We start from the raw sequence: 57,671 nt of genomic DNA on the forward strand, positions 1-57,671 counted from the left end.
ATAGTTAAATTTGGATCACACAATTGACTAATGCATTGATAATGAACTGGGTAAAAAATGTCTATAGGCTGGACATTGTTTTCTTGCTGATATGACCGTACATAGTATGTAATCGCTTTGGGACCGATCACCCCCCAAGGCATATCAGCTAAACTTGTACCTATACCAAAAACTTTCCTTATTTTTAATCTAAACTGACGACTTTTTGAATACCATGGCGGCACAAATTGCGGGTCATATGCTGCATTCAATAAACTTTCTAACAATGGGCTATTTTTTGGTATTCTTAATATTGCACCATTAATCCAGTTATCATCTTCGAAACCTAAAACATACCCATGTTCTGGGATAAATAATGGTTTTAAGCAATAAACATCGCAATCAACATAAATACCATCTACTTTACGCATCAGCTCATAACGAAAAATATCTGAAAATAAAGCATAACTCCCTGTTTCGTTATGCTTTATAATTTTATCGGCAGAAATAATTAAATTAGCATCTACTTGATTCACACCGTCAGGCAAGTCTTCAATATCACCATAGGTATGTAAGTGAACTTCATGACCTCTCATCACAAAGGATTGGAGACAACTTCTAGAAATTGGCCCCAATTTATTTCCAATCCATAATGCATGAATTATAGGTAAGTTAATTGACATTGCTTACAATCCTATTTTCTTTTATCTTTACAAACTAAAATATGTGTTAACAAGAAACGTATCTACTATAAATATAGTGATTACTCGTGATCAAGAACAAGCATTGCTCCTTGATCAGCCACAAAACAGTCTAAGACTATCAACCAAGCGTAGTGCAGTATAGAATACCTTAACTGTAACATTTCAAGTTAAATCAGCATGAAAAAAATTCTTATCTTATGTGTATCTTTAAAAGATAGTTTAGATCGACAAGAAAAAATTAAAGGCCAACTTCTTTCTCTGCGAGAACACGTTCAAGATATTCAAATCGAATTTTCTTTTTTTGATGCAATCTACGGAAAAAAATTACGTCCAGAATATGTATGTTTTTTAAATTTAAGTCGCCAAATTGCTGAGCGATGCACACATGAATTAGGACCAAGTGAATTTGGTTGTTTTTTGAGCCACATGATATTATGGCAACGACTGGCTCAAGGTGATTATAATAATTTTGATCGCGTGATTATTATTGAGGATGATGTTATTTTTAACTTAAATAATATCAATGAAAAATTATTATCATTAATCAATATAGACCCTTCATTTGCTTTTTTAGGGGGTCATACTGAACCATCAAGAAGACGTATTCGAGGGTATATAAGCCATGATAGCCTATCATTTAATATGACAGGCCCTAGAGACCTTTATACTTCAACTTATGCCTACTCACTAACCCCTGATATTGCGAAAAAATTTATTTACAAACAAGTTAAGTGCTTAACATTTATTGATGACTGGAAATACCTGCTTTCAGACAAAATAGTTATACCCTTTTATTTTTGTTTTGAACATGATGAAGAACAAATAAGCAACATAGCTAATGATCGTCAAAAGTATATGAAAAAAACTAATAGACTCAAAAAAAATTTAAATAAAATGAAAAATGATTTATTTTCTAGAATCATATCTTTATTTTTATTAAAGAAAATAATTCGCCTTTCTAGTTTTTTAAAATCTGAACAATAATATCTTTGGTATTAATATTATGCTTTCATCCCGTACTCTATTGAAAAAATGGTATAAATTTAAACAAAAACAGCAAGCTAAGAAGTTTGATTCACATTGGTATATGCGTTTTGGCTGGCTAGATCAACCTTTAAAAAGCCAAGAACAACTCAAAGACCTTTTTGAAATTCATTCGTCACATAATTTCACATTTGCCGACTGTTTTTATGCACAGGAAAATGACCGCCATTTCATCTTCTTTGAAGAAGTGGATGATATTCATCCTGTCGGTTTTTTATCTGTTTTAGAAGTGTTTAAAGATGGTTCTTATACTAAACCACAGACTATTTTAAAACTAGACTATCACCTATCTTATCCTTGCGTGTTTAAAATTGAAAATGACTGGTACATGATTCCAGAAACCTTAGAAAACAAAACCATTGAATTATGGAAATGTCTCGAGTTTCCTCAAAAATGGGAAAAACATTCTAATATTCTAGAAGGCATCGAAGCTGTCGATACCACCCCTTTCTATCATGAAGGCATGTGGTATTTATTTACATCAACACGAAGAAATTGCAAAAAATTTGGTGACCGCTTAGATTTATTTTTTACCGAAGATATTTTAAACCCAAACTGGCACGAGCATCCACAAAACCCAGTCTGCACAGGTCATCAACAATTCCGTATGGCAGGTAAACCTTTTATATATGATGGAAAATTAGTACGCCCAAGCCAAGACTCACTCAAACGTTATGGCGGTAATATGGAGTTAAAGGAGATAATTGAACTTAACCAAACAACTTATAAAGAGCAGCTTTTAGAAGTTGTGTTACCCGACTGGAAAACGGAGGATGATGGCTGTCATACCATCAATGCCAACGGTAATTTTGTAGTTTTAGATGCAATTCGCTTATCCCTAAAAAACTAAAGACATTCTTTATAAATTTTTACAGTTTCTTCAACCATCTTGTCGATTACCAAATATTTTTCGGCTTTTGCAAAAGACGAATTGAAATCTTGGCGTAATGAACTATAGTTTGTTAACGCCAATTCAATTAACTCATGTAGTTGTTTAGCATTATCGACAGACGATATATAAGTTGGGGGAATAAAATCCTCAACCATTCCTACATCTGTAGAAATAATTGGCTTATGCATTAATAACGCTTCTGCCACCACCAATGGCCCACCCTCTCTCCGAGAAGAAACAACCACAAAATCACATGCCGCTATATGAGAATGTACATTCTCAACAAAACCAATAAGCTTAACTTTATTCTGTAATTTATATTTTTCTATTAACCTACTTAGTTTTTCAAAATCCTCGCCATCACCTAATATTTCTAATTCTGCATCCACTCCCTGCCATGCTTCAATTAATAAATCAAAGCCTTTAACCGAATTCAAGCGACCTATCGCTAATGCTTTTATAAAACAGTTATTTCCATGATTATAGTAAGATGAACAAATCATAGATGGTTTTTGAATTCCATTATAAACAATATGAACAGTACGATATTTCTCTATTTTTTGTGCAGCTTTTTTACTTACCGCTATTACTTTATTAAAACTCAAGTAATCTTTTATATTACTCTTCATACCATGAATTGTAGCTATAGTAGGAGTTTTAAAAAAATTGGATAAAAATGAAATAATTTTACTTGCCTTACCTCCTTGCGCATGAACAATATTTGGATTAATAAACTTTATAGTATTATTCAGTTCAATCAGTAAAAAAAAATTCCATCGACTTCTTGTAAAATCTAAATAGTGATAATGAAGATTTTCTACATGCTTCATTTTTCCTTGATACTTTCGCCCTAAGATTAAATGTACTTCATTATTTTTAGCTAACTCTTTTGATAATTCAAAAGTATGATTCTCTATTCCGCCCCAGCTTCCTTCCATCGCCAAAACTTGAACTATTTTCATGATACAATTATTTTCCTGATCGCTGATTATTTTCCTGATCGCTGATTATTTTTCAAATAGTGTTCAAATAATTTAGCTTCTTTAGAAAATGCATAGAACGCATTAATTGTACTACCGACAAATCCTCTCCAACCGTTTAAAAAATTTCTTCTAATAATATAAGATTTTAAAAATGTGACAGGCATAACAAGCAATAGTTTTATAAGATTAGGTTTTTTTCCTTTATTGAACTTTTCTTGAGCTTTTAAAGTTGAGTATTGATTACTTTTTTCAACCGTAAAATGAATTGAATTTTCACCATAATGATAAATATCATAATGTGCTCTACATACTTTTCCATGAATAATTACACTTTCATGTGCCTGATTGGTTAGATCATAGAAGCCTTTTTCTTTTCTGAAAAATCGTACTTTTGCATGTTTCTTAGTAAAATTATGATTCGGAACACCTAAAAATGCATCATTAAACGGAATTACAAGTGCATCACCAGTATTTAAATCAATAAAGTTGGCAATTTCATCTTTCAACTCAACAGATAAAACCTCATCTCCATCTAAATTTAAGACCCATTCATTACAGCACTGTTCCAACGCTAAACTTTTCTGTTTCGCATACCCCATCCAATCTTGATGGACAATTTTTACATTTTCAAACTTTTGAGCAATAGCATAAGTGTTATCTGTGCTTCCTGAATCTAAAATAATAACTTCATCAAATTCTTCAACACTTTTCAACGTTTGCTGCAACCATTCGCCACAATTTAAAGTGATGATATAAACACTACACGGAATACTCATAATTTGTAACGTCCTTTTGCTAAAGCAATACGCATTTGGATTGCATTCATCATACCACTTGCACTAATACGAGGAAGTTCAAACCGATTATTTTCCGAATAACACTCTATTTTTTTACGTGTGGAAACTGCATTTTTAAAACCAATTTCTCTTACCATCTGCTGATGCTTTTTATTATATCGACCAAATGGATAAGCAAAACTTGGACAATGACCAACAAGCGCCTCAATATCTTGCTTCGACTTTAAAATTTCCTCATAAGCCTCACTATCAGAAGTTTGAAGCAAGTTAATGTGGTGCTGAGTATGCGCTCCAAACTCAATGATGCCGAAATCAGACATTTCCTTAATTTGCTCAACATTCAACTTTTCAATGCCTTCAATTTTCGTCGCTAAAAAAATTGTTGCTTTAGCATTATATTTTTTTAATAAAGGGTATGCATACTGATAATTATCCATAAAACCATCATCAAAAGTTAGAGCTACAACATTTTTTTTATCATGAAATTCATCAATTTCTGATACAAAACAAAAAACCGTTTGCTTCTTTACTAAATATTGTAGAAGCTTTTCAAATTTTTCTGGAGGCATATTCATGCCCGAGGCAGGAATATCAGGAGTGATTTGGTGCAGCATAACAAGGCGCGGGAATTTTTTAGATCTAAAAGGCAACCAAAACGTATAATTACCTAATAAATACAACACTAAGACTATGATAATTAACGAAAAAATAACATACCACACTATAAACTCACCCTATTGATGCAATCAATTCCCAGAGCTTTATTATAACACTAAATACTTCTTATCACTTTAACCCATATTCAAGGCGATGCTTAATTGTTCTTATTGAATCTTTACCGCTTATTTTAATCCGTTGCAATTGCATAAAATCAGGATCCAAGCCATCGATTCCTTCTTTTGTAGTTACGGCATTGTTATAACCAGCTTGTTTTACCATTTCCACATCACGCTGTGAATAAATCCCAAATGGATAAGCGAAACTTGTTACCAATTTAGTTGTTAAATTTTCTAATTGTTGTTTAGATTGAGTTAACTCTGCTAAGCACTCAGCATCATCTAATTTACTTAAATTGGCATGAGTCATGGTGTGTGAACCAATTTCAATAATACCGCTATTTGACAAAAACTGGACTTGTTCATCATTGAGTTTAGCTTCACGTGCCAATTCACCACTATTATGATGTGCTTTCTTATACGTTGACCAATCACGATCATGACGATCCACAACTACATAAATAGTGGCTTTGGCTTGGTATTTTTCCAAAACTGGATAAGCATTTTCTAAATTATCTAAATAACCATCATCAAAAGTAATTGCTACTGTTTTTTCAGGATGATTGCCCCAGTTTTCCTGCAATTCCTGCATCGTAATAAAATAAAAGCCCTGTTCTTTCATCCATAAAATTTGTTTTTCGAATTCTGCTGGCTTTACTCTAAGCTTATTAAATTTTGCATTTGGAATATGCTCACGCACCATATGATACATTAATATCCTTGGAGACTTCCATGACACTTTATTTCGCTTGTGCTTATTTTTATAAATCAATAAACTTAGTAAGCTTAAAACCAGCACTAAAATCCAAATCATTACTTTGTCCAAAACTCTTGATTAATAAACATAGCTTGCCCACTCATACTTTTCAGAACATGTATCACCATAGATGGTCTCCAACATAAACTTAGTTACTCTTTTACAATTATATGCACGGTGAGTCTTTTCCCAGCCTTTTTTTGCAACTGAGCGTGATAAATTTATATCCTCACTATACACTTTAAATTTTTCAAGTAGATCCTGAGCATTTTCAAAATAGACAAGTTCATCATCTGTATACAATAGGTTGAAATTTGGAATATTAGGACAAAAAGTAAGTAACCCATTCCCAGTTAACTGGGCAATACGGTCTGAAGAATATAACTCTATGTCATTTCTACGAGAATAATTTAATCCCATTCTCGATTGAGATAAAACCTTAATATATTCAGAACCATAAACAGAATTATTTTCAAAAGTTCCAAAACATTTCATCTTTATCCCAAGATTCTGTGCAGTATCAAAGATAAATTTTTCACGCAAAGAGTTCTTCTCAATTGTCCCCAAAAAAACTAGTTCATTTGCATAATTATCCTTTTCAAATTGACGTAAACTTTCTACCGCTGAATTAACCATATTTGGAATGTATGCAACTTTTTTATTATCAGTTTTATATTGCTTAAGCAACTCACCGCCTGTAGTACAAAATATTGCATCAGCATAAGGTAAAAAATCATAGATAAAACTGCTTTTAGGTTCCTCACACAACCAGTCAACATACCAAAAAGCAATTTTTGTTTGTGGATAACGTTGTTTGATTTCTTTGAGAACATTCGGACTCATCAAGTCACTATGTCCCACTAAAACCAGATCCGGCTCAAGATTATCAACCACCTTTAAAACTTCTTTATTGGCCCAGTTTGCGCCTAATTTTTTGGTTTTAAAAATGGTGCCCATGCGCGCCATATCACGGAAACTGAAGTCATAAACAAAGTGTCCATTTTCAGTTAAACCCGCGGAAATTTTACGGTCTGTACAATAAAAATGGGCGCCTTGCTTATTAAAGCCAAAATTCGCAATATGTAAGATTTTCATAAATCACTCAAAAACAATCTGCTGGGTGCTGCCCGGTGCGGCATATTCCAATATTCAGCTGAAAAGCATAGCATAAAGCGCTTTTCAGGACAGTAATTAACTTTTCCTTTTGGCTCTAAGTCTTTGAAATGCTATACAGCTCTTATTTATTATCTGGGTTTGATTTGCATAGCTGCTGTGCGATTCGCGCCGCTTCTTCAAAGGCTGCTGCCGCAGTTAAACCGGTTAATTTAAACTGCTTGGAAACGATTTTTTTCTCCAGCAGCGCATCGACAGATTTCACAATCCGGTCTGCCTTCAAACGGTCTATTTCAATAATCCCCACACGGCAGCCTGCCGTCAGCGCTTCATAAATCATCGAGACACTGTCTTCTGTCACCCACACGGCTTCCGCTTGCTGCATTTCTTCAAATATCCAGCCTTGCGGAGTCTGTTCGACTGGAAAAATCTGCATCTGCGAGGCAAAAGACTGCTGCTGCAACTGCGCCAAAAACTCAGCCGGCGTTCTGCGCGAAGTGGTCAGTATCATTTCAGCATCAGCATTTTGCGCAATGATCTGCTGAAGCGCCTGCAGCACTTTGGCATCATTCCACTGGTGGCGTTTCGATGAACCACCCAAGGCAATTAAAATTCGATTTGGCTGATGGCGCTGTTCATTGACGATCGGGTTTAAAGCGCCTTGGCTCAGCAGCACATTGCCCTGCGCAGGAATCCCATCATGTTCAGGAATAATCACATGATCAAACCAGCCGAATGGAAAATTCGGCTTCATCAAAATAACAGTTTTCGCAGCAGGATACACTTTGCTGAGCAGCAGCACTCGAGACTGGGTATGGCTGCCCACGCCAAAAATGCAATCCGGCGCTTGGGCGCATACAGGCATTTGATGCTGGAATATCGCTTTAATGAGAGATAAAACCGGCAGGTCATCGATTAATATTTCCTGAAAAGCCACCTGTTCTACGGACTGTCTTTGCATAGCCTTATAGAGGCCAACTGCCTGTGAGCGATGCCCTGCCTTACCATCACTGACATACACAATATGCATAAACACTTTCCCGAATTTAATCCAATAAAAAAGGCGGAACTTCTGTTCCGCCTTTTCATCTTAACTGATCAGCTTATTTTACGTAAGTTAACCAGTGCGCATATTTAGGATCTTTGCCTTGAACCGCATTGAAGAATGCAGTTTGGATTTGCTCAGTGATCGGGCCGCGCTTGCCTTCACCGATTTGACGGTCATCGTATTCACGGATTGGCGTTACTTCTGCAGCCGTACCGGTAAAGAACGCTTCATCGGCAATGTAGAATTCATCACGGGTAATACGGCGTTCAACCACATCATAGCCAAGGTCTTTGGCAATAGTGATAATGGTTTGACGCGTAATGCCGTCCAGCGCGCCGCCTGCGATATCTGGCGTATGAATCACGCCGTCACGCACAAGGAATACGTTTTCGCCAGAACCTTGGCAGACATAGCCTTGAGGATCGAGCAGCATAGCTTCATCATAGCCTGCATGCGCCACTTCTTGGTGCGCAAGAATAGACAAGGTATAGTTGCCTGATGCTTTTGCTTTACACATAGTCACGTTCGGGTGATGGTGTGTAAATGATGAAGTTTTAACACGAATACCCTTCGCCATCGCTTCATCGCCAAGGTAAGCGCCCCAGCTCCATGCGGCAACAACAGCATGAATCGTGTTGTCAGTGGCTGCAATACCCAGTTTTTCAGAACCAATGAAGATAATTGGACGCAAGTAGCAAGAAGCTAATTTGTTTTCACGAACCACATCAATTTGCGCTTGCTCTAAAGCCGCTTGATCAAACGGAACTTTCATTTGATAAATTTTTGCAGAGTTCAGCAGGCGCTTAGTGTGTTCTTTTAAACGGAAAATCGCCGTACCATTCGGAGTTTCGTAGGCGCGGACACCCTCAAACACACCCATACTGTAGTGTAAAGTATGTGTTAAGACGTGAGTTTTCGCTTCACGCCAGTCAACTAATTGTCCATCTTGCCAAATAAAACCATCACGATCAGCCAAATTCATGGCACACACTCCAAATTTTCATACACAGTCATTTTTATCCAAGGCAACAGCTGCGCTTGGATCAATTAATCTTTGCCATAACTTGCAAACGACCTCTCGGGTATCGCGCCAGTCCGCTGCATTCACTTGCATAGATTGATTTGCAAGGGCTAAGCGGTGGCTCTCGGCTCGTTCACGAAGATAAGCTTGAATCAATGCTGTCGCGTCGTTACTGGATAAGCAACTTGCTTTTGCGGCGTCTTCAAGGATTCGTACGTTGTCGGAGTAATGAGCGAGATCTGGATTCGCCCCACTCCATGCTAATACCGCATACTGTGCCATAAATTCAATATCAACGATACCACCTGCATCCTGTTTTAAATGAAAAATCCCTTCTTTTTGCTGCTCTTTGGAAGAACCCAAGTGATCTTTCATTTTTTGACGCATTTTCAGCACTTCTGCACGCACATTTTTTTCGTCGCGCTGCTGAGTCAAAATCCGGCAGCGCAGCTGTTCAAAAACCGCCCGCAGCTCCTCTTCTCCGGCGATTGAACGCGCGCGCACGAGAGCCTGATGCTCCCAGACCCAAGCGCTCTTGAATTGATACTGTTCAAAGGCTTTCAAGCTGGTCACCAGCAAGCCGGCTTCACCGGAGGGACGCAGGCGCGTATCAATTTCATAGACCCGGCCATCCAGCGTTTGCGTGGTCATTAAAGACATGAATTTTTGCGCCACGCGCATGGCGAATTCAAAACCGCTGATCGGCTTGAGGCCGTCTGTATCAGCCTGTTCATCCATACAATGGATAAACACTAAATCCAGATCAGAACCATAGCCCAGCTCAATGCCGCCCAGCTTGCCGTAGCCGGCCACCGCAAAAGCGATATGATCCAAGGCGCAGCGCCGGCCTTCTGCATCCAGCGGATAGCCGTGCTTTTTCGCCATCATTTGATAAGCCAAATTCAGCGTGGCTGCAACCGAAACCTCTGCAATATCAGTCAAAGCATCCGAGACTTTCATCAGCGGGCTTTCCGCCAAAACATCGCTGGCGGCAACGGTCAGCACATTGGATTTTTTAAATAGGCGCAGCACCCGCATCAAATCTTCAACTTCGTCCAGCTCAATGCGCAGCAATTGCTGGCGCAGCGAATCTTCCAAATCCTTGCGTTTCGGCAGCTCAAAATCCATCGACAGGAATTCATCCAGCAGCACAGGATAATGGGTCAATTCTTCACAGATCCACGGGCTGACCGTCGCCATTTTCACCAAGCGCTGCAGCGCGCCTTTGCTTTCAATCAGCATGACCAGATAAACCGTGCGGCGCATGACAGATTCAACCAACGGCATCAGGCGCAATAACGCCACTTGCGGTTTATCGGACTGCAATACCGCTTCGACCAAATGCGGCCAAAACTCTTTTAAACGCTGCACCGCTTTGGCCGGCAGCTTCTTAATGGCATGGCCGTGCCAGAATTCATGAATCAGGTTTTTCGCGCCATCATCCAGCACCGCATTCAGCTGGGTTTCCAGCTGGCCAAAGCTTTCAGTTGGCGAATCCAAGCCTTTTTCTTTAATCAGATGCTCAAACTGGAAGGTCACTTTGACGCGCTTTTCATTCAGGAACTGCATGAAGCTGTCCCAGCTGTCAAAACCCAGCGTATCCGTCATGCGCTGGCGCAATTCAGCTTCGGTCGGCAGCGACTGGGTCTGCTGGTCATTCAGCGCCTGAATGGCATGTTCCACACGGCGCAGGAATAAATAGGCATCTTCCAGATCGACAACCGATTGCTGATCCAGCAGGCCGACTTCACCCAAATGATGCAGGCTGACCAGGCATTGGCGGTCTTGCAGTTCCAGCTTGGAACCGCCGTAAATCAGCTGAAAGACCTGCACAATAAATTCAACTTCACGGATGCCGCCTGCGCCCAGCTTAATGTCTTCTTCAATATTGCGGCGCTGCACTTCGCGTTCAATCATCGCCTTCATTTCGCGCATCGCTTCAAAGGCGGTGTAATCGACATATTTGCGGAATACGAATGGACGGGTCATGTCCAGCAGCTCATCGCCCTCTTTGCCGCCGGTCACAATGCGCGCTTTAATCCAGGCATAGCGCTCCCACTCACGCCCGTGCTGGCTGAGGTATTTTTCCAGCGCGACATGGCTGATGGCCAAAGCCGAACCGTCGCCCCATGGACGCAGGCGCATATCAACACGGAACACAAAACCGTCTGCGGTAATATGATCCAGCAGGTAAATCAGCTTCTGTCCCCACAAAATGCAGAACTGCTGCACGTCAATGCTTTTGCGGCCATTGGTTTCGCCCTGCGCATCAAAGGCGAAAATCAGGTCAATGTCGCTGGACAGATTCAGCTCTTGCGCACCCAGCTTGCCCATGGCAATCACAATTAAGTCCTGAACTTTGCCGTTATAGCCCATCGGCTCGCCATGCTTGGCTTTCAGCGGCTCATAGGCAAACGCTTTGGCTTCACAAATCGAAGCATCGGCAAAATCGGAAAGTTCGCGCGTCAGCGTCACCACATCGGTCAAGGCATTGGCATCCTGCCAAATCCAGCGGAACATCAGGCGCGCGCGCAGAATGCGCATTGCCCGCATCCATGAAGCCTCATCACTGATATTGTCTAAAGCGGCATGCACCAAGGCTTGAATATCTGCGGTGCCCAAAGGCGTTAAAAACTGGTCAACTGCATAATCTTGTTCTATTAAATCACGGTGTATGCCCAGCACTTGTTCCGCATACTGGCTGGCGCGCAATGTTTTTTGCAATTGTTCCACATTCATTTTCAAACCCATCACCGAGATTTTTTTCTAGTTATATCAGCTGAAAACCAATAGTGGAAAAGAAATTGAAAACTTTAAGCAAAGAATAAAGGCTTTCAGGCGCGCAATTAGACGGTTTCTTGCGGCTTGTCGCCATGCTGGCTGCGTGTTTCCAAAGCATGATGGCTCAGCGCCAGCGGGAAAGTGACTTGAAATAGGCTGCCTTCGCCCTGCTTCGACTCCACGCTGATCTCGCCATGGTTCATTTCAATAAAGCGCTTGCACAGAATCAAGCCCAGCCCCGTGCCTTTTTCTCCCGATGTGCCTTTGGCGCTCACGGTGATTTTAGGATCAAACAGCTGTTCCAGCTGCTGCGGCGTCATGCCCAGCCCCGTATCCTGAATGGACAGCCGAACCCCATTCGACGCCAAGCAGGCGCGCAGAACCACTTTGCCTGTACCGTCCGTATAGGTAAATTTGAGCGCATTGGAAACCAGATTTTGAATCACAGAAGTGACCATATTAATATCTGCGTAGATCTTCAGGCCATCAGGCACTTCATTCAGCAGCTGAATATTTTTCTTGACTGCCAAGCTGTTTAGAACATTGCTGACAATGTTGACCGATTGGCTCAGCTCAAAGTTAATCGGATGATAGGCAAAACGGCCGCCCTCAGCGATAGCCCAATTCAGCAAACTTTCCAGCAGGTTATAGGTCGACTGCGCTGTGTCATGCAGATAGTCGGCAATATTTTGAATGCTGGAATCATCCAAAGTGTCGCGCTCTTGCGCCAGCACTTCGGAAAAGCCCAGCAAGCCATGAAACGGTGCGCGCAGATCATGCGCAATAATTTGGAAGAATTTGGTTTTGCTGCCATTCAATGCGGACTGCTGTTCATACAGTTCTTTCAGTTCTGCATTTTCAAGCCGGAGCTTAATAATGCTGATCAGGCTAAATACAAACTCCTGCACAGCTTCTTTTTGCCTGGAATCAAAACTGGCTGACTGCGCATCAAACAGCAAAACCTGTCCAATCGGAAAATCACCATCGTTCAGGTTAAAGGCCAGCAGGCGTTCATGCCCTGCGCCAAAATCATAAATCTGCTGTGAAAAAGCCTCATAGTTTGCATGCGAATGGTCAATGCAGTCTGCGCCGGCAAAATAAGGCACCAAATTGGTCTGCTGATGGGCTAAAAACGGCTTGCATCCAGCATCTGAAGAAAACCAGATATACGGCTCATCCTGGAAAATAAGAATTGCGTTTTCCGTTTGCATCATATTGCGTGTAAATTTTAGAAAATCTGCAATCCGGTTATCTTCGGTAAACACCCCCATCAGCAAAGCCAGTCTGCAGGCCGCCAATTGGTCTGTCTGGGTCCCGATCTCGAGCAATTCTATCGCCATGGTGTTTCGCCTGTGTTTGCCTGAAGTTAAACCAACTTTCACACTCAACTTTATTGTATTTTAATTAACAAAATTAAACAAACAACTCAATCACCATAACGATCAAACGGATCAAAGGTCAATGAAACACGCAGAAACCGGCAATCTATTTTTATACACTTTATGTGATGGGAACAGCATTAAAAAAACTGAATCAAACCACTGCATCTGCATCGTTAATTGATAAAAATTGATGGATTTCACACAATTGCCAGATTCCGTTTTCGAAATACCCGTTCAAGCTGAGAGCCGCCTACGCATCATTGCTCTGCCGGCTTCCTGCCGCTCACTTAAAACACATGCCGTTCAAAGGCATTTTTAAGCACGATTCAGCTTTTATTGAACGATTTTTTAGCTCAATTAAAAAATTCCCTATTTTCAAAAATCAAGCGGCCGTCCCGCTTTTGCCTTGCGGCATGAATGACTGATCGGGGCAAAAAAAAGCGGCGCAGATCACTATACAATGATTTATTTCCATGATACCCAACATGTTGCAAGTAATTAGTTTCCATTTTCGCCAAACTGGCTGGCTGGATTTTCAGCGAAATTCAACCCAAAAACAACACCTAAACATTTGATATTTATAAATTACATAACACAAAACCCGGCCTGCAGGGCAACTTGAGCAAAATTGCCATTTCCGGCCAATTCAGCAGCCTCCCCCCTTGCCAAATTCGAAAAATGGTTAAATTTCACGTAGAATGTTGCCATCAGTGAACAACACTGACATAGACGGATTTTTTTCAGCCAAAACCAATATGCAATGATATTGCTGTTTGGCTGAGGCGCCATTGGCGCCAAAAACTTTCAATGTTTTTATTTAAGCAAACCGGTTCTCAGGACTAAGCCAAAAGCTCGGTCCAGACACACTCAATCAAAGCAAGGGGCTATATATGGCTGGTGGAAAGTCAACAATCATTTACACTTTGACCGATGAGGCGCCACTGTTAGCGACCTATTCTCTGCTGCCGATCATTGAGACCTTTACTAAGCCTGCTGGCGTAGAAATCGTAAAAACTGACATCTCTGTGGCTGCTCGTGTACTTGCAGAATTTTCTGAATATTTAACTGACGAGCAAAAGGTGTCTGACAACCTAGCTGAACTAGGTCGTCTAACTCAAGATCCAGATACCAACATTATCAAACTCCCGAATATCAGCGCGTCTGTTGCTCAATTGACTGCATGCATCAAAGAGCTTCAATCAAAAGGATTCGCACTCCCGGATTACCCAGAAAATCCGACAACTGATGAAGAAAAAGCGCTTAAAGTACGCTATGGCAAATGCCTAGGCTCAGCAGTTAACCCTGTTCTTCGTGAAGGCAACTCTGACCGCCGTGCGCCTGCTGCTGTTAAAAACTATGCGAAAAAACATCCGCATTCCATGAACGAATGGAAACAGTGGTCTCAAACTCACGTTTCACACATGGACGAAGGCGACTTCTATCATGGCGAAAAGTCAATGACTTTAGACCGCGCGCGCAATGTGAAAATGGAATTGATCACTAAGTCTGGTGAAACTATTGTTCTGAAGCCAAAAGTTGCGCTTCTGGACGGTGAAATCATCGACTCAATGTTCATGAGCAAAAAAGCGCTTTGCGACTTCTATGAAAAAGAATTAGCTGATTGTAAAGAAGCTGGCATCCTGTTCTCTTTGCACGTTAAAGCGACCATGATGAAAGTTTCACACCCGATCGTATTCGGTCACTGTGTGAAAATTTACTACAAAGACGCATTCGAAAAACACGGCAAACTTTTTGATGAGCTGGGCGTTAACGTCAACAACGGTATGGCTGGCCTGTACGAGAAGATTGAAACACTTCCAACGTCTGTACGTGAAGAAATCATTGCTGACTTACACGCTTGCCAAGAGCACCGTCCTGCGCTTGCAATGGTGGATTCTGCAAAAGGCATCACCAACTTCCACTCTCCTAACGACGTGATTGTAGATGCTTCTATGCCTGCAATGATTCGCGGCGGCGGTAAAATGTGGGGTGCTGACGGCAAGCCTTACGACTGTAAAGCTGTAATGCCTGAATCGACTTTTGCCCGTATTTACCAAGAAATGATCAATTTCTGCAAATGGAACGGCAACTTCGATCCACGCACAATGGGTACTGTGCCAAACGTAGGCTTGATGGCTCAAAAAGCTGAAGAATACGGTTCACATGACAAAACTTACGAAATTTCTGAAGCGGGTGTTGCCAACATCACCGATTTGGAAACTGGCGAAGTATTGATGTCGCAAAATGTGGAAGAAGGCGATATCTGGCGCATGTGCCAAGTGAAAGACGCTCCGATCCGTGACTGGGTAAAACTTGCTGTGACTCGCGCACGCAACTCAGGCATGCCTGCGATCTTCTGGCTTGACCCGTACCGTCCGCACGAAAATGAATTAATCAAGAAAGTTCAAACTTACTTGAAAGATCACGATACTGACGGCCTTGATATCCAAATCATGTCTCAAGTACGTGCAATGCGCTACACACTTGAACGTGTTGCTCGCGGCCTTGATACCATTTCTGTAACAGGCAACATCCTGCGTGACTACCTGACAGACTTGTTCCCAATCATGGAATTGGGTACTTCTGCGAAAATGCTGTCTATCGTTCCGTTGATGGCTGGCGGCGGCATGTACGAAACTGGTGCGGGCGGTTCTGCGCCTAAACACGTACAGCAGCTGGTTGAAGAAAACCACTTGCGTTGGGATTCTTTAGGCGAGTTCTTGGCGCTTGCTGTTTCTCTTGAAGAAATGGGCATTAAAGAAGATAACGCGAAAGCGAAGCTTCTTGCGAAAACACTTGATGCTGCAACTGGCACATTGCTTGACAACGACAAGTCTCCTTCTCGCCGCACAGGTGAATTGGACAACCGCGGCAGCCACTTCTATCTTGCGAAGTTCTGGGCTGAAGCGCTTGCTGCTCAAGACGAAGATGCTGATCTTAAAGCGAAGTTTGCTCCGCTTGCGAAAGCATTGGCTGAAAACGAAGACAAGATCGTTGCTGAACTTGCTGCTGTTCAAGGCAAAACTGTGGATATCGGCGGTTACTACGCAATTGATACAGCTAAAGTAAATGCAGTCATGCGCCCAAGCGAAACTTTGAATGCTGCACTTGATGCTGCTCAATAAGTTAATGCTGAACTAACGCAAGTTAGGGATATAAAAAAACCAGCGCTTCGGCGCTGGTTTTTTTATATCATTATTTATTATTCAAGGACGGGTACGGCAGAATCAAAAGACCATAGATAATGAGTGATAAAAAAGAACCCTTAGGAGTTTTTTATTTGACAATTATAGGAATTTCTAAAATTTCAGGATGAGCATATTCACCGCAAATATATTTAATTTGAATTATACCCTCTCTTCTCATAAGCGGGAATAAATAAAAATTTGTAAAAAATTCATATTTTGAATGCAATAAAGAATCTATATGTATATGAATAATATTGTTATCATCTACTCTATTTTTTAAATTTTTACCAAAATTAAAAGTATTCAAATTTTGATGAGATATGGATAACCTATCATCAAAACGATAATGCATAGAATTCTTTGATCGTTCCTCAGGTGTATCAATTACAATTAAATTTTCACTGAATTTATCACGATAGTATTCAATGCCTAATTTATCATCATTATCAATAACCATGAAAAATTGAGGAATTGTTATTTCCAAACTAATATTTGTTGCTAAAAATGTCCCGATATTACCTATCTTAGCTTTGAGCTGAAAAAGCCCATGATCCAATTGATATAACAGCTGCATGCTCTGATTATGAGTATTAATTTTTAGCTCAGTTACAGCATCAATATCAGCATTATATTCATCGTAAAATTCTATGGGATCCCTCCCTCCAAAAATGCTAGATAAGGGAGATTTTACTACAGGAAATTGAGCTGGATTTATACTTCTTTTTTTCGGCAGTTGAAATTTTATTGCATCAAGGATAATTGGGAAATTAATTACAATTTTTGAGGCATTTGCAAGAACATCATTTAAATCAACATTTAGTTCAGGTTTACGAATTTCGGAAGTTTGTTTTAATTTTTCATTTTCTTCACGGAGTCTTCTATTTTCCTCACTGAGTTTAGCAAGTTCTTCTGCAAGTTGACCTGAAACTTGATTTCCTCTCACCCAGCCAGTTCCGCCGTGCTTTCTCATGTTTTTATAAAGTGAGTGCGAAATTTTATGCTTTAAATCATCTACAGAATCCCAAAACTCGCAAAGCCTATTTGTTAAAACTTTATCGCGGAAAAGCTTTAATTTATCTACGTTTTCAGAATTTAGATCTCTCTCATATGGATGTGTTGCAACATTATCATCACGAACAAAACATATAAGTTTCAAACCCTTATTGATAGCATAATCAAATTCTTTTTCAGTAAAGCTAATACCATCTTCTTTGGATATAGAGCCATAACGATGACCAAGGATTAAAATATAAAAATCACTTGAATCAATTAACTCTTTGATAATTGTCCATTGCTCATCATTATCAGCACCAAATAACTCCATACCCACTGGAAAGTTATAGGATTCTAAAACAGTATTGATTGCAGCACTTCGCGCTTCTATTAAATCTGTATATGTTGAACTAATAAATACTTGGTACTTTGTATCTTGACTCATTTTTTCTTTAAATAATAAATACTTCTTAGTTAACACTTATATCATTACAATTTTGCTGGATAAATATTTAATTCAAAAAAAATCTTTAGATATAAAAATCACTAAAGGAGTAATCACAATCTTAATTCCCCCCTTCAACTTGAAAAATTTTTAAATTAGAAATAAAACAGTATTCTCAAGCAATAAAAAACCCCAAGTCTTAATAAGCTTGGGGTCTTTTAGAATTTTGGTCCCGAGGGTCGGACTCGAACCGACACGTCATCGCTGACAGTGGATTTTGAGTCCACCGCGTCTACCAATTTCACCACCTCGGGAGTGGATGAGGGCTATAATACGCTATTTCTCAGCACTGTCAATAACAGATATATGTGTTTGATTAATTTTAAATCAACTGATATTTTTTCGTCTTAAAAATAAGCAAAATCAGCCGAAAAACCGAAAACCGCATATAATAGGCGCAATTTATTCCCCTACCGTTTTAAACATTTCTCATGCAACTTTCTGATTTCAGTTTTGATCTCCCAGATGAGCTAATCGCTCGCTACCCTCTTGAAACCCGCAGCGCATCCCGCCTGCTGCACCTCGATGCTGATGGCCAATATCATGACCATCATTTCACCGACATCTTAGACCTGCTGCAGCCGGGCGACTTGCTGGTGCTGAACGACACCAAAGTGATGAAAGCGCGCCTTAAAGGCAAACGCGCAACAGGCGGCGCTGTAGAAGTGCTGGTTGAGCGCATGATGGATAAATACGTTGCGCACTGCCACATCAAAGCCAGCAACTCACCGAAAGAAGGCGCAGAACTCTTTATCGGTCCTGATGAAGTTAAAGTGACTGTAAAAGGCCGTCATGAAAATCTATTCATTGTTGAGTTTTCACAGTCTATTTTAGATGTCTTGGACAAATACGGTGCGCTGCCGATTCCGCCTTACTTCAACCGTGAAGCCGAAGCCATTGATACTGAACGCTATCAAACGGTATTTAATGACCCAAGCAAATTGGCTTCTGTTGCGGCGCCAACCGCCAGCCTGCATTTTGATGACGCGCTGCTGAAAAAACTGGAAGCCAAAGGCATCAACAAAACCTTTGTGACGTTGCATGTGGGCGCAGGCACATTCCTGCCGGTACGCACCACCGATATTGAAAACCACATCATGCACAGCGAATGGTGCGATGTTTCTGATGAATCGATGGCGCTGATCCGCGAAACCAAGGCGCGCGGCAATAAAGTCATTGCGGTCGGCACTACCGCAACCCGCGCCACTGAAAGCGCAGCCCAAGCCCATGGCGGCGAGCTGAAAGGCTGGACCGGCGATACGCAAATCTTCATCTACCCAGGCTATGAGTTCAAAGTCGTTGACCGCCTGATCACCAACTTTCATTTGCCGGAATCCACCCTGCTGATGCTGGTGTCGGCGCTGTCCAACCGTGACAACATTTTGAATGCCTATCATCATGCTGTAGACAGCCAATACCGTTTCTTCAGCTATGGCGATGCCATGCTGATCGACAACATCAACGCAAAATAATCTCCGAGCCAAGCCATGCCGATCGATTCCGTTAAGCACTCAATTCATATTCGGCGCAAGAAAAATGAAGTGGTGTTCCGGAACATCGCCCGGCTGTGGGATCTTGGACGCAATGCGCATTCGCATCAGGACATTTTAGATGGCCTGCATCCATGGAATGCGCCGATTACCCTGCGCTTTGAAAATTTGCTGCCGCGGCTGCTGGCGCTTTGCGGGGCCATCTGCATCTTGCCGGCATTCTTTCAAGGCTCGCACCTTTGGGCGCAGCTGAGTTTTATTGCTGGGCTGATGATGGTGTTTTGGGCCTATCTCAGCTATGAGCAGGATGACCCGATTGAAGAAGTCATTCAGTTCTTAGAACGTGAAAGCATTGCCAAAAAATATCAGCTGCAATTCGGACGCCAGCCGCAGCATATTTCAGTGCCCATGAATCAAGCGCATTTTATGGCGCATTTGAAAAACCTGTTTCCAGTGTTTAAGCAAGGTTCCATCTTCAACGATATCAGCAACTACGCCAGCACGACATGGGCAGATGAAGACGGCCGGCAGCATCAGGTTTTGGTTTTTCAATATCATTACATCAATGAAATTAAAGTGCGCGATAAAGACGGCCAAGAAGTCCGGCTGAAAGAAGTGCATAAGGACTTATGGGGCGTGTTTGTCTTTGATGTCGACATGCAGGGCCTTGCCATTACCAGCATGAACACGCCTTTTTATTATCCTTACAGCTTTCCTTGGCACAGCAGCGACATTCAGATCAATCAGCGCCTGAAATTTTACGGCAGCGATGAAATGCAGACCGCCAAACTGATGAGCCCCGGCTTTGTGCTGCGCACCGCTGATTTTTTTCAGCACCGTCAGGGTGATTTAATGTTTCACCCTAACAGCCATATTCTGTGCTTTTTAGGCCCGCAGGATTTATTTAAAGTTTCCAGCAAAACAGCCGAAATTACTGATATTTCAGCATTGCGCGGCCACCTCAGAACGTTTAAATTAGCAGCATTAGAAAATTTAGAACAAGATCTGACGCATTTTTTAAAATAAGCCGTTCAACGCTTTTTATTCACATGCTGAAATCTTTTGGGGTAATTCAATGGGCATGCTGATCTTCTTTTTACTGATTATTGCCGCGGCCGCGGGCTGCATCATCATCCGCAACAATATCGTGCGCCATCACAACGCCACCATCCGCGCATGGTCAGATGTCGCCAGCTATGAGCGTCAAAAAATCAAGATCCTAGACGGCTTGCAGCCTTTGGTCGAGCAGTATTCCAGCTTTGAACAAGGCACGTTGGAAAAAGTGACCGAACTGCGCCAGAACATTATGGATCTGAACCTGCAAAGCACCGATGTGTCTCAGCTGCAGCACATTGAATCGTTAAACAAAGACCTGATGCGCAGCCTGACGGCCGTGGTTGAAAACTACCCCGAGCTGAAGGCCAATGAAATTTATCTGAAAATGATGAATGAAATTGAGGAGCAGAATGAAAACGTCGGCGCGGCCATCGCCATTTTCAACCGCAATGTCGAATTGTTCAATAATCACATCCAAGTATTTCCGAATAACATTGTCAACACCATGACACTGGGCAAAAAAAATATCCGTCCTTTCCGGGACAGCGTGGCGGCGCAGAGTTTTGACTACCGCCCCAACTTTTAATTTTTAAGCGCAGCTCAGGCTGCACTTTGCTTATAGGCAATACGCCATGCAACAGCATCTCAACTTATTAAAAAAAGCATTAATAGAAGAATTTCAGCCGCTGTATCAGCGCCATCATCAGGACGGTATCTACGGCTGCGCGCTGGTTTTCAATGAATATATGCAAATCAGCCATCTGGCCTTATCGACGCAGCGCAGCATTTATGCCGAGCATGAAGACCACAGGCAGTATTTAACCGTGCAGGAACGCTGGAATATCGGCAAATGGCGCTATCTTTCGCGCCCAGCACAACGTTCTGCCCTCAGCTGCTTCAGACCGGTTCTGACTAATCTGTGTGAATCACAGCAAAGCCTTTCCAGCCTGCCGCTGCCGCTTGCTTCACAGCCGGAGAATCATCTGCAGCTGCTGCTGGATGCGTTTAAACAGGCCCAAGAGGCGCTGATTGAAACCTATGCGCTGCATGCGGAAAACATCTTATTTCTGATCAGCAGGCCTTCACAGCCAGCGCTTGAAATCCATGCCGCAGCATATTTGAACCCGCCCCATGCTGCGCTGCGCTCTTTTCTGGCTGAACATGAACCGAAGCTGCAGGCCGTCCGGCATTTGCACCGTTTCAAGCTGTCGCAGAGCGATAAAGACCTGCTGATTGACTTGGCGCAGCTGACCGAAGCGGAACCCTATGATGAGCTGCATGTGGCGCATGCCGCCTATCTGCTGACGCTGGAGCCGCATTTCATAGACAGCAATGCCTATATTCAGAAACTGGTGCAGACCATCGCCGCGATGGCGACCGGCAGCAAAGAAAGCTGCGCCATGCAAAAAGATGAAATTCTGGAGCGCATCAATCAATTTTATCATGCCTCAAATTTTGCATCGCAGCCTGCCAGCTGAGCCTTGCAGCCCAAATGTGAATAAAATCCCCGCGAAATTTACAGCCTCAGTACGCTCCAGCGCTGGCGTTTAGCTGCGGAATCAAGGAAAATAGCGTACTTTTAGCACTGATGATCAGCGAACTGTTTTTTCGCCTTGATTTGGATTTTGTATGAAGTTTGAAAAATTAGCGCAGTCGGGCCGTGCCCGCCGCGGCCGCCTGACGCTTGAGCACGGCGTGGTGGAAACACCGATGTTCATGCCTGTGGGCACTTACGGCACCGTGAAAGGCGTGCTGCCGCGCGACATCAAAGAGATTAAATCTCAAGTGATTCTCGGCAATACCTTCCATTTATACCTGCGTCCGGGCCTGGATGTAATCCGCGAACACGGCGGCCTGCACCAATTCATGAAATGGAACAACCCGATTCTGACCGACTCCGGCGGCTTCCAAGTCTTCAGCCTGGGCGCCATGCGTAAAATCAAAGAAGACGGCGTGACTTTCCGCTCACCGATTGACGGTTCAAAAGTCTTTTTATCACCTGAAATTTCGATGGATATTCAGCACACGCTGAACTCTGACATCGTAATGATTTTTGATGAATGCACCCCCTATCCTGCAACGCATGAAGAAGCGCAGAAATCTCTGCAGCTGTCTTTGCGCTGGGCGAAACGCTGCAAAACGCAGCATCACGACGTCCTGAAAAACCGCAATGCCCTCTTCGGCATTATCCAAGGCGGCATGTATGAAGATCTGCGTGATGAATCGCTGAATGGCTTGAAAGAAATTGACTTTGACGGCTATGCCATCGGCGGCCTGTCTGTCGGCGAGCCGAAAGAGGAAATGATTAAAGTCCTGGATTATCTTCCTGCCAAAATGCCTGAAGATAAGCCGCGCTATTTGATGGGTGTAGGCAAGCCGGAAGATATCGTCGAAGCGGTGCGCCGCGGCGTCGATATGTTCGACTGTGTAATGCCGACCCGCAACGCGCGCAACGGCCATTACTTCGTGACCGGCGGCCTGGTGCGTATCCGCAATGCCAAATACCGCCACGATCAAAGCCCGCTGGATGCCGAGTGCGATTGCTATACCTGCCAGAACGTCACCCGTTCCTATCTGTTCCATCTGGAAAAATGCGGTGAAATGCTGGGCGCGATGCTGGGCACAATTCACAACCTGCGCTATTACCTGCGCTTGACTGAAGCCATGCGCGATGCGCTGGATCAGGGAACCTTTGAACAATTTGTGCAAGACTTTTATGCCCGCCGCGGTGAAGAAGTTCCGCCTTGTCCGCAAGATTAATCTTTCAGCATTTGCGCTGGACAAAAAGACAAGGTAAATTGCAGAACAAGCCAATTTATTATCATGTAATTGATATACAGTTTTATTAGTTTAGGAAATTGAAATGAGCCTTTTTATTTCTACTGCACATGCAGCAGGTGAAGCAGCACAGCAACCAAGCATGATGGCAAACATTCTGATGATCGCCGTCTTTGTTGCGATCTTCTACTTCTTGATCTGGCGCCCGCAGTCTAAACGCGCGAAAGAACACCGCGCGCTGGTAGACAGCCTGGGCGTTGGCAGTGAAGTTGTGTTTGCAGGCGGTTTAATGGGTAAAATCACTAAATTGGAAGGTGATTTTGCAGTGGTTGAACTGAGCCGCGGCGTAGACGTAAAAATTCAGCGCGCAAGTGTGATTTCGGTTCTTCCTGAAGGCACGTTAAACAACCTTTAATCAAAAAAACAGTCGTGCATCCGCACGGCTTTTTTCATTTTAAGAAGAAAACAAATGCGTTACCCAGCATGGAAATATCTGCTGATCCTAGTGGTTTTAGTGGTCAGCACTTTATATGCCCTGCCAAGTTTGTATCCAGATGAACCTGCTGTTCAAATTTCGGGCGCCAAAGCCGGCACCCAAATTGATCAGAGCATGGTGCAAAAAGCAGAGCAAATATTAAAAAGTGAAAAAATTGCAACACATGACAACAGCTTCACCAATAATGCTGCCTTATTGCGCGTAGATTCAAGCGAAGCACAATTAAAAGCCAAAGATGCCTTGCGCCGCGGTTTAGGTGATGATTATGTTGTGGCATTAAACCTTGCTCCGACCACACCTGAATGGCTGCAAAAAATTGGCGCTAAGCCAATGAAATTGGGTCTGGACTTGCGTGGCGGTGTCCACTTCCTATTAGAAGTGGATATGGATAAGGCTATTTCACAGCGTATGGAAACATCTGCTGCCGACCTGCGCCGCCAGCTGCGTGACAGCAAACTGAAATTCAACAGTTTATCGCTGAACAATAACGCGATTACCATCCAATTCGCCAACAATGACGACCGTTCTGCAGTCATGGACTTCTTGCGCCGCAACGGCAACGAATACACGCAGCAAGCGGTTGCAACCGACAATGGTTCAACGCTGCGCTTGACGTATACCGATGTCCGCAAGCAGGAAATCCAGTCTTATGCGGTCAACCAGAACTTGACCACGCTGCGCAACCGGATTAACGAGCTGGGCGTGGCGGAAGCATTGGTGCAAACCCAAGGCAGCAACCGCATTGTGGTTGAACTTCCGGGCGTGCAGGATACCGCTGAAGCCAAACGTGTGCTTGGCCGTACTGCAAACTTGGAATTCCGCCTGGTTTCAGATTTGAATGACCAATACATTGACCCGTATACCGGCCAAGTCAAAGGTTCACTGCCTCCGGGCACAGAAGCCTTTGCCTATGAATCTTTAGACAGCGGCCGTCAGCTGCTGCTGAACCGCAACCGCATCTTAACCGGTGAACGCGTACAAAATGCCTCTTCAGGTTTCAGCCAGGATTCTGGCGGCGCTGAAGTCAACATTACCTTAGACAGCGCCGGCGGCAAGCTGATGTCTGAGGCGACACGCAATGCAGTCGGCAAACGCATGGCGGTGCTGTTCATTGAAAACAAGCAAAAGATCAGCTATGTCAAAGACCCTGTGACTGGCGTGCAAACTGAAGTCCGCACACCGTATACAGAATCTGTGATCATCAACGCAGCCACCATTCAAGCGGTGCTGGGTTCACAATTCCGCATTACCGGCCTGTCTTCTCCGCAAGAAGCGTCTGAACTAGCGCTGATGCTGCGTGCCGGCGCGCTGGCTGCGCCGATGTACTTCGTTGAAGAACGTGTGATTGGCCCAAGCCTTGGTCAAGAAAACATTGATAAAGGCGTACTTTCTGTTGAAGTCGGCTTTATCCTGGTTGCGATCTGGATGGTGGTGTTCTTCCGCCTGTTTGGCCTGATCGCCAACTTTGCCTTGGTCATCAACTTGGCGATGATTTTAACCTTCATGTCTTGGATTGGCGCCTCCCTCACCCTGCCGGGTATTGCCGGTATCGTGATTACGATTGGTATGGCAGTCGATGCCAACGTCCTGATCTGTGAGCGGATACGGGAAGAAATGAAATGGGGCGCATCGCCTAAACAGGCCATTGTGGCCGGTTATGACCGGGCGTATAACACCATTCTCGACTCCAACTTAACCACTTTCCTTGTGGCGTTTATTCTGTTCGCGATTGGCACAGGCCCAATTAAAGGCTTCGCTGTCACGCTGATGATCGGTATTATCTGCTCGATGTTTACTGCAATTACAGTAACCCGCGCAATTGTACAGCTGATCTACGGCAAAAAACGCAACTTGCATAAGTTGAGCATTTAAGGAGATCGAAGATGACTGAAAATACTCAACTGAAAACCAAAAAGTATGGCCGTCCAGACGACGAACGCGTCATTAACTTTATGAAAATCGCCAAGCCGGCAGCGATCATCTCGATCCTGCTGACGGTGGCCAGCATTTTCTTCATTTCCACCAAAGGCCTGAACCTCGGTTTAGACTTTACGGGCGGCGTATCTGCTGAGCTGAACTACAGCCAGCCGGTGAAAGCTACTGAAGTGACTGATGCGCTGGCAAAAGCAGGATTTAAGGATTCTGTGGTGCAGACCTTGGGCTCTAACCGTGATTTAATGGTGCGCATGCCCGTACAGGAACATGCTGAAGCGGAAGATTTAACCAAAGACATCACCGCTGCCGTGCAGCTGCCGAACAACAAGGCTGAAGTGCATAAAGTAGATGTGGTTGGCGGTCAAGTTGGCAACGAGCTGTATGTCCGTTCTGGCGGTGCAGTAGCCTTGGCGCTGCTGCTGATGCTGGTTTATGTTACCATCCGCTTTGAGTTCAAGCTGGCGCTCGGTGCTGTCCTATCGTTATTCCATGACATCATTGTGACTGTCGGCATTTTCGCAATGATGCAGTGGCCATTTGACTTAACCGTATTGGCTGCGATTCTGGCGCTGCTCGGCTTCTCGCTGAACGACAACATTGTGGTTTCCGACCGTATCCGTGAGAACTTCCGGAAAATCCGCGGCGCGCCGCCTTTGGAAATCGTCAACATTGCCTTGACTGAAACATTGCGCCGTACCATTCATACCTCAATGACGCTCTTGCTTGTGGTTTTAGCCATGATGTTCCTGGGCGGCGAAGGCTTGCACTGGTTCTCTGTAGCCATGTTTATCGGCGTGTTTGTCGGCACCTATTCTTCAATCTATATCGGTACAGCCTTTGCTCTATGGCGCGGCCTGAACCGTCAAGACTTTATTGTTCAAGTGAAGCCTGAATTTGAAGAAGAGAATGAAATTCCGCACTGATCAGCATAGCTGACACAGCCAAATCAAAACCCATCTTCGGATGGGTTTTTTTATATCCACATTAAAAATAAAATGGCCATGCGGGCAACGCGCCGAGGCGTTTAATGCTGTATCAATTGAATCTGCGGAAAGGCAAAGCCGGTGCAGGACAGCGCAGAACGCCATGCCACCGTAATCATGACATGCGCCAGCTGATAATTTTGATAGGCAAATACGCCCAGTTCCGGATGGCTGCAGATGCCGCCATTGTGCTGCGGATGCGCCTGTGTATCCAGTTCATCCAAGCTCATGCGGATGCCGAGGCCGGAGGCTTTCAAGATGGCTTCTTTGGCGGTCCAGACTTTAAACCAGTATTCTTCCGGACAGTCCGATGCTTCCCATGCGGCCAATTCACGCGGATGAAAAGCATGCCGCGCCAAAGCCTCAAAACGCACCTTGCGCGCTAGATCTTCGACATCGACCCCGATATCCTTGAGATCACGGCTCATCGCCAAAGCATAATTCTGCTGGCTGTGTGAATGGTTAAAGGCAATGTTCGGGAAATGTGTTAAATACGGTTTGCCAAATTCAGTGCTGCTGAAATCGCCGTTCTGTATAGGCTGCTGCGCCAGCTCAGCCAAGTGCTGATTGCGCTGCGCATAGATTTGCTGTTTTTTATAGTGCTGATAGCCGCGCATATCGGCAAAAACCTCGCGCGGCAAAGGCGCGAGCTGAGGCAAAGCATGCACATCCACTTGAATCATGCTGATCTTCGGCATTCTGTACTCTGCATATTTTCTCAGCTCGGTTCATTTAAGGCCTAAATCCCCTTAGAATTTTACAATATCGCCTTTTAATGCTACGCCAGCCACTGCGGTGCCTTTCGCACATTGATACGTTGTGGTGCTGCGGGTTTCATTCGACTTGTAGTAGCTGACCAAGTTGGTCACCGCATTTGCGCCTTTGGCTTTTGCGGTGTTCTGGAATTGAATCAGCGCCGAACGCAGCACATGATCACAGGCATTTTCTGCAGTTTTCGCAAAACCATTGGTTTTTTTATTGGTCACTAAGCCCTTTTGAATGACTCTGCCGCCGGACTTGGTGCCCGCCAGATAAAATTTGACCGAACCATCCAGTGCGCCATCCGCAACAGCGCGGTCGACCGCTTCTTTAAAATTAAAATCATGCATAGCATCCGCTGCATGTACTGCGGCTGTTCCGCTGACCGTTAACACCGCAGCTGCACATAAATTTTTCAATAGCATTGTTATAACCCTCGTCTAATTTAAACTTGTTTAAAAATCAAGGAGGTATTAATTCCTCCAAAAGCAAAGTTATTGCTCATAATGATTTGCGTTTCTGCTGAGCGCATCTCATGCACAATATAATCTAAATCGCCGCAGTCACTGTCAAGCGCATCTAAGTTTAAAGTCGGCACCAGCTGCTTGCGGTGCATCATTTCAATGCTGAGCCAGGCTTCAATCGCGCCGCAAGCGCCTAAGGTATGGCCAAAATAGCTTTTTAATGAACTGATCGGCTTTTTACCCAAAATCCGCGCGGTGGCTTGCGACTCCGCCACATCGCCTTGATCGGTTGAGGTGCCGTGCGCATTCACATAGCCAATCTCTGAGGCATCAATTTGCGCATCCTTCAGCGCCAGCTGCATGCAGCGCCCCATCATTTCAGAATCCGGGCGCGTCACATGCTGGCCATCCGTATTGGTGCCATAGCCGATGATTTCCGCATAGATTTTGGCGCCGCGCGCTTTGGCATGTTCATATTCTTCTAAAATCAGGCAGCCTGCACCCTCGCCCACCACCAAGCCGTCACGGCCTGCATCAAAGGGCCGCGGTGTTTTTTCAGGATGCCCATTTTGCGTACTGGTCGCCAGCAGCACATCAAAGACCGCCGAACCGGCCGCGCTCAGCTCTTCTGCGCCGCCAGCAATCATCACGGTCTGCTTGCCGTATTTAATCGCCTCATACGCCTGGCCAATCGCCATAGAGCCTGAGGTGCAGGCACTAGAGGTCGGCAGGGTCTGTCCTTTCAGGCCAAAATACACAGTCATGTTCACTGCGCTGGTATGCGACATCATACGGATGTATGTCGTCGCATTCAGCTTGTTCATATTGTTATCGAGCAGCATGGCGCCAAATTCACTGACCGCATCAACACTACCTGCAGATGAGCCGAAAGCCACTCCTGCATTACCGCTCTGCAGAATTTCATGCTGCAGCAGGCCGGCATCTTCCAGCGCTTTTTCCGCACAGACCACTGACATGAGTGCGACACGCCCCATGCCGCGGGTGACTTTGCGGTTAAAGTGCTTCGGCACCGTAAAATGTTCAACAGGCCCGCCTAATTTACTGCGCAGATCACCATAAACTTCCCAATCCGGCATGTAGCGAATGCCGCTTTTACCGGCAGAAAACTGTTCAAAAATCTGATCGGCGGTTTCCCCCAAAGAGGTAATACCCGACATTCCCGTCACTGCAACGCGTTTCATCAGATCAATCCTCCATTCACCGAAATGACTTGGCGGGTAATATAGCTGGCGTCATCACTGCATAAAAATTTTACGGTTTTCGCCACTTCCTCCGCCTGCCCCATGCGCTGCATCGGGATCATTTTCAGCGCATGCTCTTTCACTTCATCGGTGACCATTTCGGTTTCAATTAAGCCTGGCGCAACGCAGTTGACGGTAATTTTACGTTTGGCCAATTCCAGCGCCAGCGCTTTGGTCGCGCCAATCAGGCCAGCTTTGGCTGCGCTGTAGTTGACTTGGCCGCGGTTGCCCATCACGCCGGAAACGGAAGATAAAGTGACGATGCGGCCGCCCTGCTTTAAGCGGATCATCGGCATCATCAGCGGCTTCAGCACATTGTAAAAACCATTCAGCGAGGTCGATACCACATCATCCCAATCGTCATCGGTTAATGCGGGGAAAGCGCCGTCACGAGTCAATCCAGCATTCAGCACCACACCGTAAAATGCGCCATGCTCAGCCACATCCTGCTCTAAAATTGAGGCTATATTTTCACGGTCATTCACATCAAACATCAGCACATGGCTGTTTTGACCCAAAGCCTGAATGCTTTTTGCCACCTGCTCTGCATCCTGCTGACGGGAGCGCGCATGCACCGTGACATCAAAACCGGCGTTGGCCAATTCCAAAGCAATGGCTTTGCCTATGCCTCGGCTGGATCCGGTCACTAAAATTCTTCTGCTCATGCCTGCACCCCGATGCTTTCTTTTACATTTTCTGGTTCAAATACACTCAGCATGGCGCTGAATTGATGTTCTTGATATTCAATTTGGCAGCTGAATTGCCCTAAACCTTCGTGCAGATAGCTCTGCTCCACCCGAATCCGCACAGTGCTGCCCAAAGCAAAATAAGCGCAAGGCAGCTGCATTTTACGGGTGCCCAATAAAAAGCCGATTTTCGGCGGCAGGCCCTTGCTCTGCCCTTTATGGCCTGCATACGCGCTGATGGTCTGCGCCATCAATTCAATGCTGCTCCATGTCGGCAAGCCTTCCGCTTCACAGAACATCAGCTCAGGGCGAATCTGCAGCTCGGCAACCGCATAGCTGTCATTGACTTCAATCAGATGATCGACAAACACCATCGGCTTTTGATGCGGAATAAACTGTACGGCATCCATCATGGCAAAACGCGTCCTAAAATTAAACTGATATTGCTGCCGCCAAAGGCAAAGGAATTGCTCATGGCATAGCGCATCGGCTGCGGCAAACGGCTGTCCCGCACGTAATGCTGATCCGCCAGCGCACTGTCCAGCTCACCCGCATGATGCAGCGGCAGCCATGACTGATCCAGCAAAACCTGCTGGCAGATATACGCTTCTATCGCGCCGGCTGCGCCCAGGCAATGCCCGGTTTTATGCTTGGTGCTGCTCAGCGGCACGTGAACATCGACAAACACGCTCTGCACGGCTTTAATTTCCATGGCGTCATTTTGCGGCGTCGAAGTGCCATGCAGGTTTAAATAGCCAATATCAGCTGCGCTTAAACCCGCTGCATTGAGCGCTTGTTGCATCGCTTCAGCCGCGCCCTGACCTTCGGGATGCGGCGCAGAAATATGCCATGCATCCATCGATTCACCGCTGGACAGCAGCATGACCGGCGCAGGCGCTTTAGACAGTAAAAATAATCCAGCCGCTTCACCGATATTGATGCCGTCACGGCTGGCGCCGCAAGGCTGGCAAATGCTGCTGGACAGGCTTTCCAAACTGTCAAAGCCATTTAAAGTCAGCTTGCATAAGGTATCCACGCCGCCAACCAGCACGGCATCGGCTAAATCGGCATTCAGCAGGCGCTGGCCCGCAGCCATGGCTTTGGCCGCCGAAGAGCAGGCGGTGGAAATGGTATAGGCCGCGCCTTCCCAGCCTAAATGTGCCTGCAAAGCTTTGGCCAAACTGCCCATTTCCTGCTTTTGATGCAGCACAGGCGTGCTGGACTGCTGCTGAAAGCGCGCTTTCAGCATGCTTTCGTTGTCGGCAATGCCCGAAGTCGATGTGCCGATCACCACCGCAAGGCGCTGTTTCGGAAACTGAGCCGTATAAGCACGCACATCGGCTTCAATTTTCGCCAAAGCCGTTAAGGCAAAGCGTAAATTGCGCGAGCCTGCATCCTGCAGCTCAGCAGGCACGTCACTGCTTAAAGCCTGCGGATACGCCCCCACCCAGACACTGCGCCCGGCAATGAGATCTGTGCGCGCAGACAAAGTGCTTTCATCCTGTGTCAGGGCATTTTGCAAGGCCGCGGCATCCTGTCCCAGTGCAGACAAGGCTGCGCTGAATTGAATACCTACGGCTGAGGATAAATTCGGCTGCTGATCAGTGCTCATCGGCGTCCCCATTATTTGCTCTGGCATCGTTTTCCACACCATCGTTTTCCGAGCCATCATTTTCCAGCGTATTGCTGACTGGGCTGATCACCATCTGATACGGCACCTGCAGGTTATCCAGCTCAATGGCCTGATTCTGCTGCGCAATCTTCAGCACCGGCTGCTGCTGAATATAAATGGTTTGCCCCGCAGAGCTTTGCTCAACCTTGACCTGCTCCGCATGCTGAGCCGCAAAATTCGGATAGGTCGCGTACAGCAGATCACGCACCACATAATCAAAAGGCAGCGCTTTCATTGGATCAATGCGCTGTTCCACGTGGACCCTCTGCCCATCAAAAGCCAGCTTAAACAGCTGCTGCCCGGTCAGGCTGAGCGCCAGCATCTTTAGCTGCTGCCCGTGCTGCTGCTGATACAGTAAAAAACTGAAGCCATGTGTTTTCCACTGCACTTCAATTTGATCCTGACGCTGATAACGCTGATTTTGATCACTCTGCGCAATCCATGCCGGCGATGCCAAGCCCTGCGCTTTGGGCAGCATTTTAGGCACTAAGCTTTGACAGCCGCTGCACAGCACAGCGCCGGCTAAAAATAGGCTGGAGAATTTCAAACTCAGCTTAAGTTGCATCAGTTAACGCTTCTTTTTGCTGCGCTTCACGGCAATATTCCGCCAATGTGCTGAGGCGCTGTTTGGCATTGCGGTGAATCGGATTTGCGGTATCCCATGCATAGCCGGCCAGCAGTGATGCAATCATGCGGCGGATTTTTTCATCTTGGTTTTTGGAAAACACCACATCCTGAAATTCGCCGGTGTACCAAGATTCCACATAAGCGCGGAACACTTGAATGCCTTTGCGCAGCGGTTTTTCATACTGCTCCATCCAGTCCACCGGCTGGCCTTGCAGCACTTGATCGACCAGAGGAATGGCCAAGCTGGATGATTTCAGCGCAATGGTCACGCCAGAGGAGAATACAGGATCCAGGAACTCGCCGGCATTGCCGAGCAGCGCATAATTAGGCGCAGCCAAATGCTTCACATCTGCCGAATAGCCGACCAAAGTGCGTACAGGCATATCGTGTTTGGCATTGCGCAGCACTTGCGACAAGCTGGCATCATCCGCCAAAATGCGTTTTTGCAGCGCTTCCAAATCATAATCTGGGCTGCCGTCATAACCGTATTTTTCAAAAAAGTCCTGTTCCGCCACAATCCCGAATGATGAACGGCCATCGGCAAAGGGAATCAGCCAATACCATGCGCGGTGATCTTTTTCGTGCACGGTGATCAGAATTTTTTCCCGGTCGAAATCAGGATCATCCAGAATGCCGTCTTCAATATGGGTAAACACGGCGCGGCGCACTGGAAAATCGGACGGGCTTTCCAAATCTAGGAATTTCGGCAAAATCCGGCCAAAACCGCTGGCATCCAGCAGGAACTTGCCTTGAATTTGATAAGGCTGACCTTGTTCATCTTTCACCGCTAAAATAGGATGCGCGCTGTCTACATCCACTGCGGTCACTTCGTGGCCAAAGCGGATATCTGCGCCCATTTTCCCGGCCTGCTGCGCCAGAAGATGGTCAAAATTGGCGCGGCGCACCTGCCATGTAGTGCCCGGCCCTTCACTGAATTTTTGGGTAAAATTATAGAAACTGCGCTGCTTGCCTTTTAAAAACGCGGCGCCATTTTTAAACTGAAAAGCATATTCATCAACATGCGCGCGCACCGTATCCAGCAAACCGGCTTCTTCTAAAAACACCATCGACTGCGGCAACAGCGACTCACCGATCGAAAAACGCGGAAAATACTGCTTTTCAATCACCGTCACCTGATAGCCTTTTTGACGCAGCAGCGCCGCAGCGGAACTGCCCGAAGGCCCTGCCCCAATAATTAACACGTCTGTTTGCTGAATAGCGCTCATAGCACTGCACCTTCTAACTTCTTATTTCAGCTCTTTGGCTGATACTGTTGAACCACAGTATGTTTCTCATCGGACGATGTAAACAGTGTGGCGTAAATAAATGAAAAAATAACCCCCAGCAGCACCGTCAGGCCGAAACTGTGGATGGCGTAGGTATGGCTGAAGGACAGCAGGCCAAAACCGAAGAATGTCGACATCATGCACAGGAACAGCGCCATGCCGACCACTTGCGGATGGTCATGCCCGTGGCGGTAGAAAATCGCATAGTCCACACCAATGCCGATGATCAGGAATGTGCCCATGATGCTGAATAGATTGATTTCCACGCCCAGCCACGCCTGAATCGCAAAAGTGGTCATCAGCGCCATGCTGACCGGCAGCACCAGCGGCAGGATGGATTTTTTCCCATACAGCAGGCCTAAGCCAATGGCTAAAAGCGCCAAAGCGCCGATTAATAAGCGCTGCGCATGCTCGCGGTGCTGCTGGAACAATGCTGACAGCTGATGCACCGGCCGCAGCAGCTGTGCATTTGCACTATTGAGCTTTTCTAATGCAGGCATATCGTTGACCTGCTGCAGCATCACTAAGCGTTCAGTCGGACTGATTTGCAAAAAGTGCAGAGGATGATGCTGAAACTCGGCATCTGACAGTATCGGCTGATCTTTCAGCTGGGCTTGCCACTGCAACACCTCTGCGGGGTTCAGCTGCATGGCCTCGGCATATTTGCTTAACGCGGATGCAGGAACCGCCTGCAGCAAGGCGATATTCTGCCGTTGCTGCACTGCAGAGGGCAGCCATTGCCCCAAAGCCTGCACACCTCGCAATTTGCCCTGCTGCTGCAGCACAGACAACTGGCTCAGCAGCTGCTGTTCATGGCGTTCCAATTCTGCAGGCGTTTTACCGCGCACCACAAAATAATCACTGCCCTGCTGCTGCATAAAGCGCTCGCGCACATACTGATCTTCCTGCTTTAAGCGTTGATCCATACTTTGCAAGTTACGGATGTCATCATTGCTTTTTAAGAACAGTAAGCTGCTGCCGGTCACGGCAATAATCAGCGCCATCACGGCATAGCGCAAGCGGCTGCGTGCTTGAATAAAATGGCGCGCTTGGCCAATAAAGCTGAGCACACGGATTGCCGGTTCAGCATTCAGCGCAGGCAGGCGCGGCAGCAGCAAAATACTGGTGATCCATGCCGCGCTCAGGCCGACCATGGAAAAAACGGCAATCTGCCGAAAGCCGGGAAATGGGGTAAAGCTCAGCACCACATAGGCCAGCAAAGTGGTCATTAGACCGACAAACAGGCTCGGCAGCAGCGGCTTGAGTACGGCAAATCCATCCAAGTGCCGATGCTGCGACTGCATGGCCATAAAGTAAAAAGAGAAATCGACACAGACCCCGATCAGGCTGGCGCCAAACACCAATGTCATTAAATGAATTTCACCGAAAACCCAATAGGTCACGGCAAAGGCCACCAAACTGCCGGTACTGACCGCGACCATTTCAGTCAGCATCGGACGCGCCGAACGGAAGCCAAACCAGACCAGAAGCAAAATGCCGAGAGTTGAACCCACGCCAATGGTGGAGATTTCTTCCTTGGCGGAGTTGGTGCCAAATTGCGCAAACAGCAGCGTGCCCGTCCAGTGCGGCTTGACCTGCAGCTGGCTGAATTGCTGATTCATCTGCTGGATAAAGGCCGCGGTCTGCGCTTGATAGTCAATATTATAGGGGCTGTTTTTCAGCGCCAAGACCATAAGGCGGGACATGCCGCGCTCATCACGCAGGGTGGCAAAGCCCTGTTCGAGGCTGATATCCGCATTATCCTGCAACGCACTCAAGCCCATGGCATAGCGCGGAAACAGCAGCAGCGGATCCTGCTTCAGCAGCTCTGCCGTGACCGGCATGCCCGGACTCATCAATTGCAAGAGGCCTTGTTCTGTTAAAGCCGCGTAATCTTTCTGCTGCAGCAGCTCGCGGTCCGTTTGGGTCAATAAGCCCGCCTTATGCTGATACAGCACACGGGAAAACTGTTCATAATCCAGCTGCGGCTGTACCGGCTGAAACAGCTGGCTTTGATCGGCCTGCTGTTTCAAGGCCGCGGTGGCCTGCTCCAGCTGGTGATCATTCTGCGCATCCAGCACCACAAAAACTTTGTCATTCAGCTGGCTGCTGACATAATTCTGCGCACGCTGCAGATTCGCATCCTGATGTGTTTCTGGCAGCAAGGCAAAAATATTGGTCTGAATTTTAATGCCATTGTTCAGCCATGCCGTAGCTAAAACGACCGCAATGACACAGAGTACGACCAGCCAAAGGGCGGTAAATTTATTTTGCCAATTGGAAAAGCGCATTTTCCGCAGCCGTTAAAGTTTGAGGTTGAGCACTTTGCTGACTAAAACGGATGACAGTGCTGTTATTGGCTTTTTCCTGAATCGCAATGCGGTTGACGTAGCGCTGGCCTTGCGCATCAACCCGGACAAATAGCTTCTTAAACAAGCTGCTTTTCGGGGTCAGCACCACATTCCACTGCGCTGGGCTGTAATTGGCTGAAACCACGTTAAAGTTTTTCGCCAGCGCGGCTTCATTGCCGGACATCAGCTGTAAAAACATGGTGGCAACAGAGCCGTATGGGGTTTTATCCACTTCAATCTGGCTGGAAGTGCGCTGCGTTTTCTGCACCAGCTTGCGCGGCGTCACGATTAAATCAGCTTTGACAGGGCTTTGAATCTGCCACAGCACGCCCTGATTTTTACTGAACAGCACTTCGCCTTTCGAAACATAGGTTTTATTCAGCGAAGCCAGTTTTTTCTGCTGTTCAAAATTGGCGCGCACCACAGGCACTGCGCCCAGCTGGCTGAAAATCTGCTTGAGTTCCGTATTCTGCGCCTGTGCTGCCGGAGCAAACAGCGCTGCAGCCGTCACTGCGCAAAACAATAGTGATGAAATAGACCGATTGTGCTGAAGAAACATATTCTACTCCACTTTAAATTCAGGCCATGCCTTCAGGCAATCGAATAGCACCTGCGGCGACTGGTAACACATTTCACGTGTCGCAATCTGCACCGCCACTTGCGTGGTATAGCCTTTGGTGAGGCGTCTGCCCGAAACTGCATCAAAAATCTGATACTCAATTTTCAGGCGGTTTTCCCATTCTTTTAAAATTGCGCGTACACGGATTTTTTGTTCAAATTCGATGCCCTGCACATAGCGCACATGGCTTTCAATCACCGGCCAGGCATAGCCGGAATCACGCATTTGCGTATAGTTATAATGAAACTGATCCAGCAGCTTACAGCGGGCAATTTCAAAATATTTTAAATAATGCCCATGCCAAACCACATTCATAGTGTCTACATCATGAAAAGGCACATCAATGATCACATCTGCATGCATCGCTCTATCCTTCGCTTATACAGCCATGCTGTTTAAAAGTTCTAAATCTTCAAAACGGTCCACCAGCGCCTGCAGCTCGTTTTGTAAAGGGCGATCTTCCTCCACATAGTTGAAGCTGTGAAGCACCCACTGTTGAAATGCTGTTAATACAGGACTGAGTTCTGTATCCAGCCCTTTCAGTTTCACCGCCTGCACCGCTGCACAGCTCAGCGCCGCCATGACCTGTTCAGTCAGGGTGATTACGCGGCTGGCATCACGGGCCGCAATGGTGCCCATGCTGACCTTGTCCTGATTGTGGCATTCGGTTGAACGGGAAAAAATTGACGCGGATAAGGTCTGTTTCAGCGCTTCTGCTGTCCATGCCGACACCCCGATCTGCACGGCTTTAAAACCATGGTTCAGCGGCAGGCGTTCCGGGCTTGAACCGGTCAAGTTGCGCGGCAGGCCGTTATTCATTTTATAGTCGACCAATTGCGCCAGCTGACGGTCCATCAGGTCGGCAATATTGGCAATCATGATTTTCAAGCTGTCCATGGCTTGCGCAATATGGCCGCCATAGAAATGGCCACCATGCAGTACACGCAGGTTCACGGGATCAATCAATGGATTGTCATTACTGGAATTCAATTCATTTTCGATAAACTGGCGCAGCCACACTTTGGAATCTTCAAATACGCCGATAATATGCGGCGCACAACGCAGTGAGTAGCGATCCTGCAGGCGTGAGCTTTGATGCTCCGTCTGCACTTGGCTGTTTAGCCAAACTCGCAGTTGAGCAGCAATCTGCTGCTGGCCCAGATGTGGTTTTTGCGCAAACAGTACTTCATCAAAATGGCTAGAATTACCTTCCAGCGCCAACACATTCAATGCCGTCACCATGGTGCTAGCCAAAGCAATCTGTTCGGCTTTTTTATAGTTCAGGCACGCAATGGCGGTCATGACTGCCGTGCCATTCATCAGCGCCAAACCTTCTTTCGGACGCATCACCAAAGGCTGCAGGCCTTTTTCAGCATACACCTCTGCAATCGGTACAATCTCGCCTTGATAATACACATCACGCTCACCGACCAAGGCCCCAGCGATATAAGACAATGGGGTTAAATCACCGCTGGCGCCGACCGAACCTTCAGAGGGAATCACCGGAATCACATCTTCATTCAGCATCCATGCCAAACGCTGCAGCAAGGCGTGCGATACACCTGAATAGCCGCGCGCCAGCGAACACAAACGCACTGCGACCACTGCACGTGCAGTGATTAAATCCAGATTCTGCCCCATGCCGCAGCCGTGAAAACGCGACAAATGCAAAGGCAGTTCATTCACTTGATGCGGTGGAATTTCCACTAGGCAAGAATCACCATAACCCGTGGTCACGCCATAAATTACGCCTTCGTCTTGCAATAACTGATCGAGAAAATCTGCACCGCGCTGGATCAATGCATTCCATTCATCAGACGCTGGCAGCGCCACTTGATGCTCTTTTCTAGCAACAGCCACAATCTCTTCAATGCTGAGCGGTGTTTCCCCAATCGTTAACACAAGACTTATCCTTTATTCCAAAAATTATAAAAATTAAACCATTGATACGGCGCGCGCATGCAGTGCTGTTCCAGCAATTGCACATATTGCCGTGTGGTCTGTTGCATGGCCTGCATGCGCTCTTTGCGCGGCCAATTCAGCTGATCGGCCACTTTATGAATATGCACTTCAAAATGCGCCTGCACCTGATAGCAAAACACCGCCAAGACGGGCGCTTTCAGCAGGCTCGCCAAGATCCACGCGCCTTGCGGCCACAAAGCATCTTCACCCAAAAACTCAACAGACTGCACACGGCCTGACTGCACCGGCACCCGGTCTGCCGCCACGATCACCCATTCACCTTGATCGAGCTTATCCTGCAAAATCAGCGCGGTTTCGATACCGAGCTCATCCACTGAAACCAGATTGACATCGGCATGCGCATTCAGCTTTTTTAAAAATTCATTAAATTTTGTCGCGTGCTTTTGATAGACCAGCACATTAATTTTCTGTGCATGCGCTGACTTCACTGCACGCAGCAGCTCAATATTGCCAAAATGCGACACCACAATCACTGCGCCTTTTTGGTAATGCGCGCGGAAATACTCATGGCCATGCAATTGCAGCTCCTGTTCAGCCACATTGCCCAGCCAGCCTTCAATTTTATCCAAGATGCATTCACCGAACTGCATCAGATGCGTATAGGTCTGCCCCATCTGCGGTTCGGAGGAAAAAGGCGACTGACTGCCCGCAAAATGATGCAGCTTTTTTAAATACAGCAGCGATGCCTGGCGCGCTGTATTGGAAAACAGCCAATACCATAAAATCACAAAATACAGCACCAGCCGGCACAGCCAGCGGCCGCCCAAGCGGTAAAAGCCCAGCATCAGCATCAGCGGCAGCATGCCGCCGCGCTCTTTCACGGCGCTCCATTTCTGCATATGTTTCTCTGACCGCCTCAGCCTTTGACTTTCTGATAAATCAGTTTGGGGAAACGCAGCAGCATGCCGCCCAGTAAGCGGCTGTGCGCGCGCGCCATGCCCAAGTTGTCCCGCCAGACATCAAAGTGTGAAATGCCGTTTTCAGGATAGATCACCCGCGTCGGCACATTCACAAAAGGCACATTCTCCCATTTCAAACGCACCAAAATCTCGGAGTCAAACCCCATGCGCGGCTGGAATTGAGCGCCGTTCAGCACTTTGACTGTTTGCGCCAGCGGATACACGCGAAAGCCGCACATGCTGTCTTTAATTTCAAACGACAGGCTGTTAATCCAGACCCAAATATGCGTTGCATAGCGGCCATACAGGCGCTTTTTCGGCACAGACGCATCAAACACCGGCTGGCCGATGACCATCGCTTCGGGGTGCATGGCTGAAGCATCTAAAAACTGCTGAACGTCATTCCAGTCATGCTGGCCATCTGAATCCAGCTGCAAGGCATGGCTACAGCCCTGCTTAAAAGCATGCTGCAGGCCAGTCATCACGGCTCCGCCTTTGCCTCGGTTCGCATCATGCTCAACCAAATCGATCAATGGATTCTCGGCTGCGAGCTGCCGCAGCACAGCTGTACACACCTCATCACTGCCGTCATTCACCATAATGATCGGCAATTGAAAAGCGGTTAAATGCGCAGTCAGCGCCGCCAAATAATGCGGATGGTTATACACGGGAATTACAAAGCACGGTTTCATTGCGCTGCCTCGCCTTATGCCTGTTCAGATGCCGCTGCAAACAGCAGCCGGCCTGAAGCTAACGTTTTTTCTGCATGTTTGAGTTCAAAACTCACTTTATGCGCTTTACGGCTTAAAGCCAATTCGACACATTGATAAGGCCGGATCAGGTCTTGAAATTTTAACTGCTCAAAACCATTGCACCAATGCAGATCTGCCCAATGCTGTTTGGCAAAATGCTGAATGAAGCCGATTTGCCCGACTCCCGGATAAATAGGGAAATCCGGGAAATGCCCCTTAAAGCATTCCAGTTCTGGGCTAAATTCCAAATGGTACTGAATGTGTTCAGACGCGATTTGCACACCCAAGACCACTGGCAGCTGCATCGGCTGAAACAGCGATTTGAGGTACTGCTTATTCAATTTCGACTGCGCATTTTGCGGCATTTGCGTCAAGAAGCGCCATTGCCGCGGAATTGCAATGCTTTCCAATTTTTCACTCAGCTGTTTTTTCAACTGTGCCGTAAAGACGGCTTTACCCATCTGCTGCAAGCGCTGACGTGCTTCATCACTGAGCACGGCCACGGCAGCCAAAATTTGACGATGTTCTTTTTCATAAACCAGCGCATGGCACTGCAGCACAGCATCCAATTCAGTAATTTTGCTTTCAACCGCATCGAGGCTGAGGCGCTTTTCTTCCAGCTTGACAATCCGGTCTAAGCGCCCGAGCAGGCGGAATGGACTCTTTGGATTTCCCGCTTCGGTTAATTCAATTTTATCACCGGTTAAAATCCAGTCAGTGCTGAACGCATGATTGGTTTTGACGGCCAGCTCCTGCTGCTCTGCGGCTTGAATATCCACATTGGTAAACGGTGTCCACAAAGCATCATCTTTCTGGCGGTGCGCAATCCCGCCAGTTTCGGAGCTGCCGAACACCTCAGTAATCGGGCTGTTCAGGTACGGCCGCACACCCGCCTCCAGCTTGCCGCCGGAAGAATACACGGTGATGCAATCCTGCAGGCGCACATCATCCGTCCAGCGCTTCAATAACGCTGGGCTGGAAATTACATAATTCGGCAGCTGCAAAGGCGCGATGTTCTTTTGAATATCTGCCACATCTTCCGGAAATGCCACTTGCTGCTGATAAAAACTACGCCCACTGGCTAAGGGCCACAGCAATTTGAACAGCAAGCCATAAATATGCTGATGGCTGACTGTCGCAATCGCAACGGCCTGTTCCGGCAAATCAAAACTGGCATGCAGGCCGCAGACTTCATTAAACAGCTGCTGCAAGGTGCGCGGAATTTTTTTCGGCTGGCCGGTCGAACCCGAAGTATAAAAATACACCTGCGCTTGGCTTAAAAACGCCTCATCCAAATGAAAAAAATCTTCCAGCGCTTGAAGCGGCCGGCTCTCTGCAGTCCGAGGCTGGCGCTGCAGAAAATAAACCTGCTCTGCGGCCAGTTCTTTTTCCAAATCACTGACCCGATTCGGCGGCAGCAGCACTTGTTTGCCTGCCTGAAGCGCCGCAAGCAGCAGCACTAAAAACTCATAGCTGTCCTGTTCCCATAATGCCCAAACTGGCGTCTTCAGCTGGCGGATGTACAGCGACTGTTCAGCTGCATCGCGCCAAAAATCCTGAAATGTGATCTGCTGCAAATCCGGCTGAATGCACAGTGTGCGGGAAGAATTTAAATGGTGCTGAAAATGACAAGACATAAAATTTGTTTCTAAACCGTATTTCTAATATCTAGAGTAAATGTTGTATTCAAAACTGCTATTTTTGCATTTGATGAATGCACTGCTGGCGCTTGCGCAAAATAAACTCGCCCAGCATCAATAGGCCCATCAGCACATAAGATAAAAAACCGTTATACAGCACCCAGATTTTCATCGGCATCCAAAAAACCGTGATCAGCGCGATCGCGGCATTTAGACAAAAAAATCCGCACCACACTTTGGTGACCAGGCGCGTCCACGCTACGCCTTCCGGCGCTAAATCAGGCTCCGCTAAACGCGCAAAGCGTTCAATCATGGACGGCGGCTTGATCAGCGTTGAGGCAAAAATGATGAAAGCGCCGATGCTCATAAACACCGGATACAGTTTCAGCCAGGCATGATCTTTTAAAATCAGGCTGAGTCCGCCGCACAGAATGGCAAAGCCAGTCAAGGGCCACAGCAGCGCATTACCTTTGCTGAACAAGCGGAGTACGCCCAGCGCAATCAAGACCGCGCTGACCCAAATATACTGGCCGCGCGACAAAGCATAGCCGACAAAAAAAGGATAGAGGATCAAACCGATCGCTGCTATCCCTTTTAAAACTGCGTTCATTCAGCCGACATATGCTGAATGACGGCAACCACATCCTGCACGGTGCGGACATTCTTAAAATCTTCCGGATTGACCTGCTTGCCGGTGAGTTCTTTAATTTTTACAACCAGATCAATCGCATCAATACTGTCGACATCGAGATCGGTGGCTAAATTGGACTCGAGCTGGACATCTTCCGGAGCAATTTCAAACAGCTCCTCCATCCATTCACGCAATTTTTCGAGTACTGTTTCTTGTGCAAGCATAGCAACCTCTTATGCTGTTTTCTGTGCTTCAACCAAAGCCACCAAGCTTTGAATTGATTTAAAATGTTCTTTGGTGTCTGCTGACTCGGCATTCAAATGAATGCCGTAGCGTTTCTTCAGCGCCAACCCCAATTCCAGGGCATCAATCGAATCTAAACCCAAACCATCGCCAAATAAAGGCGCTTCAGTATCAATATCGTCAATACTGATGTCTTCCAGGGCAAGCACATCAATAATCATTTGCTTTAATTCATCAGCAAGATTGCTCATTTAAGGATAACTCTTGGTTAAAAAACTGCTGTAATTGTTGATTTAATTGACGTACATTTTTTGGATTGACGGTGACATCATCCAATACGTCTTCCACTCGGACCGCATCCAGCACTTTCACATGGATATGAAAAGGCTGTTCCGGGATATGGTACCATTTTTCATTTTTCGTCAGGGTCGATGGTGTGCAGCTAATCAGCACAGGCCGGATCGGCACCCCTGCGCGCAGCGCAATATTGGCCGCGCCGCGCTGAAAATCGTTCAATTGCGCATTTTTTTCAGTGCGCGTCCCTTCAGGGAAAATCAGCAGTGAAGCGGCTTTGTCCTGCTGCAGCTTGTGCACGCAATCCTGAATAAACTGCTCAGACCCAGCATTCAGAATATAACCCGCACTCTGCACCGGCCCTTTGGTAAAGGGATTGGACCACAGCGCCTGCTTCACGACACAGTTGGCTTGTTCCATTAAACCGATTAAAACCACCACATCAATCAGCGTCGGATGATTGGCAATCACCAGCTCCTGCTGGCTATGCTGCAGCTTGTCTAAGCCTTCAACCTCATAGCTCATAATGCCCAGCTTCACCATCATTTCGGTAAAGCCTTTAAAACTGTGCTTGATCACCTTTTGCGCGCGCTGTGTACGCAGCGCTTCATCTTGAGTGCTGAGTTTCACCAAAGGCGCAATCAGGCCGCCAATCGCAACACCGCCAATGCCGAAACTGGCAAAACTGAATCCCGTCGCGCCGACGCGCCAAGCATAATGGGCTTTTTTCTTGATCTGACTGAGTTTCAGCATTTGCACCACACATCACATTCAGTTTGGCTGCTGTCGTTCCAAAATTGGGCAAACGTTAAAGCCTGTTGAAAATAAGCAGCCTCTTGCGCAGCATGCCCCAAATTCAGGGCTAAATTTTCCGGTGTTAATGACACCATGGCTGCCATCGCAAAGGCATGAAATGGCTGGTGCTCTGCATACAGTTCCGGCAATGGCTCATCATAATACACCAGCAAAACCTGACGGGCTTCCGGCATTGTTTTTAACCATGCGTAGGCTTCAATCAGCCCATCATTCCACGAACCCGCCACGCTGACTGCAGGCGCAGCATCTTGAAATAAAATAGAATACAGGCCAGATACCGCGTTGTGCACCGAAGTTGAAAACTGCGTCGGTGACGGCGTTTCATCATTCAGCACATCTTCTAAAATTTTCAGGGTCTTATGTTCATCGCCATACTGCGAGACCCAGACAATGTAATCAGCATGCTGATCCGCCAAAGCGCGTATCGCGGCGTCCATCGCCAGCTTCGCGATCACAGACAAACGGCGGCGCTGCATTGCTGGAATTTTTTCTAAGGCAGGAAGTACATCATCTGCCCGGCTGATGACCAGCCTAGACACATTCATTTGCACCATGCGCTGTATTTTCCTTAGCCTAAAAACGTATCATAATTGCGCGGATTATAGCATCGCCCATATTTTTTTTACAGAATAGATCTTGATCTTTTTCAATATCATATATTTAGTTTTATTTTTCAATTGCATGACCAAAAACCGGAAATAAAAAAGCCTGCACAGCGCAGGCTTTTTTATTTCAGCGGGTGAAAAATCAGCTGCCCTGAATTAAACGGCGCGCGCTGATAATGCCTGGCTGCTGCTCCAAGCGCGCCAGCAGGCGTGATAATTGCGCCAAACCTTTGACTTCAATCAGCAGCTTCATGTTGGCAATGCCGTCGGCTTCCGAAATGGTGTTCACCTGACGGATGTTGATTTGATCTGAGAAAATTACTTGCGTCAGATCTTTCAGCAGGCCGCGGCGGTCATAGGCTTCCACCACAATCTGCACGCTTTGGCCGCGGGTCGGCTGCATTTCCCAGTCCGCTTCCACAGCGCGTTCAGGTTCTTGACTGATCATGCGCACATAATCCGGACAGGCCACCTTATGAATGCTCACGCCGCGGTTCAGCGTGATATAGCCGGCAATCGACTCACCATGCACAGGCTGGCAGCACTGCGCCACATGCAGCTCAACGTTGTCCAAGCCGTCAATCAAAATGCCGTGCGCAGACAGCGTATGGCTGGCGCGCGGATTCAGCGCCGGCTTCAGCACCAGTTCAGGTTCATCCTGATCCAAATGCATATGGCGGTTGACTTGATTCATCAAGGCATGCAGGCTGATATCGCCGCTCACCAGGCTGATCAAAATATCTTCACCGGATTTCACATTGAAATGATTGCAGTAATCATTCAAATCAATGCTTTTCGGATGAATCGCCAAACGTGACAATTCTTTATTCAGAATTTCACGGCCCACTTCAAGATTCTTGCTGCGGTCCTGCTGGCGGAACCAATGGCGCAGCTTGTCACGCGCACGGGCGGTTTTAATGTAGCCCAGCGAGTTCACCAGCCAGTCGCGGTTTGGTTCACGGTCTTTCTTGGTGAGAATTTCGACCTGCTCACCGGTTTTCAGGGTATAGGTCAGCGGCACATAACGCTGGTTGACCCGCGCCGCATAGCACTTATTGCCTACTTCGGTATGCACGTGATAGGCAAAATCCAGCACAGTCGAACCGCGCGGCAGCTCTTTAATATCACCGTCACGGCTGAAAACATAAATCTTTTCAAAACCTTCGAAATCCTGAATTTGCTCAAAGTTTTCTTCAGATTCATCATCTTTATGCGCGCTGGCGTCATTGCGCTCCTGATAGTGCTCCAGCACGGCGCGCAATGAATGCAGGCGGTGATTGAACGACTGATCGGTATTTTTGCTGCCTTCTTTATAATTGAAGTGCGAACATACGCCCAGCTCAGCTTCTTCATGCATGCTGACTGTACGGATCTGCACTTCCAAAGATTTATTTTCCGCAATCACCGCAGTGTGCAGTGAACGGTAGCCGTTGGCTTTAGGATTGGTAATGTAGTCATCAAACTGATGCGGAATATGGCGCCAGATTTGATGCACAATGCCCAGCGAGTGATAGCACTCAGGCACGGTTTTCACCAAGACACGGACGGCGCGGATATCATACAGCTGGTCAAAGCTGAGGTTTTTGCTTTTCATTTTCCGATAAATCGAATAAATGTGCTTCACCCTGCCGCTGATTTCAGCCTCAATGCCGTGCTCAGCCAATTCCTTGCGCAGTTTATCAATTACAAACTGAATATAATGCTCGCGCTCCAAGCGCTTTTCATTCAGCAAGGAGGCGATTTCTTTATAGCGCTCCGGCGCTAAATAGCGGAACGCCAAATCTTCCAGTTCCCATTTCAGCTGCGCAATGCCCAAACGGTGCGCCAATGGCGAATAGATGGTCAGAATTTCCCGCGCCACACGCTCTTGACGCTCACGCGATGCCTGCGTCAGCTCACGCAAAGCGTAGGTCCGCTCCGCCAGCTTAATCAATACAACGCGGACGTCTTCGGTGACCGAAATCAGCATTTTATAAATGCCGCTTAAATGCTCACGCTGGTTATTATTAAAATGATCTTCCAGGCGCTTATTCTGTTCAATCAGTTCAGAGAGCTTACCCATCGCCAAAGTGCCTTTGACCAAGCCATGCACCTGCTCGCCAAATTTTTCCAGCACTTCATCCAGCGGCATGACGCCTTCACGCACGCAGCGGTACAGCATGGCGGCAGACAGCGTATCTTCATCCACATACAGATGCGCCAAAATATCCGCCATTTCAATACCGGTATAAAAAGTATTGGAACGGTGGCTGACCGTAGACTCCAGCTCTTTTTGCAACGTAAGACGCGCAACTTCTTCAAGCTGCGTCAGAGGCACACCCAGTAAGCTGCGTACACGGTCCAGCCATTCAGCCATATCGTGCAGCGCTTGATCGGCATGTTCTACAGTCGCTTCCTGAGACAGTTCATTGAGACGCCCCGGGAGCTGTTCACGCACTGTGACCATACCCTACTCCTACTTTTTTACTCTTCATTATAACTTAAATCATTCGGCTTATTATCTTGTTCGAACAAGGCTATTGATTCGACATGGCCGGTATGGGTAAACATATCCATCACACCGGCTTTTTTCAGCAGATAGCCTTGCTGCGCCAATATTCCTGCATCTCTAGCCAAAGTCGCAGGATTACATGAAACATAAACGATTCTTTGTGCACCAAATTTGGGCGCATAATGCATGATTTCCTCTGCGCCTGAACGCGGCGGGTCAATCAATAATGCATCAAAACCCTTTTTTGCCCAAGAATGATGCGAAAAGTCTTTTGTTAAATCTTGTGAATAGAAAGTCAGCCAGTCCATGCCATTCTTCAGCGCATTCTCTGCACCGCGATGAACCATTTCCGCACTGCCTTCCACCGCAATAACTTGCCCTGATGCGCCCACACAGCGCGCCAAAGGAAGCGAGAAATTGCCTAATCCGCAAAATAAATCCAGAACCCGCTCGCCTTGCTTCAATTGAAGCAATTCACATGCCAGCTTGACCATTTGCGGGTTAATAGTGGAGTTCACTTGCGTAAAATCCAAGGGACTGAAGGCAAAATCGGCATCAAATTCGTCCAGACGGTAATGCAGGCGCATTTCATTGCTTTGGCCATCTGCACGGACAAGGCTGTCCGGCCCAGCCGGCTGCAAATACAATTGCCAGCCCTTCTGTAACGCAAACTGCTGTAATTGGTTGACATCCCCGTCACATAATTTTTCAGTATGGCGTACGACTAAGGCGACATCCTGATCACCCATAGCCAATTCTATATGACCAATGTCCCCTTTGCCCCTTAGACTTTGGATTAACTGCTTCAAGCGGGTAATCGAGCCAAAGTGCTGATCCAGCACCATGCAGCGGTCAATCGAAGTCAGCTGATTGCTGGCATTTTCGCGGAAGCCCACAATCAGCTTGTCTTTATTCGGCAAATAGCGCACGCCGATCCGCGCTTTGCGGCGGTAATCTTCCCGCGTAGAACGCAGCGGTTCCAGCCATTCTTCGGGCTGCAGACCGGCAAAATGGGTCAGATGCGATTTCAGCACATCCTGCTTCAAGCGGATCTGCTCATCGGGATGAATATGCTGCATGCTGCATCCGCCGCACACGCCGAAATGCGGACAGGCCGGCTGCACGCGCATCGGCGAAGCTTCACTTAACAGCTCAAGGCAATCGGCTTCTTCCAGGCGTTTCGCCTCATGGGTCATGCGCACACGGACGGTTTCACCCGGCAAGGCGTAGCGGATAAAGACTTTTTTGCCGTGCTTTTCTGCAGGATGGTCCGGGTGAGAACCAAAATGCGCGATGCCCCGCCCCTCATGAGAAAGCGACTCAACCTGAAAAATATAATTGGGCTGCTGGGCTTTGGCGGGCTTGGCTCTATGTTTCATGCGGACCTGATGCTATTGGGGAGATGGAAAATCAAATTGGGTAAACGCAGTCTGCTGTGAAGTTTCACGCCAGACCGACAAGAATTCAGCATGCTGCGGCAAAGTCTGCAGATACTGAATGGTGCTTTGCACCAAATGCTGATGATCAGTCAATTGCAGCTGGCCTTTCAGCAGCAGCCAGCGCAGGTAAATCAGCCACGTGTTCAGCACATCGCCTTCACAGTAGCTGCTGAGCGCCTGCCATTGCTGAGTGCAGACATATTCGGGCACGTGATAGGCGCCGTCGCCGCGCTTGCCGGGAAAACCCAGCAAATGCGCGGCATCATCCAGCTTCATAAAATGCCGGCCATTGAACATGGCCATCACATCCATCAAATCAACATGGCGCTGATGGTAGCGGTTCTGATAGTTATTATAGCGCTTTTGCGTATCAATCTCGCCCTGATCAAACAAACTTGGCGCAGAAAGCCCATGATACATGGCGCGGAATAAAATCACCGGCAAATCAAACTGCGAGCCGTTCCAGCTGACCAGCGTCGGATGGCGCTTGTCAAAAATCGAGAGAAACTTGGCTAAAATTTCCGCTTCCGAATACTGTTCACGGCTGAAAGAAAACATTTTCATGCCGTTTTCGTCCAGCCAAAGCCCTGAAATGCAGACAATTTCATGCAGAGGCAGGCGCTGAAAATCTGTACCCGCGTCCTGACGGCGCAGCTTGGCCAGCGCCGCCTCCAAATCTGCCTCAGGCAAATCCAGATGGTACAAATGCGCACCCGACTTCAGATCAGTCAGTGTTTCGATATCAAAAGTTAAAACGGGTAAACGCATTAGAGACTCACACAAAATTAAACAGCAATTCAGACCTTAATCTGCATCCACGACAGAGAAAAGGCCAGTCGACAAATAACGGTCACCGCGGTCGCAGACGATGCAGACAATCACAGCATCTGGGTTTTCTTCCGCCAGCTGGATTGACGCCCAAACCGCGCCGCCGGAAGAGGTGCCGGCACTGATGCCTTCGGTACGCGCCAGTTTACGCGCGGTTTTTTCCGCTTCAATTTGCGGAATATCGATAATGCGGTCCACGCGTGACGGATCGAAAATCGTCGGCAGATATTCTTTCGGCCAGCGGCGGATGCCGGCAATATTGGAGCCTTCAGACGGCTGCAGGCCGACGATTTGAATCTCCGGATTCTGTTCTTTTAAGTATTTTGAAATGCCCATGATGGTGCCGGTGGTGCCCATCGCGCTGACAAAATGGGTAATTTTGCCGCCGGTTTGCTGCCAGATTTCAGGGCCGGTTGTTAAATAATGCGCTTCTGAGTTGTCCGGGTTGCCGAATTGATTCAGCACTAAGCCAATGCCGTCTTTCTGCATTTGCGCCGCCATATCGCGCGCTTCTTCCATGCTTGAAGATTCAATCAATTCTGCGCCATAGGCACGCATGGCGTCTTTGCGTTCCTGACTGGAGCTGGCGGGCATAATCAGTTTCATCTGATAGCCGCGCATCGCCGCGACCATGGCCAACGCAATCCCTGTATTTCCGCTGGTCGCTTCAATCAACGTATCGCCCGGCTTGATCTGCCCGCGCTTTTCCGCCTGCATAATCATGTTGTAGGCTGGGCGGTCTTTGACAGAACCCGCCGGATTATTGCCTTCGAGCTTGGCCAATACTGTTGCTTGAGTGTGATTTGCCAGACGCTGCAAACGCACCAGAGGAGTGTGTCCTACATAGCGGTCTAACAAAAATTCGTCTGCTTGGAAATCAGGAGATGTGTTATTCATTATGTGCACCTATATCGAGGTGCGCCTATTGTATGAAAAAATGACTTTTACTGCACCCATTTACGGGAGCTTTTTCGTGAAAGCGATTAAAGCGCAATCAGATTTAAATAATCCATGCTAATATGCCAAGCATAAGGAATAAACTGCTTGCATCATGTCAAACATCAACAAAAAGCTTTTTAAACGCCTGCACTTAAATCATGCTTATGGACAATTGATCGCACTGATTTTTGTGCCGATTACGATTTTGGCATGTGTAGGCGCAGCGTTGGTAATGACTGAAACGTCAAATGCAGCCAAAGCGCAGCAGCGTCAAATGGCCATCGCCATCCTCACCCGCTACCAGCCAACGGCTGAAGGCGCCATGAACCTGCTGCAGCATTACCCTTGGCAATTTGATCAAGCGCGCTTCAGCATGCAGAACATGCTGAACGAAAAACACCTGGTCCGCTCCGCCATCATTGACAGCAAAGGCCGCAACCGCCTGAACATCGGCCCGGAAGACCAAGACGCCTGGCCTAAAATCACCAGCAAAGCCAGCTTTTCCGGCCCAATTAAATTCAACAAAAATAACGTTTATGCAGCCAAATTCAATGATGAAGCCAATACACCGTATTGGCTGCTGGTTGAACTGGACAATCAGCCTTTAGAAATTGCGCATTACCGTGTCTTGATCGTGCTGATCGCCACCGGCCTGCTGACCCTGCTGCTGCTGCTGCTGTGCCTGAATTTCTATTCACGGCGCTGGATTGCGCCGATGTACGAGATCCGCATGCAGCTGCAGCGCCTCAATGCCGACACGCTGGATCAGCACATGATCATCAACAGCACCGGCGAACTGCGCCTGCTGCAGCGCGACATTGCCAATGTGGTAAAACGCCTGCATTTCAGCTTTTTGGAGCTGCGCGAGCATACCGAACAGACCGAGGATGACCTGCGCAGAACCTTAGACACGTTAGAAGTGCAAAACATTACTTACCGTCAGGCGCGTGACCAGGCGATTCATGCCAATCAGTCCAAATCGGTCTTTCTGGCCAATATTTCGCATGAACTGCGCACGCCGCTCAACAGCATTGATGGCTTCATCCACCTCTTGCTGCGTCAAGGCAATCTCAGCAATGAGCAGAATTTATATCTGCAGACCATCCGCAAATCTTCCGCGCATTTATTGGCGCTGATTAATGATGTGCTGGACTTTTCCAAAATTGATGCCGGCAAGCTGGAGCTGGAAACCGCGCCCTTTGATTTAGAAGAAGCAGTCTTTGATGTGATGGATATGCTGTCGCCGCTGGCCGCGCAGAAGCATATCAATATGACCTTCTATTATGCCGATCAAGTGCCGAAACAGGTCATTGGCGATGCGCTGCGCTTTAAGCAGATTTTGACCAACCTGATTTCCAATGCCATCAAATTCACGCCGGACGGTGAAATTATTGTCCGTGTGCGCATGGAGCATGATGATATCGGGCAATGCCTGCTGCATTTCAGCGTGCAGGACAGCGGCATTGGCCTCAGCGGCACAGACCGCAAAAAACTGTTTGAATCCTTCTCGCAAGGCGATGCCTCGGTGACCCGCCAATTTGGCGGCACCGGCTTAGGCTTGGCGATTTCCAAGCAGCTGGTCAGCCTGATGCAGGGGCAAATTGGCTTTGAAGACAATCAGGAGCGCGCGCCAACCGAAAAAGGCTCGACCTTCTGGTTTACCGCGATGTTCAGCGTCAATGAAGATGACGCCGAGGTTCTGGCGCCGCGCTTTGACAGCGTCCAAGTGGTGTCTTATCTTGCGCATCCGGCCACCGCCAATGTGCTGCGCCAGTATTTGGAAAACTACGGTGTGCAGCATATTGAAGCGCAGTCGATTCTGGATCTGTTCAGCCGGCTGAATCAGCTGCGCCAAGCGGAAAACACATGGCTGATCGTCGATCACAGCGGCGATACCGAAGCCATGCTGAAAGAAATCCGCACCCGCTATACAGGCCATCTGGCTGTTTACGGCTATCAAATGCTGCTCGATCCAAGCATGCTGAGCGAATACCGCGCCCGCCCGCTGCATCAGCCGCTCAGCCGCAGCGCATTGATTCAGCTGCTCAGCAATCAGCCGTTTTTTGATGAGGATGAGCATGAAGACTTTAACGGCCAGGGCCTGCATGTCCTGGCGGTGGACGACCATCTGCCGAACCTGATCGTGCTGGAAGCGCTGCTGTCAGAACTGAATGTCACCACAACCAAAGCCTTGAGCGGTCAGGAAGCCATTGAGATTATTCAGTCGCGCTATGAGCAGGGGCTCAACGCTTTTGATTTGGTCTTCATGGATATTCAAATGCCGGTGATGTCCGGTGTCGATACCACCCGCGCCATTCGCTCATTAGAGTCAACCTTGGAAAATCATAAGCGCCTGCCGATTATTGCGCTGACCGCGCATGCCCTGTCCGATGAAAAGAAAAAGTTGATGCAGGTCGGCATGGATGATTATGTGACCAAGCCGATTCAAATGGATCAGATCATCCAGATCCTGACCCATTGGACCGCAGAAAATTTCAAAAAAGTGCCAGTGCTGGAACGTACAGCGTTTATTGATACGCTGGATCCGAATATTCTCGATTGGAAGCAGAGCCTGCATTTGGCCGCCAATAAAGAAGATCTGGCCACCGATTTGCTGAAAATGCTGAATGACAGCTTTGATCAGGAACTGCATGAAATTGAACAGCTGATTGAGCTGGAAGATTATCCGCAGCTTGAACATGTGCTGCACCGCCTGTACGGCGCGACCCGCTATGTCGGCACGCCTGCCTTGCAGAACAGCACCGGTGGTTTTGAACAGTTTGTTTCAACACTGCGCAAAGAACGGCGCAAGGCCGATGAAGCGTTCATTCAAGAAGTGTCAAACCGCTTGGATGAGCTGAAAACAGTGATTGCGCAAGTGCGGCATGCTTCGGAGCAGATTTTAAACAAACCTGAAAGCTGAAAGCCTGCGCGCAGCGCGCTTGATTTGGCCGTATTGCCGAGAATTTGTGACTGCCCTGTCATGATTCGATCAGCGCTGCATGCTATGCTCGAGGCAAGTCAAAAAATAAGAGTTTTTACGCATGGCACTGGTTAAACTGGAAAAAAATAACGGCATTGCAACAGTGACTTTAAACCGTCCGGATAAACGCAACGCCATGAGTTTTGCATTGCTGAAAGAACTGGTGCGCATTGCCAACCTGATTAAAAAAGACCGCTCCATCCGCTGCGTCATTTTGACGGGCGAGGCGCAGGTGTTCAGCGCCGGCATTGACCTGTCCGATCTCAATGATCCGAAAAATAGCGCCTATGCCGCTTGGGAGCTGATCAAACCCGGCCAAAGCCTGTTTCAAAAAGCCTTCTTGGTCTGGCAAGAACTGCCAGTGCCGGTGATTGCCGCGCTTGAAGGCTTTTGCTTTGGCGCTGGCATGCAGCTGGCGCTGGCGGCAGACATCCGCATCGCCCATCCGAAAACCCAAATGTCCATTATGGAAAGCCGCTGGGGCTTGGTGCCGGATATGGGGCTGACCCGCTCGATTAAAGGCATTATCGGTCTGGACTTGGCCAAAGAACTGTCGCTGACTGCACGTATTTTTGATGGCGAATACGCCAAAGAAATTGGCCTGGTCACGCATTTAAATGAAGCGCCGCTGCAGCAGGCTCAAGCGCTGGCGACCGAAATGCTGAGCCGTTCACCGGATGCGCTGACTGCAGTCAAACGGGTGCTGGATGCCATGGAGCATGCCCCAGCCAAATCCCTGCGCTTAGAAAAAATTTGGCAGCTGAAATTGCTGCTGGGCAAGAACAGCAAGCTGGCGCGCAAAAAAGACAAGAACCCTGAGGTTCAGTTTTTACCGCGTCAATACCATTAAAATCGAATATCCAGCAAACAGGCAAAATCAGTATTATCAGGCAGCGAAGACTGAACATCCAATCTGCTGATATTTGTATCATTCAGCCTTAGCGCTCAGTTTCAGCATTCAATCTTCGCCCGAATGATTGACCACACAGGCAGAGGGACAGCATGAGTTTTGACCGCAGCAGCAAAATTGCATTCTTGGGCATGGGTTTAATGGGCAGCCGCATGGCTGCGCGTTTGCTGCAGGCCGGTTTTGAGGTTTCTGTTTGGAACCGCACCGCCAGCGCCTGTGATGAACTGGTGGATATGGGCGCAGAAGCCCTCTCGCTGCAAGACATCGGCCGCTATCCAATCATCCTGACGTGCTTGGCGGATGATCAGGCGATGGCATCGGTCTATGCGCAGATTCAGCCCTTCCTGCAGGCACAGCAGATTATTGTCGATTTCTCCAGCCTATCTGTCGCGCAAACGCATTCCCTGACGGCGCAAGCCCTGCAAAAGCAGGTGATTTGGATTGACTCGCCTGTCTCAGGCGGCACAGCAGGCGCTGAACAAGGCACTTTGGTGATTTTTGCCGGCGGAGAGGCCAAGACCATTGAAGATTTAAGCTTGGTCTACAATGTACTGTCTCAGCGCGTGACCCGCATGGGAGCAACAGGCGCAGGCCAAGCCACAAAAATCTGCAATCAGCTGATCGTGGCCGCCAACAGCGCTTTGATTGCCGAAGCAGTCGCCTTGGCGGGACAGGCCGGCGTCGACACCGCATTGCTGGCGCCTGCATTGGCGGGCGGTTTTGCCGACTCCAAGCCGTTTCAAATTTTAGCGCCGCGCATGGCTGCGCACCATTTTGAGCCGGTACAATGGAAGGTGCAGACTCTGTCTAAAGACTTAAACAATGCCGTTCAGCTGGCGGCCTCGCATCAGCTGCGGATTCCTGTGGCTGAACTGGCGCTGCAGCAGCTGAAAGACCATCAGGCCAAGGGCTTTGCAGAAAAAGATTTAGCCACGCTGATTGAGCATGTAGTAAAAGCATAATCCTGTTAAGCTGAAACGGATTCCAATTGCATAAGGGGCCATGCATGATCAAACTCGCTGTCAATCTCTCGATGATTTTTACTGAAGTGCCGCTGATCGAGCGTTTCGCCTTGGCGCGCGCGCAGGGATTTGAGCATGTAGAAATTCAGTTCCCTTATGAGCTGAGCATTGAACAGATTCAGACTCAGCTCACAGTGCACGGCCTGAGCCTATGCCTGATCAATGTGCCCGCCGGCGATTTAATGCAGGGCGGCAATGGCCTAGCAGGCATTCCCGGCAAAGAAATTGCATTCCGCCAAGCCGTGGATCAAGCCATTTTATATGCCAAAGCGCTGAATGTGCCCAGCGTAAATATTTTAGCCGGCAAGCAGCCGCTTGATGCCGATCTGCTGCCCTGCCTCAACACCTTGGCGTCCAACCTGAAAATGGCGTGCCAAATGTTCAATGCGCATGGTATTCAGCCCGTTTTTGAGATGATTAACAGCACCGATATGCCGCGCTTTCTGGTGCAGAATATTGCGCAGGCGCAGGAAATTTTAGAAGCCGTCCGCCACCCTGCCCTGAAGATGCAGTATGACTGCTATCACATGGCGATGATGGGAGAAAACATTCTGGAAGGTCTGCAAGAAAATATTGATTCTATTGGACATATTCAGTTTGCAGACTGCCCGGCCCGGCAAGAGCCAGATACAGGGGGAATCGATTACGCATCGATTTTCGCATGGCTGAAACAGAGTAATTATGCAGGTTTCACTGCGGCTGAATACCGTCCAAGCCAGGCCTCAGAAAAAACATTTGCTTGGAAAGACAAATACTTCGCATAAATTCATAGCTAGGATGAAGCGCTGATTTGAAATTCGGCGCTAAAACCGCTATATTATATGTTGAATAACTGTCAGGAAATCAGACCCTCCATGAATTTAGAACCATCGCCCAGCGCTTCTAATTCTCACGATTTAACTCTCAATACCCAAAAGAAAGACGTACAGGCTTGCTTAGCTGTGGTACGTGAAGCACTTGAAGATGTAAAAGCAAAAGAAATTGTTGAACTGGATGTCAGCGCAATCAGCAATGTCGCAGATGCGATCGTGATTGCCAGCGGCACATCTACCCGCCATATCAAATCTCTTGCAGACAATGTTGCTGAAGAAGCCCGCAAAGCCGGTTTCCGTCCGATTGGTGTTGAAGGCGAACGTGATGCTGAGTGGATTCTGATTGACCTTGGTCTCGTCATTGTGCACGTGATGCTGCCGACAGCCCGTAAATTTTACGATTTAGAAAGCCTTTGGCGTACAGCGCCTGAGTCTGTCGCTTAATTACAGCCGTTCTCACGGCTTGCAAGCGAAATAAAAAAAGCGGTCCATCTGACCGCTTTTTTATTGCCCGTACAATTGGGAAATAAGACTGCCGCAGCTGATTCCAATCCTTTCCTAAAAATCAAACTTTCACTTTCAGCGTAGTTTGCACATAAATGCAATCTGCACGCATTGCGTCATCAAGCTCACCATAAAACCTCACAAAAACCTCATCCAGCACGGTAAGAATGGCCGCAGAACGGGGCAACGCCGCGGCCCGTGCAAATTCAGCGCTGCTGATGAAATCAAGAAAATTTCCAAGGAAGCCCTCAACATGCTGTGATTGAATTTCATTCTCTAAATTGCAGCGGCACATCCCCAAAGATGCTGTGAATCACCCTCAAAAAAGAGCTTAAACAATCCAGCTTCAACCGACTTGGATTGGCAATAAAAAAACCGCCCGAAGGCGGTTTCAAACTTTCAAACCCCTCTTTTCAATAAAGAGGCCTTAAAAGCTGCGCTTAGTGTCCGCCGCCATTAATGGCTTTGGTCATATCTTCCACAACTTTCTTCGCATCACCGAAGATCATCATGGTTTTTTCGTTATAGAACAAGTCATTGTCTAAGCCTGCATAACCGGTCGCCATAGAGCGCTTGATCACCATAATGGTACGCGCTTTATGCGCTTCCAAAATCGGCATGCCGTAAATTGGCGATGTCGGATCATCTTTGGCTGCAGGATTCACCACGTCGTTTGCACCAATCACCAGCACCACGTCAGTTGCCGGGAAGTCCGAGTTGATTTCGTCCATTTCCAAAATATCTTCATACGCCACGTCTGCTTCTGCAAGCAATACGTTCATGTGACCCGGCATACGGCCAGCAACTGGGTGAATCGCAAAACGTACTTTTACGCCCTGCTCTTTCAAAATTTCACACAGTTCTTTGACCGCATTTTGCGCACGGCCTTGCGCCATGCCATAACCCGGTACAATCACCACGCTATCCGCATTTGACATTAAGAAGCCCGCATCATCTGCAGAACCTGAACGGTGGTTACGCTGCGCTTGTTCGCCTTTATCCGCAGAAGCCACTGCCGCACCGCCCATCGCGCCGCCAAACAGCACGTTGATGATTGAACGGTTCATGGCTTTACACATGATGTAAGACAGAATCGCACCTGATGAGCCAACCAATGAACCTGCAACGATCAGCATATTGTTTTCTAAAGTGAAACCAATACCTGCAGCCGCCCAGCCAGAGAATGAGTTCAAAAGCGAGACCACAACCGGCATATCGCCGCCGCCAACTGGCGCAATCCACACCCAGCCAAATGCCAGCGCAAGTGCTGTCATTGCCCAGAACGCATTCATGTTGCCTGTGGTGAAGAAGTAAATACCGCAGACCAGCATTGCAATGAAAATCAACGCTTGAACCGGTTTTACCCAGCCGCCGGAAATGGTTTTCGCCCATTTTTTCGCAGCCAATTTACCGTAAGCAAAGACAGAAGCTGTGAAGGTAATCGCACCGACGA

52 protein-coding genes and 1 tRNA gene (2 of these 53 cut by a window edge) are annotated in these 57,671 nt (G+C 47.2%); 16 read left to right on the forward strand and 37 right to left on the reverse strand.

All coding sequences use genetic code 11. The features are described 5' to 3' along the window. On the reverse strand, positions 1 to 662 hold the 5' portion of the coding sequence (locus tag ACE3T3_RS05020) for a glycosyltransferase (RefSeq protein WP_374664675.1). Its footprint begins 124 nt before the window's first position; the window shows 662 of its 786 coding nt (coding positions 1-662); it begins with the start codon at positions 660 to 662; its stop codon lies beyond the left edge, outside the window. Between the two features lie 198 nt (positions 663 to 860). Here ACE3T3_RS05020 and ACE3T3_RS05025 point away from each other — a divergent pair, with 198 nt between their 5' ends. Together ACE3T3_RS05025 and ACE3T3_RS05030 are read left to right on the forward strand one after the other, a co-directional pair. Further along, positions 861 to 1,667, forward strand: a complete 807-nt coding sequence (locus tag ACE3T3_RS05025; RefSeq protein ID WP_374664677.1) for a glycosyltransferase family 25 protein — start codon at positions 861 to 863, stop codon at positions 1,665 to 1,667. Between the two features lie 19 nt (positions 1,668 to 1,686). After that, complete coding sequence (locus tag ACE3T3_RS05030) at positions 1,687 to 2,577, forward strand: hypothetical protein (protein ID WP_374664679.1); 891 nt, start codon at positions 1,687 to 1,689, stop codon at positions 2,575 to 2,577. Here the strand turns inward: ACE3T3_RS05030 and ACE3T3_RS05035 are convergent. The 9 genes from ACE3T3_RS05035 to ACE3T3_RS05075 all read right to left on the reverse strand — a co-directional run bounded on the left by ACE3T3_RS05035 (position 2,574) and on the right by ACE3T3_RS05075 (position 13,235). Then, entirely contained in the window at positions 2,574 to 3,581 is a 1,008-nt protein-coding gene (locus ACE3T3_RS05035) for a glycosyltransferase (protein WP_374664681.1), read from the reverse strand. The two genes, ACE3T3_RS05030 and ACE3T3_RS05035, sit on opposite strands and share 4 nt — an antisense overlap. A gap of 26 nt (positions 3,582 to 3,607) precedes the next feature. Further along, a complete protein-coding gene (locus ACE3T3_RS05040; RefSeq protein WP_374664836.1) occupies positions 3,608 to 4,381 on the reverse strand; it encodes a glycosyltransferase family 2 protein in 774 nt (257 codons plus the stop codon). Beyond that, positions 4,375 to 5,124, reverse strand: a complete 750-nt coding sequence (locus ACE3T3_RS05045; protein ID WP_374664838.1) for a polysaccharide deacetylase family protein — start codon at positions 5,122 to 5,124, stop codon at positions 4,375 to 4,377. Before ACE3T3_RS05045 ends, ACE3T3_RS05040 begins: the two co-directional genes overlap by 7 nt. 61 nt (positions 5,125 to 5,185) lie before the next feature. Beyond that, the gene (locus ACE3T3_RS05050) at positions 5,186 to 5,989 is read right to left on the reverse strand and encodes a polysaccharide deacetylase family protein (RefSeq protein WP_374664683.1); all 804 of its coding nucleotides are present in this window, start codon (positions 5,987 to 5,989) and stop codon (positions 5,186 to 5,188) included. Positions 5,990 to 6,010: 21 nt separating this feature from the next. Further along, positions 6,011 to 7,027, reverse strand: a complete 1,017-nt coding sequence (locus ACE3T3_RS05055) for a glycosyltransferase (RefSeq protein WP_374664685.1) — start codon at positions 7,025 to 7,027, stop codon at positions 6,011 to 6,013. A 142-nt stretch (positions 7,028 to 7,169) separates the two neighbouring features. After that, the gene (locus ACE3T3_RS05060) at positions 7,170 to 8,075 is read right to left on the reverse strand and encodes a mitochondrial fission ELM1 family protein (protein WP_374664687.1); all 906 of its coding nucleotides are present in this window, start codon (positions 8,073 to 8,075) and stop codon (positions 7,170 to 7,172) included. Positions 8,076 to 8,148: 73 nt separating this feature from the next. Beyond that, positions 8,149 to 9,075, reverse strand: coding sequence for a branched-chain amino acid transaminase (locus ACE3T3_RS05065; protein ID WP_374664689.1), 927 nt, complete (start codon positions 9,073 to 9,075; stop codon positions 8,149 to 8,151). Positions 9,076 to 9,093: 18 nt separating this feature from the next. Further along, positions 9,094 to 11,853, reverse strand: a complete 2,760-nt coding sequence (glnE, locus tag ACE3T3_RS05070) for a bifunctional [glutamate--ammonia ligase]-adenylyl-L-tyrosine phosphorylase/[glutamate--ammonia-ligase] adenylyltransferase (RefSeq protein ID WP_374664691.1) — start codon at positions 11,851 to 11,853, stop codon at positions 9,094 to 9,096. Positions 11,854 to 11,960: 107 nt separating this feature from the next. Next, complete coding sequence (locus ACE3T3_RS05075) at positions 11,961 to 13,235, reverse strand: sensor histidine kinase (RefSeq protein ID WP_374664693.1); 1,275 nt, start codon at positions 13,233 to 13,235, stop codon at positions 11,961 to 11,963. A 932-nt stretch (positions 13,236 to 14,167) separates the two neighbouring features. On the opposite strand from ACE3T3_RS05075, the gene ACE3T3_RS05080 reads away from it, so the two are divergent. Next, positions 14,168 to 16,402, forward strand: a complete 2,235-nt coding sequence (locus ACE3T3_RS05080; protein ID WP_374664695.1) for an NADP-dependent isocitrate dehydrogenase — start codon at positions 14,168 to 14,170, stop codon at positions 16,400 to 16,402. A 151-nt stretch (positions 16,403 to 16,553) separates the two neighbouring features. On the opposite strand, the gene ACE3T3_RS05085 is transcribed toward ACE3T3_RS05080, so the two are convergent. Together ACE3T3_RS05085 and ACE3T3_RS05090 are read right to left on the reverse strand one after the other, a co-directional pair. After that, a complete protein-coding gene (locus ACE3T3_RS05085; protein ID WP_374664697.1) occupies positions 16,554 to 17,903 on the reverse strand; it encodes a DUF4062 domain-containing protein in 1,350 nt (449 codons plus the stop codon). A gap of 227 nt (positions 17,904 to 18,130) precedes the next feature. Beyond that, a tRNA-Leu gene (locus ACE3T3_RS05090) sits at positions 18,131 to 18,217 on the reverse strand. A 177-nt stretch (positions 18,218 to 18,394) separates the two neighbouring features. Between ACE3T3_RS05090 and queA the strand changes: the two genes are divergently transcribed. The 8 genes from queA (at position 18,395) to secF (ending at position 26,641) form a co-directional block, all read left to right on the forward strand. Further along, the gene (gene queA / locus ACE3T3_RS05095; RefSeq protein ID WP_374664699.1) at positions 18,395 to 19,435 is read left to right on the forward strand and encodes a tRNA preQ1(34) S-adenosylmethionine ribosyltransferase-isomerase QueA; all 1,041 of its coding nucleotides are present in this window, start codon (positions 18,395 to 18,397) and stop codon (positions 19,433 to 19,435) included. Between the two features lie 15 nt (positions 19,436 to 19,450). Then, entirely contained in the window at positions 19,451 to 20,479 is a 1,029-nt protein-coding gene (locus ACE3T3_RS05100) for a hypothetical protein (RefSeq protein ID WP_374664701.1), read from the forward strand. Positions 20,480 to 20,528: 49 nt separating this feature from the next. Next, positions 20,529 to 21,095: a LemA family protein gene (locus ACE3T3_RS05105; protein ID WP_374664703.1), complete on the forward strand. Its 567-nt coding sequence runs from the start codon at positions 20,529 to 20,531 to the stop codon at positions 21,093 to 21,095. Positions 21,096 to 21,141: 46 nt separating this feature from the next. Further along, on the forward strand, positions 21,142 to 21,987 hold the full coding sequence (locus ACE3T3_RS05110) for a hypothetical protein (protein WP_374664706.1): 846 nt from the start codon (positions 21,142 to 21,144) through the stop codon (positions 21,985 to 21,987). Positions 21,988 to 22,138: 151 nt separating this feature from the next. After that, entirely contained in the window at positions 22,139 to 23,269 is a 1,131-nt protein-coding gene (gene tgt / locus ACE3T3_RS05115; RefSeq protein ID WP_374664708.1) for a tRNA guanosine(34) transglycosylase Tgt, read from the forward strand. 103 nt (positions 23,270 to 23,372) lie between these two features. Continuing rightward, positions 23,373 to 23,702 (forward strand): preprotein translocase subunit YajC, encoded by a 330-nt coding sequence (gene yajC, locus ACE3T3_RS05120; RefSeq protein ID WP_374664710.1) that lies wholly within the window; start codon positions 23,373 to 23,375, stop codon positions 23,700 to 23,702. Positions 23,703 to 23,756: 54 nt separating this feature from the next. Further along, complete coding sequence (gene secD / locus ACE3T3_RS05125) at positions 23,757 to 25,655, forward strand: protein translocase subunit SecD (protein ID WP_374664712.1); 1,899 nt, start codon at positions 23,757 to 23,759, stop codon at positions 25,653 to 25,655. 11 nt (positions 25,656 to 25,666) lie between these two features. Continuing rightward, positions 25,667 to 26,641 (forward strand): protein translocase subunit SecF, encoded by a 975-nt coding sequence (gene secF, locus ACE3T3_RS05130; protein ID WP_374664714.1) that lies wholly within the window; start codon positions 25,667 to 25,669, stop codon positions 26,639 to 26,641. A 101-nt stretch (positions 26,642 to 26,742) separates the two neighbouring features. Here the strand turns inward: secF and ACE3T3_RS05135 are convergent, their stop codons facing one another. The 24 genes from ACE3T3_RS05135 to cysM all read right to left on the reverse strand — a co-directional run bounded on the left by ACE3T3_RS05135 (position 26,743) and on the right by cysM (position 49,945). After that, positions 26,743 to 27,399 (reverse strand): 4'-phosphopantetheinyl transferase superfamily protein, encoded by a 657-nt coding sequence (locus ACE3T3_RS05135; protein ID WP_374664716.1) that lies wholly within the window; start codon positions 27,397 to 27,399, stop codon positions 26,743 to 26,745. A gap of 51 nt (positions 27,400 to 27,450) precedes the next feature. Continuing rightward, positions 27,451 to 27,885, reverse strand: coding sequence for an excinuclease (locus ACE3T3_RS05140; protein ID WP_374664718.1), 435 nt, complete (start codon positions 27,883 to 27,885; stop codon positions 27,451 to 27,453). A 20-nt stretch (positions 27,886 to 27,905) separates the two neighbouring features. Continuing rightward, positions 27,906 to 29,126 (reverse strand): beta-ketoacyl-ACP synthase, encoded by a 1,221-nt coding sequence (locus ACE3T3_RS05145; protein WP_374664720.1) that lies wholly within the window; start codon positions 29,124 to 29,126, stop codon positions 27,906 to 27,908. Next, complete coding sequence (locus ACE3T3_RS05150; RefSeq protein ID WP_374664722.1) at positions 29,126 to 29,851, reverse strand: 3-ketoacyl-ACP reductase FabG2; 726 nt, start codon at positions 29,849 to 29,851, stop codon at positions 29,126 to 29,128. The genes ACE3T3_RS05145 and ACE3T3_RS05150 overlap by 1 nt, the downstream gene beginning before the upstream one ends. Further along, a complete protein-coding gene (locus ACE3T3_RS05155) occupies positions 29,848 to 30,285 on the reverse strand; it encodes a 3-hydroxylacyl-ACP dehydratase (RefSeq protein WP_374664724.1) in 438 nt (145 codons plus the stop codon). Before ACE3T3_RS05155 ends, ACE3T3_RS05150 begins: the two co-directional genes overlap by 4 nt. Then, the gene (locus tag ACE3T3_RS05160; RefSeq protein WP_374664726.1) at positions 30,282 to 31,511 is read right to left on the reverse strand and encodes a beta-ketoacyl-[acyl-carrier-protein] synthase family protein; all 1,230 of its coding nucleotides are present in this window, start codon (positions 31,509 to 31,511) and stop codon (positions 30,282 to 30,284) included. The genes ACE3T3_RS05155 and ACE3T3_RS05160 overlap by 4 nt, the downstream gene beginning before the upstream one ends. Continuing rightward, complete coding sequence (locus ACE3T3_RS05165; RefSeq protein WP_374664728.1) at positions 31,474 to 32,109, reverse strand: DUF3261 domain-containing protein; 636 nt, start codon at positions 32,107 to 32,109, stop codon at positions 31,474 to 31,476. The genes ACE3T3_RS05160 and ACE3T3_RS05165 overlap by 38 nt, the downstream gene beginning before the upstream one ends. Beyond that, positions 32,099 to 33,397 (reverse strand): NAD(P)/FAD-dependent oxidoreductase, encoded by a 1,299-nt coding sequence (locus ACE3T3_RS05170; RefSeq protein WP_374664730.1) that lies wholly within the window; start codon positions 33,395 to 33,397, stop codon positions 32,099 to 32,101. The genes ACE3T3_RS05165 and ACE3T3_RS05170 overlap by 11 nt, the downstream gene beginning before the upstream one ends. A gap of 26 nt (positions 33,398 to 33,423) precedes the next feature. After that, positions 33,424 to 35,748, reverse strand: coding sequence for an MMPL family transporter (locus ACE3T3_RS05175; RefSeq protein WP_374664733.1), 2,325 nt, complete (start codon positions 35,746 to 35,748; stop codon positions 33,424 to 33,426). Beyond that, positions 35,723 to 36,367, reverse strand: coding sequence for an outer membrane lipoprotein carrier protein LolA (locus tag ACE3T3_RS05180; protein ID WP_374664735.1), 645 nt, complete (start codon positions 36,365 to 36,367; stop codon positions 35,723 to 35,725). The genes ACE3T3_RS05175 and ACE3T3_RS05180 overlap by 26 nt, the downstream gene beginning before the upstream one ends. Positions 36,368 to 36,370: 3 nt before the next feature. After that, the gene (locus ACE3T3_RS05185; protein WP_374664737.1) at positions 36,371 to 36,790 is read right to left on the reverse strand and encodes an acyl-CoA thioesterase; all 420 of its coding nucleotides are present in this window, start codon (positions 36,788 to 36,790) and stop codon (positions 36,371 to 36,373) included. Between the two features lie 15 nt (positions 36,791 to 36,805). After that, the gene (gene hutH, locus ACE3T3_RS05190; RefSeq protein WP_374664739.1) at positions 36,806 to 38,329 is read right to left on the reverse strand and encodes a histidine ammonia-lyase; all 1,524 of its coding nucleotides are present in this window, start codon (positions 38,327 to 38,329) and stop codon (positions 36,806 to 36,808) included. Between the two features lie 5 nt (positions 38,330 to 38,334). Continuing rightward, on the reverse strand, positions 38,335 to 39,249 hold the full coding sequence (locus ACE3T3_RS05195; protein ID WP_374664741.1) for an acyltransferase: 915 nt from the start codon (positions 39,247 to 39,249) through the stop codon (positions 38,335 to 38,337). 17 nt (positions 39,250 to 39,266) lie between these two features. Further along, positions 39,267 to 40,001, reverse strand: coding sequence for a glycosyltransferase family 2 protein (locus tag ACE3T3_RS05200; protein ID WP_374664743.1), 735 nt, complete (start codon positions 39,999 to 40,001; stop codon positions 39,267 to 39,269). A 14-nt stretch (positions 40,002 to 40,015) separates the two neighbouring features. After that, complete coding sequence (locus ACE3T3_RS05205; protein ID WP_374664745.1) at positions 40,016 to 41,698, reverse strand: AMP-binding protein; 1,683 nt, start codon at positions 41,696 to 41,698, stop codon at positions 40,016 to 40,018. Between the two features lie 58 nt (positions 41,699 to 41,756). After that, on the reverse strand, positions 41,757 to 42,311 hold the full coding sequence (locus tag ACE3T3_RS05210) for a septation protein IspZ (protein WP_374664747.1): 555 nt from the start codon (positions 42,309 to 42,311) through the stop codon (positions 41,757 to 41,759). Then, a complete protein-coding gene (locus tag ACE3T3_RS05215; protein ID WP_374664749.1) occupies positions 42,308 to 42,556 on the reverse strand; it encodes an acyl carrier protein in 249 nt (82 codons plus the stop codon). Before ACE3T3_RS05215 ends, ACE3T3_RS05210 begins: the two co-directional genes overlap by 4 nt. Before the next feature lie 9 nt (positions 42,557 to 42,565). Next, positions 42,566 to 42,826, reverse strand: a complete 261-nt coding sequence (locus ACE3T3_RS05220) for a phosphopantetheine-binding protein (RefSeq protein ID WP_374664751.1) — start codon at positions 42,824 to 42,826, stop codon at positions 42,566 to 42,568. Further along, the gene (locus ACE3T3_RS05225; RefSeq protein ID WP_374664753.1) at positions 42,810 to 43,622 is read right to left on the reverse strand and encodes a lysophospholipid acyltransferase family protein; all 813 of its coding nucleotides are present in this window, start codon (positions 43,620 to 43,622) and stop codon (positions 42,810 to 42,812) included. Before ACE3T3_RS05225 ends, ACE3T3_RS05220 begins: the two co-directional genes overlap by 17 nt. Continuing rightward, positions 43,616 to 44,239: a beta-ketoacyl synthase chain length factor gene (locus ACE3T3_RS05230; protein ID WP_374664755.1), complete on the reverse strand. Its 624-nt coding sequence runs from the start codon at positions 44,237 to 44,239 to the stop codon at positions 43,616 to 43,618. The genes ACE3T3_RS05225 and ACE3T3_RS05230 overlap by 7 nt, the downstream gene beginning before the upstream one ends. 193 nt (positions 44,240 to 44,432) lie before the next feature. Next, the gene (locus tag ACE3T3_RS05235; protein WP_374664757.1) at positions 44,433 to 46,736 is read right to left on the reverse strand and encodes a bifunctional (p)ppGpp synthetase/guanosine-3',5'-bis(diphosphate) 3'-pyrophosphohydrolase; all 2,304 of its coding nucleotides are present in this window, start codon (positions 46,734 to 46,736) and stop codon (positions 44,433 to 44,435) included. Between the two features lie 17 nt (positions 46,737 to 46,753). Further along, complete coding sequence (rlmD, locus tag ACE3T3_RS05240; protein WP_374664759.1) at positions 46,754 to 48,160, reverse strand: 23S rRNA (uracil(1939)-C(5))-methyltransferase RlmD; 1,407 nt, start codon at positions 48,158 to 48,160, stop codon at positions 46,754 to 46,756. Between the two features lie 12 nt (positions 48,161 to 48,172). Further along, on the reverse strand, positions 48,173 to 48,988 hold the full coding sequence (locus tag ACE3T3_RS05245) for a 3'-5' exonuclease (protein WP_374664761.1): 816 nt from the start codon (positions 48,986 to 48,988) through the stop codon (positions 48,173 to 48,175). 36 nt (positions 48,989 to 49,024) lie between these two features. Continuing rightward, positions 49,025 to 49,945 carry a cysteine synthase CysM gene (cysM, locus tag ACE3T3_RS05250; protein WP_374664763.1) on the reverse strand — a complete coding sequence of 307 codons (921 nt, stop codon included), beginning with the start codon at positions 49,943 to 49,945 and terminating at the stop codon, positions 49,025 to 49,027. 154 nt (positions 49,946 to 50,099) lie between these two features. Here cysM and ACE3T3_RS05255 point away from each other — a divergent pair, with 154 nt between their 5' ends. The 5 genes from ACE3T3_RS05255 to rsfS all read left to right on the forward strand — a co-directional run bounded on the left by ACE3T3_RS05255 (position 50,100) and on the right by rsfS (position 56,158). Further along, positions 50,100 to 52,910: an ATP-binding protein gene (locus tag ACE3T3_RS05255; protein WP_374664765.1), complete on the forward strand. Its 2,811-nt coding sequence runs from the start codon at positions 50,100 to 50,102 to the stop codon at positions 52,908 to 52,910. Positions 52,911 to 53,031: 121 nt separating this feature from the next. Continuing rightward, the gene (locus ACE3T3_RS05260) at positions 53,032 to 53,820 is read left to right on the forward strand and encodes a crotonase/enoyl-CoA hydratase family protein (RefSeq protein ID WP_374664767.1); all 789 of its coding nucleotides are present in this window, start codon (positions 53,032 to 53,034) and stop codon (positions 53,818 to 53,820) included. Between the two features lie 152 nt (positions 53,821 to 53,972). Beyond that, positions 53,973 to 54,842: an NAD(P)-dependent oxidoreductase gene (locus ACE3T3_RS05265; RefSeq protein WP_374664769.1), complete on the forward strand. Its 870-nt coding sequence runs from the start codon at positions 53,973 to 53,975 to the stop codon at positions 54,840 to 54,842. A 44-nt stretch (positions 54,843 to 54,886) separates the two neighbouring features. After that, positions 54,887 to 55,666, forward strand: coding sequence for a hydroxypyruvate isomerase family protein (locus ACE3T3_RS05270; protein WP_374664771.1), 780 nt, complete (start codon positions 54,887 to 54,889; stop codon positions 55,664 to 55,666). 90 nt (positions 55,667 to 55,756) lie between these two features. Beyond that, positions 55,757 to 56,158 carry a ribosome silencing factor gene (rsfS, locus tag ACE3T3_RS05275; RefSeq protein ID WP_374664773.1) on the forward strand — a complete coding sequence of 134 codons (402 nt, stop codon included), beginning with the start codon at positions 55,757 to 55,759 and terminating at the stop codon, positions 56,156 to 56,158. Positions 56,159 to 56,658: 500 nt separating this feature from the next. On the opposite strand, the gene ACE3T3_RS05280 is transcribed toward rsfS, so the two are convergent. Further along, positions 56,659 to 57,671, reverse strand: partial view of an NAD(P)(+) transhydrogenase (Re/Si-specific) subunit beta gene (locus ACE3T3_RS05280; RefSeq protein ID WP_374664775.1) — the 3' portion only. It continues 442 nt past the right edge of the window; 1,013 of the gene's 1,455 nt are visible here — the last part of the coding sequence; its start codon lies off the right edge, out of view; it ends in the stop codon at positions 56,659 to 56,661.

This window comes from Acinetobacter sp. (assembly GCF_041919735.1).
Classification (GTDB): domain Bacteria; phylum Pseudomonadota; class Gammaproteobacteria; order Pseudomonadales; family Moraxellaceae; genus Acinetobacter.

Coding starts and splice junctions, on each gene's coding strand:
- ACE3T3_RS05235 (WP_374664757.1), bottom strand. CDS start 46,736: ATGGTCACAGTGCGTGAACAGCTCCCGGGGCGTCTCAATGAACTGTCT.
- ACE3T3_RS05025 (WP_374664677.1), top strand. CDS start 861: ATGAAAAAAATTCTTATCTTATGTGTATCTTTAAAAGATAGTTTAGAT.
- secF (WP_374664714.1), top strand. CDS start 25,667: ATGACTGAAAATACTCAACTGAAAACCAAAAAGTATGGCCGTCCAGAC.
- ACE3T3_RS05180 (WP_374664735.1), bottom strand. CDS start 36,367: ATGTTTCTTCAGCACAATCGGTCTATTTCATCACTATTGTTTTGCGCA.
- secD (WP_374664712.1), top strand. CDS start 23,757: ATGCGTTACCCAGCATGGAAATATCTGCTGATCCTAGTGGTTTTAGTG.
- ACE3T3_RS05175 (WP_374664733.1), bottom strand. CDS start 35,748: ATGCGCTTTTCCAATTGGCAAAATAAATTTACCGCCCTTTGGCTGGTC.
- glnE (WP_374664691.1), bottom strand. CDS start 11,853: ATGAATGTGGAACAATTGCAAAAAACATTGCGCGCCAGCCAGTATGCG.
- ACE3T3_RS05080 (WP_374664695.1), top strand. CDS start 14,168: ATGGCTGGTGGAAAGTCAACAATCATTTACACTTTGACCGATGAGGCG.
- ACE3T3_RS05110 (WP_374664706.1), top strand. CDS start 21,142: ATGCAACAGCATCTCAACTTATTAAAAAAAGCATTAATAGAAGAATTT.
- ACE3T3_RS05065 (WP_374664689.1), bottom strand. CDS start 9,075: ATGAATTTGGCTGATCGTGATGGTTTTATTTGGCAAGATGGACAATTA.
- ACE3T3_RS05155 (WP_374664724.1), bottom strand. CDS start 30,285: ATGATGGATGCCGTACAGTTTATTCCGCATCAAAAGCCGATGGTGTTT.
- ACE3T3_RS05225 (WP_374664753.1), bottom strand. CDS start 43,622: ATGCTGAAACTCAGTCAGATCAAGAAAAAAGCCCATTATGCTTGGCGC.
- ACE3T3_RS05205 (WP_374664745.1), bottom strand. CDS start 41,698: ATGTCTTGTCATTTTCAGCACCATTTAAATTCTTCCCGCACACTGTGC.
- ACE3T3_RS05135 (WP_374664716.1), bottom strand. CDS start 27,399: ATGCCGAAGATCAGCATGATTCAAGTGGATGTGCATGCTTTGCCTCAG.
- ACE3T3_RS05030 (WP_374664679.1), top strand. CDS start 1,687: ATGCTTTCATCCCGTACTCTATTGAAAAAATGGTATAAATTTAAACAA.
- ACE3T3_RS05195 (WP_374664741.1), bottom strand. CDS start 39,249: ATGCAGAAATGGAGCGCCGTGAAAGAGCGCGGCGGCATGCTGCCGCTG.
- ACE3T3_RS05255 (WP_374664765.1), top strand. CDS start 50,100: ATGTCAAACATCAACAAAAAGCTTTTTAAACGCCTGCACTTAAATCAT.
- ACE3T3_RS05265 (WP_374664769.1), top strand. CDS start 53,973: ATGAGTTTTGACCGCAGCAGCAAAATTGCATTCTTGGGCATGGGTTTA.
- ACE3T3_RS05220 (WP_374664751.1), bottom strand. CDS start 42,826: ATGAGCAATCTTGCTGATGAATTAAAGCAAATGATTATTGATGTGCTT.
- ACE3T3_RS05060 (WP_374664687.1), bottom strand. CDS start 8,075: ATGCATATTGTGTATGTCAGTGATGGTAAGGCAGGGCATCGCTCACAG.
- ACE3T3_RS05085 (WP_374664697.1), bottom strand. CDS start 17,903: ATGAGTCAAGATACAAAGTACCAAGTATTTATTAGTTCAACATATACA.
- ACE3T3_RS05140 (WP_374664718.1), bottom strand. CDS start 27,885: ATGCTATTGAAAAATTTATGTGCAGCTGCGGTGTTAACGGTCAGCGGA.
- rsfS (WP_374664773.1), top strand. CDS start 55,757: ATGAATTTAGAACCATCGCCCAGCGCTTCTAATTCTCACGATTTAACT.
- rlmD (WP_374664759.1), bottom strand. CDS start 48,160: ATGAAACATAGAGCCAAGCCCGCCAAAGCCCAGCAGCCCAATTATATT.
- ACE3T3_RS05035 (WP_374664681.1), bottom strand. CDS start 3,581: ATGAAAATAGTTCAAGTTTTGGCGATGGAAGGAAGCTGGGGCGGAATA.
- ACE3T3_RS05160 (WP_374664726.1), bottom strand. CDS start 31,511: ATGCCAGAGCAAATAATGGGGACGCCGATGAGCACTGATCAGCAGCCG.
- ACE3T3_RS05170 (WP_374664730.1), bottom strand. CDS start 33,397: ATGAGCGCTATTCAGCAAACAGACGTGTTAATTATTGGGGCAGGGCCT.
- ACE3T3_RS05185 (WP_374664737.1), bottom strand. CDS start 36,790: ATGCATGCAGATGTGATCATTGATGTGCCTTTTCATGATGTAGACACT.
- ACE3T3_RS05055 (WP_374664685.1), bottom strand. CDS start 7,027: ATGAAAATCTTACATATTGCGAATTTTGGCTTTAATAAGCAAGGCGCC.
- queA (WP_374664699.1), top strand. CDS start 18,395: ATGCAACTTTCTGATTTCAGTTTTGATCTCCCAGATGAGCTAATCGCT.
- ACE3T3_RS05210 (WP_374664747.1), bottom strand. CDS start 42,311: ATGAACGCAGTTTTAAAAGGGATAGCAGCGATCGGTTTGATCCTCTAT.
- ACE3T3_RS05165 (WP_374664728.1), bottom strand. CDS start 32,109: ATGCAACTTAAGCTGAGTTTGAAATTCTCCAGCCTATTTTTAGCCGGC.
- cysM (WP_374664763.1), bottom strand. CDS start 49,945: ATGAATAACACATCTCCTGATTTCCAAGCAGACGAATTTTTGTTAGAC.
- ACE3T3_RS05105 (WP_374664703.1), top strand. CDS start 20,529: ATGGGCATGCTGATCTTCTTTTTACTGATTATTGCCGCGGCCGCGGGC.
- ACE3T3_RS05260 (WP_374664767.1), top strand. CDS start 53,032: ATGGCACTGGTTAAACTGGAAAAAAATAACGGCATTGCAACAGTGACT.
- ACE3T3_RS05050 (WP_374664683.1), bottom strand. CDS start 5,989: ATGATTTGGATTTTAGTGCTGGTTTTAAGCTTACTAAGTTTATTGATT.
- ACE3T3_RS05230 (WP_374664755.1), bottom strand. CDS start 44,239: ATGGTGCAAATGAATGTGTCTAGGCTGGTCATCAGCCGGGCAGATGAT.
- ACE3T3_RS05100 (WP_374664701.1), top strand. CDS start 19,451: ATGCCGATCGATTCCGTTAAGCACTCAATTCATATTCGGCGCAAGAAA.
- ACE3T3_RS05150 (WP_374664722.1), bottom strand. CDS start 29,851: ATGAGCAGAAGAATTTTAGTGACCGGATCCAGCCGAGGCATAGGCAAA.
- ACE3T3_RS05215 (WP_374664749.1), bottom strand. CDS start 42,556: ATGCTTGCACAAGAAACAGTACTCGAAAAATTGCGTGAATGGATGGAG.
- ACE3T3_RS05270 (WP_374664771.1), top strand. CDS start 54,887: ATGATCAAACTCGCTGTCAATCTCTCGATGATTTTTACTGAAGTGCCG.
- ACE3T3_RS05075 (WP_374664693.1), bottom strand. CDS start 13,235: ATGGCGATAGAATTGCTCGAGATCGGGACCCAGACAGACCAATTGGCG.
- tgt (WP_374664708.1), top strand. CDS start 22,139: ATGAAGTTTGAAAAATTAGCGCAGTCGGGCCGTGCCCGCCGCGGCCGC.
- yajC (WP_374664710.1), top strand. CDS start 23,373: ATGAGCCTTTTTATTTCTACTGCACATGCAGCAGGTGAAGCAGCACAG.
- ACE3T3_RS05245 (WP_374664761.1), bottom strand. CDS start 48,988: ATGCGTTTACCCGTTTTAACTTTTGATATCGAAACACTGACTGATCTG.
- ACE3T3_RS05200 (WP_374664743.1), bottom strand. CDS start 40,001: ATGAAACCGTGCTTTGTAATTCCCGTGTATAACCATCCGCATTATTTG.
- ACE3T3_RS05145 (WP_374664720.1), bottom strand. CDS start 29,126: ATGAAACGCGTTGCAGTGACGGGAATGTCGGGTATTACCTCTTTGGGG.